The sequence below is a fragment of the Pseudomonas sp. efr-133-TYG-103a genome (genome assembly GCF_030209235.1).
GTDB lineage: Bacteria > Pseudomonadota > Gammaproteobacteria > Pseudomonadales > Pseudomonadaceae > Aquipseudomonas.
Window position 1 is genome coordinate 1 of record NZ_JARVSK010000013.1, and the last position, 57,671, is coordinate 57,671.

Consider the following 57,671-nt stretch of genomic DNA (forward strand, 5'->3'; position numbering starts at 1 on the left):
GCGCCGGAAGTGGGGCGAATTATAGAGACATTGAGAGGGGCGTCAAGCACTAATTCAAACTTTTCTCGCCGCATCCAATTTAGGGGCTCTTCGCCGCGATAAGCGACCTGCAATCACAGGAAGCCGCAAGAGAAGAAGAAGCGCGCCGATGCTCGCATAAATGGACCACTCTTTGAGATCAGCCCGGACAATCCAGAACATATGCAGCAGACCAAGGCCCAGCACTGCATAGATAAGCCTGTGCAACTTCTTCCACCGAGTGCCAAGTCGGCGCTGACTATAGCGGTTGGAAGTAACGGCCAGTGCCAGAAGACAGAGAAAAGCCAGCGTCCCGACGATAATGTAGGGCCGCTTGACCAACTCCACGCCAAGCTGAGCCCAATCGAAACCTAGAATGAAGAAACTATAAGCCAGCATGTGCAGCACGACATACGCGAAACACCACAGCCCAAGCTGACGACGCACCGCGATCCAGCCCGCCCAGCCGGTGATGCGCTGCAGCGGGGTCATGGCCAACGTTACCAGCAACACGATCAGCGTACCCAATCCAAACCGGTCGACCAGCGCCTTGCCCGGATCAGGCCCGAGATCGAGAATCCATGCCTGATGGAACCACAGCGCCGGCGCAACACATGCCGCGACGAAAACAGACAGACGCCAGAACCAGAACCGCATCAATAATTCTTCCGCAAATCCATACCCGTATAGAGAGAGGCGACCTGCTCCCCATACCCGTTGAACATTTCGGTTTGCCGTATGTTGGGGCTAAACAGGCTGCCCGGCAGACGCCGCTCGTGGGCCTGAGTCCATCGCGGGTGATCGACCGTTGGATTCACGTTGGCGTAGAAACCGTATTCGTTGGCCGCGATGCTCTGCCAGGTCGTCTTCGGCTGTTCGCTCACAAGACTGATGCGCACGATTGATTTCACGCTTTTGAAGCCGTACTTCCATGGAACGACCAGGCGCAACGGAGCCCCGTTCTGGTTCGGGAGCTCGCGTCCATACATGCCGACCGCGAGGATTGCCAACGGATTCATTGCCTCATCAAGGCGCAGCCCTTCTACGTAAGGCCAGTCAATCAAGGCAAAGCCGGAACGCTGCCCGGGCATGCTCTGTGGATCCTGCAGTGTTTCGAAACGGATGTACTTCGCGCTGGAAGTAGGCTCGACCTGCTTGAGAAGCTCGGATATCGGAAACCCGATCCACGGGATGACCATCGACCAGGCCTCGACACAACGAAGCCGATAGATTCGCTCCTCCAGCTGGTAAGGCTTGATGAAGTCTTCGAGCGCGTACCTGCCCGGCTTGCCGACCTCCCCGTCGATGACCACGCTCCACGGCTCGGTCTTCAGCGATCCGGCATTGAGCGCAGGATCGCCCTTGTCGGTGCCGAACTCATAGAAGTTGTTGTAATGCGTGGCGTCCTTGTACGGCGTGATGGCTTCGTCTTTAACCGTGACGGCCTGCCACCGGGTCGCGGTCAGCCTGGTTTTGAGCCAGGCAGGGGCTGCGCCCGGGTCGACGCCGGCATACTGCGAAACCTCGTCCGCCAAGGACCAGCGTGGCAGCGCACTGGCGGCGAATCCGGCAAAGGTTGCGCCGAGCACGGCACGGCGAGAAAGGTAAAGGGATTCAGGCGTAACGTCCGACTCTTTGCAATCGGACGCTGATGGCGACTTGATCAGCATACTGACTCCGCAGCGATAGAGAACTGATGTACCTATGACTGCGGAGTATGCGGGAAATTGATTACTTATGCCGACGCAGGCGCAGCAGATACTGGATCGGGCCCGAGGCAGCGTAGCCCAGGAAGATCAGCAACAGAATGCGCGGCGGATCACTGAACACCACGGCAAACACCAGCACGACGGCCAGGATGGCGACAAAAGGCACCCGGCCTTTGAGGTCCAGTTCCTTGAAGCTGTTGTACTTGATGTTGCTGACCATGAGCATGCCCGCTGCGGCAACCAGCAACGCGACCAGGAAGGACAGCTTGGAGCCTTGAATCCCGTAATCGCTGAACGCCCAGACCGTACCGGCCACGACGCCGGCAGCAGCCGGGCTGGCGAGTCCGATGAAGTAGCGCTTGTCGGCCTTGCCCACTTGGGTATTGAAGCGCGCCAGACGCAACGCAGCGCCTGCCACATAAATGAAGGCGACCATCCAGCCAACCTTGCCCATGTCGCCAAGTGCCCAGCCGAACGCCAGCAGCGCCGGCGCCACGCCGAAGGCGACCATGTCGGAGAGCGAATCGTATTCAGCGCCGAATGCACTCTGCGTATTGGTCATCCGCGCCACGCGACCATCCAGGCCATCGAGCACCATCGCCACGAAGATGGCGATCGCTGCGAACGCGAAATATTTACTCGCGCCGACCTGATCGCCCGCACTCATTGCGCTCTGAGCGCTCATGGCACTGATGATGGCGTAGAAACCGGCAAACAGGTTCGCGGTGGTAAACAGGTTGGGCAGCAGATAAATACCGCGATGACGGACCTTGCGCCCTTCGGCATCGTGCCCTTCTTCAATATGTTCATCGATCGGTAGCAGGCTTTCGGCGTCAGAGGCCTTGTTCGGCTCTTCGGGACGTTCGCTCATGGACAACACCTTGCAGCTGGGAAATTTCGACAAGTGCTCGCGGCGCCACTGCGCCGGCAAACGATGCAGCTTTATACCAGATGAGCCCCCATAACGAAAAAGCGCGACCCGAAGGCCGCGCTTTTCGTAAACCGGAACCAGATTGCGTGACGCTTAGTTCTTGGTCTGGTCGACGATTTTGTTCTTCGCGATCCAAGGCATCATCGAGCGCAGTTGCTCACCGATGATCTCGATGCCGTGAGCCTTGTTGTTACGACGCTTGGCGGTCATCGACGCATAGTTGCTGGCGCCTTCGGCGATGAACATCTTCGCGTACTCACCGTCCTGGATGCGCTTCAGAGCGTTGCGCATGGCCTGACGGGATTCGGCGTTGATGACTTCAGGACCGGTCACGTATTCGCCGTATTCGGCGTTGTTGGAGATCGAGTAGTTCATGTTGGCGATACCGCCTTCGTACATGAGGTCAACGATCAGTTTCAGTTCGTGCAGGCACTCGAAGTACGCCATTTCTGGCGCGTAACCCGCTTCGACCAGCGTTTCGAAACCGGCTTTCACCAGCTCGACGGTACCACCGCACAGAACAGCTTGTTCGCCGAACAGGTCAGTTTCGGTTTCATCTTTGAACGTGGTTTCGATGATGCCGGTACGGCCACCGCCCACGCCCGAAGCGTAAGACAGCGCGACGTTTTTGGCGTTGCCCGAGGCGTCCTGGTAAACAGCGATCAGGTCAGGGATGCCGCCGCCCTTGACGAATTCGGTACGTACGGTGTGACCTGGCGCTTTTGGCGCGATCATGATCACGTCCAGATCAGCGCGTGGCACGACCTGGTTGTAGTGAATCGCGAAACCGTGGGAGAAGGCCAGGGTGGCGCCTTTCTTGATGTTCGGCTCGATTTCGTTCTTGTACAGCTGGGACTGGAACTCGTCCGGGGTCAGGATCATGACCAGGTCAGCAGCGGCAACGGCGGTAGCGACGTCAGTCACTTTCAGGCCGTGGGCTTCAGCCTTGGCGACAGTGGCCGAACCTTTGCGCAGACCAACGGTGACATCAACGCCGGAGTCTTTCAGGTTGCACGCTTGGGCGTGGCCCTGCGAACCGTAACCGATGATGGCAACTTTTTTGCCCTGGATGATCGAAAGGTCGCAGTCTTTGTCGTAATAAACTTTCATGAAATTCCCCTGTTATCTCGGCCGTTCAGGCCATTCGCTAAATGTAGGTTAGATGCTCAGCACTTTGTCGCCGCGGGCAATGCCCGTGACGCCGCTGCGTACTGTTTCCAGGATGGCAGTGGTGCCGATGGCCTGGATGAAGCTGTCCAGTTTGTCGCTCGTCCCTGTCAGCTGCACGGTATAAACGCTGCTGGAAACATCGACGATCTGCCCACGGAAAATATCGGTGGTGCGCTTGATCTCGGCACGTTGAGCACCGGTGGCCTTCACCTTGATCAGCATCAGCTCACGCTCGATATGGGCGCTTTCCGACAGATCCACCAACTTGACCACTTCAACCAGCTTGTTGAGGTTCTTGGTGATCTGCTCGATCACCTCATCGTGCCCGACGGTCGTCAGCGTCAGACGCGACAGGGTCGGGTCTTCGGTGGGCGCCACGGTCAGGCTTTCGATGTTGTAGTTACGCTGCGAAAACAGCCCGACGACGCGAGACAAGGCACCCGGTTCGTTTTCCAGCAGTAGCGAAATGATGTGCCGCATGGTTATGTCCGCTCCGTCTTGCTCAGCCACATGTCACGCATCGAGCCGTCTCTGATTTGCATCGGATAAACGTGCTCGGCGACGTCGACCTGGATGTCGAGGAACACCAGGCGATCCTTCATGGCGAACGCTTCTTCCATTTTCGGCTTCAGGTCTTTCAGATCGGTGATCTTCATGCCGACGTGGCCATACGCCTCGACCAGCTTCACGAAGTCAGGCAGCGACTCCATGTAGGAATGCGAGTGGCGGCCGCTGTAGCTCATGTCCTGCCATTGACGAACCATGCCGAGCACGCCGTTGTTGAGCAGGATGATCTTCACCGGCAGGTTGTATTGCAGGCAGGTCGACAGTTCCTGGATGTTCATCTGGATGCTGCCCTCGCCTGTCACGCAGGCGACGTCTGCATCCGGAAAGCTCAGCGCAACGCCCATGGCCGCCGGCAGACCGAAGCCCATCGTGCCCAGGCCGCCAGAGTTGATCCAGCGGTTAGGCTTGTTGAAGCGGTAGTACTGAGCCGCAAACATCTGGTGCTGACCCACGTCGGACGAAACGTAAGCATCGCCCTTGGTGACTTCGCACAATGTTTCGATGACCGTCTGAGGCTTGATCAGGCTGCCGTCGCCACGGTTGTACGGGAACAGATCCCCACCGGCACGCCACTCATCGATTTGCTTCCACCAGGTAGCCACCGAATCCTTGCTTGGCGTCTCGCCGATTTCCTTGAGGGTCGTGACCATCTCGGTCAGAACGCTCTCGACCGGACCGACGATAGGCACGTCAGCCTTGATGGTCTTGGAGATCGACGCCGGGTCAATATCGATGTGGATGACTTTGGCGTTCGGACAGAACTTCGATGGCCCGTTGATGACGCGGTCGTCGAAGCGTGCGCCGACAGCCAGAATCACGTCAGCGTGGTGCATCGCAAGGTTGGCGGTGTAGCTGCCGTGCATGCCGAGCATGCCGACGAACTGGCGATCGGTACCCGGGTAGGCGCCGAGACCCATCAGCGTATTGGTCACCGGAGCATTAAGAAGCTGTGCCAGTTCGGTCAGTTGCGCCGAGCCATTGCCCATGACTACGCCGCCGCCGGCGTAGATGATCGGGCGCTTGGCCGCGACCAGCATTTCCACGGCTTTGCGGATCTGACCGGAGTGACCACGAACAGCCGGGCTGTAAGAACGCAGCTTGGCTTTCTTGGGGAATACGTATTCGAACTTCTCGGCCGGGTTGGTCATGTCTTTCGGAATGTCGACAACGACAGGACCAGGACGGCCGGACTGCGCCAGGTAGAAGGCCTTTTTGAGAACTTCCGGGATTTCCGACGGGTGTTTGATCATGAAGCTGTGCTTCACGATCGGCCGGGAGATACCGATCATGTCGGTTTCCTGGAATGCGTCGGTCCCCACCATGGTGCTCGGAACCTGACCCGACAGCACGACCATCGGGATCGAGTCCATGTAGGCCGTGGCGATACCGGTGATCGCATTGGTGGCGCCGGGACCAGAGGTCACCAGGACCACGCCCGCTTTGCCGGTGGCACGAGCATAACCGTCGGCCATGTGAGTGGCAGCCTGTTCGTGACGAACGAGGATGTGGCTCACAGCCGGTTCTTTGAACAGCGCGTCGTAAATATGCAGGAGGGCACCACCCGGGTACCCATAGATATGCTCAACGCCTTCGTCACGCAAAAAGCGGACGACCATTTCAGCGCCAGATAAAAGCTCCACGTTGTTCACCTCTAAAACGCCAGAATACCGTCCACACAAACGAGGAGACGGGTCTTAATAGGTTTACTGCAAAGCAGAGCATGAGCGACGGTGGTCGCCGACTACGTCAGCACTGACTGAGCAAGTATTGGGATCGCCCCTTAAGTGTTTCGGGGTCTTCCCACCCAGCGCGAGGTAACGCGTTGCGGGTGTTACAGGTCGGCGCGGGTGTGCGCCTCATGATCTACCGAGACGGTCTGCTTCTGGCAGTCCCTCTACAGCGAACTTTGGATTGTTCTGATTCGCTCCCTGCAAGTCAAGTCATCCATGCGCTTTCTTCACCCACCGGGCATGAAAAAGCACCGAATGAGGTCGTCGTGGCAGGCTTGTGATAGTTTTCCGCCAGACAGCCACAGACGTTAAGGAAGCAGCAATGCGCTGGATGATTTTTGCCGCCACGCTGGCATGTGCGGTCAGCCCGGTGGTCAGTCAGGCGGCCCAGATCTATAAATGGGTCGACGCCCAGGGCGTGACTCACTTCGACGCGCAGCCGCCGGCAGGACAGCCTGCGCAAGAGATCGAGACGCAAAAGCCCGTCGCACCGCCTCCGCCTTCACCTTCGCAGTCCAGCGGCGCCGAAGAACAGCAAGCCACGGACGCGAAGATCAGAAGGCAGGTCGCGGCCCAGGATGCCAAGCGCAAGGAGGCGTGCGAAAGACAGCGCACCAACCTTGCGCAGCTACAGAACAATCCGCGAGTGCGCGAAGAAGTGAATGGAGAATTCCGGCGTTTTACCGAGGAGGAACGTCAGGCGCGTATCGTCGAGGTCAAGCAGTACCTCGACGACAACTGCAACTGAGGTCAGGTCGATTCAGTGATCAGGCGGTCGAACTGAGCCAGCAGGGCTTGCAGCTCACGGGTTTCGCGAGCGCGGGTGGCGTACACCATCTGCGCCATTTCCAGGATGCCGGAGGCGCTGGGCAGCGCCAGGTCCTGCTCAAGAATGGTCTTCATGCGTGGCAGGAAAATCCACTGCAGCCATTGATCGAAATCCAGCGTATCGACACAAAACGGCTCGCGGCTGGCGAGCTCTTCGTCGCTGGGCGGCACCTCCCTCCACCAGCCCAGCACACGAAGCTCGCGTTCGATCAACAGCAGTTGGTCAGCGATCTCCGGGAAGCGTTTATCCATTGGCTTTCTGCCGCGCCAAGGCTGCACCGGCCGCATCGCCCTGCTTCTCGCGTGATTGCGCGATCAGTCCCCAAAGGCTCGCCTGAAGACTGGCGCGGCCATTGGCATAGGTCAGGCCGCGACGGGCCAGTTGCTCGGCCTGCGGGGCGTCGCCCTGAGCCAGGCGAACCTGTGCCAGACGATAGAGAACCTGAGGTTCACGCGGAGCGACCCGCTGAGCGCGCTCGAGGCTGGAGGCTGCGCCGTTGAGATCGCCGCTGCTCTGCTGCTGTTGAGCGGTGGTCAGCAAGGCCAGCACCGGGCCATCAAGCTGCTCGTCAGCTGACAGGCCACCGCTGGACGCCGACGGGATGCCGGTCGGCGCCGATGAAGATGGCATGTTGTAGGTGTTGCTGGTAGCCGCTGGCGGGGTATACGTGCTGCCCGCCGGCGCCTGATTGACCGGTGAAGTATCGATCGGGGCGGTGCTGATGGGGGCGTTATTGCTCGGCGGCACGAATGTCGAGATCGGCGCAGCACTGGCATTAGCGCCGCCTGGCACCATCACCACAACGCCTGAATCCTCGGGAATGGCCTGAGGCTGAGCCTGGTTCTGGACCGGCGCGCGATAGGTGTTGTTGCGGTTCGATGAAACGCGCTCGCTGTTGGACACGCGCGACCCGGAGTCCACCACCGGAATGGCGCTGCGCGTCTGACTTGCACAACCGTTAAGCAAAGCCAAGGCCGTTAAAGCCGGAATCCACCACTTGTTCACTTGACACCCTCTTTGCTTAGTTCAACCAGCCTTTGACCCAGTCCATCACCGAATCGGCAGGCGCTGACGGTCCACCGCATGTCGGGCCGGGTTGCGGCTCACTGCCGCGAATATACGGCATCTGCACAGCGTTCGGGCAGCTTGGATCGGTGCCCTGTCCGGTGCTCGCATTGACCCACGCCTGCACGACGTTGTCAGGCATCGCCATGTCCAGCGGCAGCGGATCGGCTTTTTTCATGAAGCTGGTCCAGATCTGCAACGCGCCAGTCGCACCGGTGAACGGCGTCTTGCCGTTATCGTCGCGCCCCATCCAGACAATCGCCAGCAGATCCTGACTGAAACCTGCAAACCAGCTGTCTCGGGAGTCGTTCGTGGTGCCGGACTTGCCCGCCAGATTCAGCGTGCTCGGCAAGACGTTGTACACCGACTTGCCTGTGCCTTCACGCATGACCCGCTGCATGGCGTTCTGCAGGAGATAGATCGAACCCGGATCGAAACGCTGCTGGATCTGGAACGGATAACGTTTGAGCGGCTCGCCCTCCGCCGTGAGCACGCTGCGGATCCCGCGCAATGGCGTATTGAAACCACCGCTGGCGATCGTCTGGTACATCGTCGCGACTTCTATCGGGCTCAAGGCGCCAGCGCCCAGCAGCATCGACGGGAACGTCGGCCAGTCACGGGTCACGCCCAGCTTGGTCAGCGTCTTGAAAACATTCGGCACGCCCAGATCAAGCCCCAGCTTGGCGCTCGACAAGTTGTAAGAATGCGCCAGCCCCTGGTACAGGAAGATATTCCCGTGGGCCTTGTGATCAAAGTTCTGCGGTTTCCAGATCTGGCCATCCGCACCTTTCACCTGAAACGGCTCGTCTGGCACCCAACTGGTGAGGGTGTACTGTTGAGGCCGCTCCAGCGCAGTCAGGTAGATAGCCGGCTTGACCAACGAGCCAATCGGCCTGACCGCATCCAGCGCCCGATTGAAGCCGGCAAAGCCCGCCTGCCGGCTGCCGATCAGCGCCTGAACCTCGCCAGTCTCGGGGTTGGTCACGACCATCGCCGTTTCCATTTCGTCCGCGCCCTTGCGCCCCGCAATCTTCGCGAAGCTCTCACGCACTGCAGCTTCGGACTTCATTTGCAGGATCGGATCGAAGCTGGTGAAGATCCGCAGCCCTTCCTCGGTCAAGTCTTCGTCCCGGTAGTCCTGACGCAACTGGCGTTTGACCAGATCGAGGAAGTCCGGGAACGAGCTGTCGGCCAAAGAACCTGTCTTGGTGACGCCCAGCGGCATTTTCTTCGCCGCCGCCACCGCTTCAGGCGTGGCGACGCCTTGCTGCTCCAGCAGGTCCAGCACCAGATTTCGCCGCTCCAACGCACGGTCCGGGTTGCGACGCGGGTTGTAATAAGAAGGCCCTTTGACCAGACCGACCAGCAACGCCACCTGATGCAGCTTCAGCTCGGACAGCGGCTGACTGAAGAAATACTGACTCGCAAGGCCAAAGCCGTGCACCGCACGCTGACCATCCTGACCGACGAACACTTCGTTCAGGTAAGCCTCGAGAATCTCCTGCTTGCTGTAATGGATCTCCAGCAGCACAGCCATCATCGCTTCGGTGAGCTTACGCGTAATGCTGCGCTCGTTGGTCAGGTAAAAGTTTTTCACCAACTGCTGAGTCAGCGTCGACCCGCCCTGGCGCATCTGGCCTGCCGATGCGTTGACCCAGAAGGCACGGGCGATGGACTTCGGCGATACGCCAAAGTGGTGGTAGAAATCGCGGTCTTCGACGGTGACCAGCGTGTCGAGCAGATAAGGCGGCGCCTGATCGAGCTTGATGAGGATCCGGTCTTCAAGGTTCTTCGGATACAGCCCGCCGATCATCAGCGGTTCAAGGCGCGCGACGGCGAGCTTGGAGCCGTTGGCCGCGGTCAGGTCGGCGACGTAGTCCCCGGAGAAGCGCACGTGAATCTGCTGTGCAGGATCGGCGCCCTCATAAAACTGAAAACCGCGGGTATTGAGATCGACGCTGTTGCCGTTCACCGACGCAGCGCCGGGCCCGTTGGCGACGCTTTCACGGCGATAGCCCAGCGCATCGAGTTCGATCAGGAAGTCGTCGCGCGACAGCTTCTGGCCGACGAACAATTCCAGCGGACGAGCGTAGACCTTGGCCGGGATCGTCCAGCGCTTGCCGGAGAATTTCTCCTGGACGATGGAGTCCAGGTAAACGGCGAAGCAGGCCAGGATCACCAGGCCGACAAGACTGAGTTTCAGGGCCCAGCCCAACAGGCTGCGAACGCGGCTGTTGGCGGGTTTCGGGGATTTTTTGGAAGTACGGGATCGGGTCATGGCGGCGGATTATACGCACTTTCCAAGTCATCGGCAGAGCCGCTCACAGCGGTTTGCAGCGATGCGCCAAGCGGCCATAATGGCCGCCTTCAGACACTTCTCCACCGATTTGTAATCTTTCAAGGATCGTCCGTGAGCCAGACATTGATAGCAGCCCTGCAAAACCCCGCTCTGTTTCCACATCCGGTGGAGCAGTTCCAGCTCATTGAAACGCATATTTCCTGGGTGCTGCTCACGGGCCCTTATGTTTACAAGATGAAAAAGCCGGTCAATTTCGGCTTCCTCGATTTCACCACGCTGGCCGACCGCAAGCATTTCTGCGAGCAGGAATTGATGCTCAACCAGCGCCTGACCGAAGATTTGTATCTGCAAGTGCTGCCAGTGACCGGCACTGCCGAAGCGCCGCAGCTGGGCGGTGAAGGCGAGGCCATCGAATACGTTCTGAAAATGCGCCAGTTCCCTCAGAATGGTTTGCTCAGCACGCTGCAAACCAACGGCGAACTGACCACGGCGCACATCGACGACATGGCCAGACAGGTCGCCGAGTTTCATCTGAAGGCGCCAGTGGTGGCGGTCGATAAGCCGTATGGTTCGCCAGACAGCGTGATGGCGCCTGTCGTACAGAACTTCGAGCAGATTTTGCCGTTCCTGAGCGAAAAGGCTGACTTGATCCAACTGCAGGCCCTGGAAGCCTGGGCGAAAACCAGCTTCGAGCGCCTCAAGCCTCTGATGGCGCAACGCAAGCTCGAAGGCTTCACCCGCGAGTGCCACGGCGACATCCATCTGGGCAACGCCACATTGATCGACGGCAAGGTCGTGATCTTCGACTGCATCGAATTCAACGAGCCGTTCCGCATGACCGACGTGTACGCCGATGTCGGGTTTCTTGCGATGGACCTGGAAGACCGCGGCCTGAAAAGCCTTTCGCGTCGCTTCGTCAGCCAGTATCTGGAGCTCACCGGCGACTATGCAGGCCTGGAACTGCTTAACTTCTACAAAGCGTATCGGGCGCTGGTCCGCGCCAAGGTCGCCCTGTTCAGCCTCTCAGCCGATGCCGATCACGTGCAGCGCGCCACCACGCTACGCCAATATCGCAACTACGCCAATCTGGCGGAAAGCTACAGCGCAATTCCATCGAATTTCCTGGCGATCACTCATGGCGTCTCCGCCGTTGGGAAAAGCCATGTGGCCATGCGCCTGGTCGAAGCGCTGGGCGCCGTTCGCCTGCGTTCCGATGTCGAGCGCAAGCGCCTGTTCAAAGACCGCAAGGACCTGTACTCCGCCGATGCGAGCGATGCAACTTACGCGCGCCTGAACGAGCTGGCGGCGGTCGTCCTGCATGCGGGGCTGCCGGTCGTGATCGACGCCACGTACCTGAAACTGGAGCAACGTCTCGCGACGGCGCACATTGCCGAATCGACCGGCGCGCCCTTCCTGATTCTCGACTGCGCGGCGCCTAAAGCCGTCATCCAGGGCTGGCTGGCCCAACGTCAGGCACACAATCAGGACCCTTCCGACGCGACGATAGAGGTCATCGAAGCTCAGCTTGCCAGCCGCGAGCCTCTGACTGCGGACGAAATCCTGCGCAGCCGGCATGTTGAAACCAATATCAGCGGCGATCTGGACAGGCTGGTCACTGACATTCGCCAGCGCCTGCCAGGGCTTTAAGGCAGGACTTCACCGGTGGTCGAGTCGTGGAGATATCGCTTCACGGCTCGAGAATAGTGGCATTATAATGGCGTCAGAATTCCAACAAGGGGACGCCAGATGAACCAGCCCAAGCAGCTCGACTCACCGCTGTTCGCTTTACTGCGCAAAGACGACATCACCGCTTTCAATCTCCAGCGCCCCAAAACAGGCCCCATCGATTTGTCCGGCGGCGACTTTCGCGGTCTTGACCTTCGCGAACTCAACGCTGCCGATATCGATTTCAGCGATGCGTATTTTCGCTCTGCGGATCTGCGCGGCGTTGACTTCCGCACCACGCTGCTCGAAGGCGCCAGCATTGCTCACGCTCAGATTTCCGGGGCGTACTTTCCACCCGAACTGAGCGCGGACGAGATCCTCATGTCAGTCAACTTCGGCACTCGCCTGCGTTACCGCACCCGCTAAGTCCTGATTCCCACAGCAAAAACACCGACGCCCTGCATGAGCCCTCATGCCGGGCCCGTGCCGTGCTGCCTGCCATTGAATGACCGTTCGGCGCCTTGAGCCGACTTTTGCAGGTCATCACCTTCCGCACCCGCCATCGCAACTACACTCATTCTTACGGCTTGTCCTGAAGTTTGCGTCAAGTCCTGGAGCTGTTTAACAAGGAGCTACAGTCACAAGGACGCATGTCATGATCATGGATGATGAACTGCAACGCATGAAAAATCTGGGGAAGACCTCGGCTCAATGGCTGCATGCTGCAGGCATACATAACGCGGCCGACCTTCGTCGTGTTGGCGCCATTCACGCTTATCGCGCCGTCAGAACCAAAGGCTTTCGCGCCTCGAAAGTACTTCTCTACGCGCTTGAAGGCGCGCTGCTCGACCTGCACTGGTGCGATTTATCCATCGAACGAAAAAACTCGCTCAATCAACAGCTTGAAAGACTGGGCAATCGGCAGGCTGCTGCTCATGTCATGCAGGCAGGAAAATAGTTTGGGATTGCCTGTTGACTTACAAATGAGAATCACTATGATTATCACATCCAGTCGCGAGACTGGCCGGTAACCTGAATGGCTCCTTGGTTCGGACGTTCAGATTATCTCCTCATCAGGCTAATCACGGTTTTTGACCCGGCTTTTTGCCGGGTCTTTTTTTGCCCGAAGAAAAGAGAACAGCGGCCGAGAAGCGCTACGAACCCACACCCAGATGCAGCAACAGATCATCCAGCAGACTCGTCGCACCCAAACGCAACCTCCCCTGCTCCAGCCAGAAATCGCCGAATCGGGCGCTGGCCTGCTCCATGTAAACCTGCGCCTCTGCCAGTGTGCGTACATTGCCCGAAGCCTTCAGCCCGACATGCGCGCCTGTCTCGGCGATGGCTTCAAGCAGGATGCGGCTGGCTTGCGGGGTGGCGCTGACGATCTGCTTGCCTGTGCTGGTTTTCAGAAAGCCAGCGCCTTCCTGAATGGCGACCCGACACACGCCGTAAATCATTTGCGGATCCCGCAGCACGCCGGTCTCCAGCGTGATGGTCAGATTGGCGCGTCGGGTGCATTTCGCCTTACAGGCCGCGATCATTTCGCCACCGATGTGCTTATTGCCACCCAACAGCGCATGGAACGGATAGACCAGATCGATTTCGTCAGCGCCCGCCAGAATGGCCGCCTGGGTTTCCGACTCCACGGATGCGATCATCGGGCTTCCGCCGGGGAAATTGACCGCCGCGACTACTTTGACGTCTCGCGCCCGCAGGTTATCGAGCGTGCGCCGCGCCAGTCCTGCGAATCGGGGCAGAACGCACACGGCGGCCACATCCCCGACAGGCGTGAGCGCGCGTTGGCATAACGCGATGATCCGTTCCTGAGTGTCATCGGCGTTCAACGATGTCAGCTCCATCAAGCCAATCGCCTGCTGTGCCAACGCTTCGCTGTTGTCGTTTACTGCGTTCATCCCGCCTCCTCGATGCTGTCGTTGAGCGGACGATAATCCAGCGAGGGTACGAAGAAAGGGTCTCGGGACGGCGAGAGAGTCAGCCTACGCGAGTATCGGAAATGTCCTTAGGACATTGCCTGCAAGCGCAGTGTTTAGAAAGGGCGCCGAGCGCGCAGCAGACCTGGCCGCTGGCTCAACGCGTAATCACCAGCGGATGGCCTCGCTCGGGATGAGGCTGCACCAGTACGTCCAGCCCGAACACCGACTTCAGCGGCTCGGGCGCCAGCACGACCTGCGGCGACCCTGACAGATAAGGTCGACCGTTTTCGAGCAGCAACAGGTGGTCACAGTAGCGCGCAGCCAGGTTCAGATCGTGCAGGATGACCAGCACGGCACCACCGCGATCGGCAAATTCACGTACGGCCTGCAAGGTGGTGTGTTGGTGCAAGGGGTCGAGCATGGACGTCGGCTCATCCAGCAACAGCGTCTGGGCGCCCTCGCCCCCTCCCAATTGTGCCAGCACTCGCGCCAGATGCACCCGCTGACGCTCCCCCCCTGACAAGGTCAGGTAATTGCGATCCTGCAGATGAAGCGAGTCGACTGCCTCAAGTGACGCACGAATGATCTCGGCATCGCGTTCCCGGCCCGTATCGTGTGGCAGTCGCCCCATGGCGATCACCTCATGGACGTTGAATGCAAAGCTCAACGTCGAGCTCTGCGGCAAAACCGCCAGGCGCCGCGCGCGCTCACGACCGCTCCATTCAGCCAGCGCGCGGTTGTCCAGGCTGACCCGCCCTTTCGCGGTTTTCAGTTCACCACTCATGGCGCCGAGCAGCGTGCTCTTTCCTGCGCCGTTCGGACCGAGCACACCAAGAATTTCGCCTGGGGCAAGCGTCAGGTCGACATTCATCAGGACGTCCTTGCCGTCCCGGTGAACGCAGAGGTTTTCGGCGATCATCAGGTCCGCCCTCTGACCAGCAGGAATAAAAAGAAGGGCGCGCCGAGGAATGCCGTCACGATACCGATCGGCAACTCCGCCGGAGCCAGCACCAGACGGGCAAAGACGTCGGCGAACAGCAGCAGGCTCGCACCAGCCAGCGCCGACGCAGGCAACACCACCCGATGATCGGGGCCTGCGATCAGCCGGACCAGATGCGGCACGATCAGACCGACAAACCCGATCAGTCCGGCCGCCGCCACGGCCGCGCCCACGCCGAGCGCGATGCACAGGATCAATTCGCCCTTGAGACGCTCCACCTCGATACCCAGGTGACGCGCTTCGGACTCACCCAGCAACAGCGCGTTCAACGCTTTCGCCCGACGCGGCAGCCAAACGATCACGAGCACGCAGACCAGCAACAGCGGCCACAAACGCGCGTAACTCGCGCCGTTGAGCGTGCCCAGGTTCCAGAATGTCAGCGTGCGCAACGTCGCGTCGTCCGCCAGATACGTGAAAAGCCCGATGATTGAGCCGGCCAGCGCCGTCATCGCCACGCCCGCCAGCAACATGATGCCGACGCTGGTCTGGCCATCGCGCCTGCCTAGCCGGTAAACGATACCGGTCACCATCAATCCGCCAGCGAAGGCACAGAGGGAAAGCAGATACGGTGCGAAGGCTTCCGGCAGCCCACCCAGTGAAGCGGCTGCCACAATGGCGACGGCCGCGCCGAGTGCTGCGCCGCTGGAAACGCCAACCAGACCGGGGTCGGCCAGTGGATTGCGAAACAGGCCTTGCATCGCGACGCCAGACAGCGCCAGCACCGCGCCCACCGCCAGACCGAGCAACGTGCGTGGCAGACGGATCTGGCCAAGGATCAATTCGGCTTGCTGCAAGTCGTGGCCGGCAATCGGAAAGCCGAGCAGGCGCAGGCCGGCGCGCAAGGTATCCATCAGCGGCAGACTGACCGGCCCTAGCGCAAGAGACAGCCACACGGCCAGTAGACACGCCACGCTCAGCACGATGAACAGCGTTCGCGGTTGCAGGATGACCCTCATTGAGCGGGCGACACCTTGGCGTTGATGGAGGTATCTGCAGGATAGAAGGCTTTGCTCAAGTGCTTGATCGCCTCAGGCAGACGTGGGCCCAAGCCACCCACCAGCAGCGTTGGGTCGATTTCCACGAATCTGTTGTCACGCGCAGCCCGAGAGGCCGCCAGTACCGGGTTCTGCTTGAGCAGGGCGTCACGCGCCGAAGCGCCATTCTGGGCGCGGTCGGTGAACACCATCACCTCGGGACTGAGCCCCGCCATGGCCTCGGCGGAGAAAATCTTATAACCGCTGTGGGTGGCCAGATTGCGGCCTCCAGCCTGCTTGATCAACCAGTCGCCCACGGTCCCTGCGCCTGCAACCATGGGCGCGGCGCCCGCATGACTGACCAGCAGCAACACGCCAGGGGCCGACTGATGCTGTTGCGCCTGATCGACCCACGTGTGCTGACTGTCCAGTTGCCGCGCGAAGCTCTCGCTGAGACGACGGGCCTCATCCTGTTTGCCGAGCAATGAGCCAAGCGTTTCCAGATTACCTTTCAGTGCAGACACATCAGCGCTGGCAGATAACACTTGCACCTTGATGCCGGCAGCACGCAATTGTTCGATGACAGCGGGAGGCCCCATTTCTTCGGTCCCGACAAGAATGTCCGGACGCAGACTGAGGATGCCTTCCGACGACATCTGACGCTGATAACCGATGCTGGGCAGCGTTTTCAGCGTCTGCGGGTGCTGGCTGGTGGTGTCGACGCCGACCAGATACGACTCGCCGCCCAATGCCACGACCCACTCGGTCAACGCGCCCCCGGCGCTGACCCAGCGTTGCGGCGATGGAGTGTCGGCCAAGGCCAGGTTCGCAATCACCAGGCCGGTCAGGATCGCGGTCAGTCGGGTCATGAAACGCATAACGGGGAGATCCCTTATAAGGAAGGCGAAACGGAGTGCGCTTGTCAGCGGTTCCTCTGGTACGTCGTGTCGACTCGCGATTCAGCAAGCTGGCACACTGTCGATGCTGCAGGTCGAAGCCGGGCAATTTGATAATTATTTGCATTTACGCGTCAAGCGCGAAGGAGCCTACGCTGAAATACCTGTGCAACAGCGACCGCGTCAAAGAGGGCAAAAGCGTTGGCTTTGAGGTCGAGGGCCTGGCGCTGATGGCAATCCGTCGCGCCGGGCAGATTTACGTCTACCGCAATCGCTGTCCTCATCGGGGCGTGGCACTGGAATGGCAGCCGGACCGGTTTCTGGACAGCAGCGCCAGCCTGATTCAGTGCGCCACTCACGGCGCCCTGTTTCTCATAGAAAGCGGCGAATGCGTCGCGGGCCCCTGCGAGGGTCAGGCCCTGGGCGCAATCGCCTGCGCCGAAGATGCGGACGGTGTGTGGATCAATCTGCCAGAACAGGCACGGGATGATTGAGATCATGCAGATGGATCTGTAGTCGCCGGTCGATGCGCGCTTCGTCGGGCGTCAACTGCACCCCATACGCCAGGACCTCCACACCGGCCGCAACGGCTTCGCGCAGGGCTGCCGCGTAGGCGGCGTCGATCTCTTCCGCCGGCCGTACACCCTCGACACCCGTCAGGTTCACGCAATACAGCAGCACTGCCCGCACGCCTTCCCGCGCCAGCGTCGCCAATTCACGCAAATGTTTGGCGCCGCGCTGGGTGACGGCGTCAGGAAATGCCGCGACATTGCTGTCGTCAAAACCCAGCGTCACGCTCTTCACTTCAAGAAACAGCGGGCCCAGGGGGTAATCCAGACGAAAATCGACGCGACTGTTTTCCTGCCCGTAAGCGACTTCGCGCTTGATTGCAGTAAACCCGTTCAGTTCTGTGATCACGCCTGCCAGCAGCGCCTCTTCCACCAGCTTGTTGGCACGGCCGGTGTTGACGCACGCGAAGCGACCTTGAGGTGTTTCGCTGATCTCCCACGTGCCGGGCAGCTTGCGTTTGGGACCATTGGAGCGGCTGAACCAGACCCGGCCGCCCGGCATCATGCAATTGAACATGGAACCGGTGTTGGGGCAGTGAATGGTCAGCGTTTCGCCGCTTGGGGTTTCGATATCGGCCAGGAACCGCTTGTAGCGCTGGATCAGCCGAGCTTCTTCGAGAGGAGGAGAAAAACGCATCAGCCTTGCCAGCTCCGCAGGCCACGTCCGATCCGCTCCACGGCTTCCTGCAGGCGCGGCAGGCTTTGCGTGTAAGCGAAACGCACGTGATGGCCGGCCTGATAGCGGCCAAAATCAAGCCCGGGAGTAAACGCGACGTGCTCGGTTTCCAGAAAATGCCGGCAGAATGCGAACGCATCACCGCCGAAGGTGCTGATGTCCGCATATAGATAGAACGCGCCTTCCGGCTCGACGGCGATATTGAAGCCCAACTCACGCAATGCAGGCAGCAGGAAGTCCCGACGCTTACCGAATTCGGCACGACGCTCTTCGAGGATAGCCAGCGTTTGCGGCTCGAAACAGGCCAGGGCAGCACTCTGCGCCATGCTCGGCGCGCTGATGTACAAGTTTTGAGCGAGTTTTTCCAGATCACCGACCGCGACTTCCGGAGCGACCAGCCAACCAAGACGCCATCCCGTCATGCCGAAATACTTTGAAAAGCTATTGAGCACAAAAGCGTCGTTATCCACTTCCAGGACACTGGCCGCGTCGGTGCCGTAGGTCAGGCCGTGATAAATCTCGTCAACCACCAGATGCCCATCGCGCGCCTTGAGCGAGGATGAAAGCGCGGCAAGTTCATCACGATGCAGCAACGTACCTGTCGGGTTGGCCGGGGACGCGACCAGGGCGCCGACACTGTCCTCGTTCCAGTGGCTGGCGATCAGTTCAGGCGTGAGCTGGTAGCGGACGTCCGGGCCGACCGGCACCAATTGCGCAGCGCCCTCGACCAGACGCAGGAAGTGCCGGTTGCAGGGATATCCCGGGTCGGCCAACAACCAGTGCTTACCGGGATCGACCAGCAGACTGGTCGCCAGCAACAACGCGCCCGAACCGCCTGGAGTAATCAGGATCCGTCGCGGATCGATGTCCAGGCCATAACGGCTGGCGTAGTAGCCGGCAATCGCGTCGCGCAGTTCAGGCAGGCCACGGGCTGCGGTGTATCGGGTTTTTCCGGCTGCCAGAGCGGCCTGACCGGCTTTGACGATAGGTTCGGCCGTCGTGAAGTCGGGCTCGCCGATTTCGAGGTGAATGACATCGTGCCCCGCCGCCTGCAGTTCATTGGCCCGCGCCAGCAGTGCCATGACATGAAAGGGTTCGATGGCGCGACTGCGCGCACTGTAGGGCTGTGGCATTGGCCTTCCTTTAATGACGATTGTGCGAAACAAGCTGAGGATTCTACCCAAGCGACCAGCGCGCTACAGGATTTATCGACCGCCGCTTTGAAGTCCTGCAACCGACAATCCAGAAAACCGGGCGTTATCGCTGGAGGGGCTAGACTGATGGCACCGCAAAATAATATAAAACCCGACGCTCTGGCTGCGGTCATAGTTCACGGGCGCGTTGGAGAGCCAAGCTCGACAACCGGGAGTAGCGCGCCCCGATTCGATCTGGTAAGTTCGCCCGCTTGCAGCCGCAGGGCCGGCGGGTGTCGGCGATGGATCTTTACCCTGCGCAATGGCTTAGAAGAGTGAGAGGCGGTCCGTTCATGCCCACCGAAGAAAAGCAAAAAAGCAATTCAACAACGATCAGCGGTTTTACGCCGTACGTTGAGACGAAGGGCGAGGAATACATGGGCAAGCCCATGCGAGCCCACTTCACCAAGATCCTGAATAAGTGGAAACAGGACTTGATGCAGGAAGTCGACCGCACGGTTGATCACATGAAGGACGAAGCGGCCAACTTTCCTGACCCTGCTGACCGTGCGAGTCAGGAAGAAGAGTTCGCACTGGAACTGCGCGCACGCGATCGTGAACGCAAGCTGATCAAAAAGATCGACAAGACGCTGCAGTTGATCGAAGACGAAGAGTACGGCTGGTGTGAGTCCTGCGGCATCGAGATCGGCCTGCGCCGTCTGGAAGCCCGCCCGACTGCCGATATGTGCATCGACTGCAAGACGCTGGCTGAAATCAAGGAAAAACAGGTCGGTAAATGACCTCGGATTTTCTGTAATAAAGGACGCTTCGGCGTCCTTTGTTTTTTCCGGAAGTGCAGCTGGCAGGCCGGCCTGCCCGGGACGTGTATGAATCAGGACCGACACCCGCCATGCTCCTACAGGCATTGAGGTAACGTCCGGTTTTTCGCACATCTCATTTCCAGTACCATCAGCGCCCATGAACTCCCCTACCTATATAGGGCGCTTTGCGCCAACCCCCAGCGGCTATCTGCACTTCGGTTCCCTGGTCGCGGCGCTCGCGTCTTATCTCGATGCGCGCTCGGTCGGCGGCCAGTGGCTGATGCGCATCGAGGATCTGGACCCTCCCCGTGAGGAACCCGGCGCTCAGGCGGCCATTCTCAAAACCCTCGAAACCTATGGCTTCGAGTGGGATGGCGAGGTGGTCAGACAAAGCGACCGGCATGCGGCCTATCAGGAAATCATCGATCGCTGGTTCAGCTACGGGCTGGCGTACGCGTGCACCTGCTCGCGTAAACAGCTCGAGCCCTTCCATGGGATCTACCCCGGATTCTGCCGCAACGCCGGGCACTCGCCCGACAACGCCGCCATCCGCATTCGCGTGCCGGAGCTGGAATATCGTTTCGAGGACCGGGTACAAGGCGAATTTCGTCAGCACCTGGGCCGTGACGCGGGCGACTTCGTGATCCGCAGGCGCGACGGCCTGTACGCCTACCAACTGGCCGTCGTGCTGGATGACGGCTGGCAGGGCATCACCGATATTGTCCGGGGCGCCGACCTGCTCGACTCGACCCCGCGCCAGCTTTACTTGCAAGAACTGCTCGGCCTGCCGCAGCCTCGCTACCTGCACGTCCCGCTGATCACCCAGCCAGACGGGCACAAACTGGGTAAATCCTATCGATCCCCGCCGTTGCCGCCAGACCAGGCCACGCCCCTGCTGCTTCGGGCCTTGCGCGCCCTTGGTCAACCCGCGCCGGGCGAGCTGGCGTTCGCAACGCCCAGAGAAGTACTCGACTGGGGAATTGCACACTGGAACGCCGATCTGATTCCTCGCGTCGGCACGATCGAAGAAGCTCGAATAGACTGAGCCAGAGCGGTTGCTTCAAATCGCAGCACAAAAGGTGGCCGAAACGTCGCTTGCAGCCTGATAGCCATCCGTTACCATGCCGCTCCTTCGGGCTGTCGTGTCGGCGTCACTCACTCTAGGAGGCCAAATGTACATTTATCGATTGGTCCTGCTCCTGGTGGTAGGCATCTACCTGTTCTCCCCCGCCATCATGGATTGGTGGATCGACGCGACAGGCGCCTGGTACCGGCCTTATATGTTGTGGCTGATCCTCATCGTGGTGACCTTCATCCTGCAGAGCCAACGAGATGCCGATGAGCTTTAGCCTGACGCAGATGATCCTGATCAGCGCCGCGTACCTGCTGGTGCTGTTCAGCGTTGCCTGGGTCAGTGAGCGCGGTCTGATCCCACGCTGGATCATTCGCCACCCGCTGACCTACACGCTGTCGCTGGGCGTGTACGCCAGTGCCTGGGCGTTTTACGGTACGGTCGGCTTGGCTTATGAATACGGCTACGGGTTTCTGTCCAGCTATCTGGGAGTTTCCGGGGCGTTTCTGCTGGCGCCGGTGCTGCTTTACCCGATCCTGAAGATCACTCGCACTTACCAACTGTCGTCGCTGGCGGACCTTTTTGCGTTCCGCTTTCGCAGCACCTGGGCCGGAGCGCTGACGACGGTCTTCATGCTGCTGGGCGTTTTACCGCTGCTGGCGCTGCAGATCCAGGCCGTCGCCGACTCCATCGCGATCCTCACCCGCGAGCCGGTGCGCAATTACGTGGCGCTGGCGTTCTGCGTCCTGATCACGCTGTTCACGATTTTCTTCGGCTCACGCCATATCGCGACGCGGGAGAAGCACGAAGGGCTGGTGTTCGCCATTGCCTTCGAATCGGTGATCAAGCTGGTCGCCATCGGCGGCATCGGCATTTATGCGCTCTATGGCGTATTCGATGGCCCGCAGAGCCTCGAGCAATGGCTGCTGCAAAACCAGAGCGCTCTGGCCGCCCTTCACACGCCGCTGCAAGAAGGCCCCTGGCGGACACTGCTGCTGGTGTTCTTCGCATCGGCCATCGTCATGCCGCACATGTATCACATGACGTTTACCGAGAACCTCAATCCGCGCTCGCTGGTCAGCGCCAGCTGGGGCCTGCCGCTGTTCCTGCTGTTGATGAGCCTGGCCGTGCCGCTGGTGCTGTGGGCCGGGCTCAAGCTGGGCGCCACCACCAGCCCGGAATATTTCACCCTCGGCATCGGCATCGCCGCACACAACAAAAGCCTGGCGTTACTGGCTTATGTCGGCGGGCTGTCCGCCGCCAGCGGTTTGATCATCGTCACCACCCTGGCATTGTCGGGCATGGCGCTCAATCATCTAGTGCTGCCGCTCTATCAGCCGCCGGCCGAGGGCAACATCTATCGCTGGCTCAAATGGACCCGTCGCGGCCTGATCGTCGCGATCATCATGGCGGGCTACGGCTTCTATCTGATGCTGGGTGCCAAGCAGAATCTGGCCAACCTGGGCATCGTGGCATTTGTCGCCACCCTGCAATTCTTGCCGGGCGTGCTGTCAGTGCTCTACTGGCCGGCCGCCAATCGTCGTGGGTTCATGGCCGGCCTGATCGCCGGGATCGTGGTCTGGATGGTCAGCATGCTGTTCCCGCTGATCGGCAATTTCCAGGGGTTCTACATCCCGCTGCTCAACATGATCTACGTGCTCGACGACACCAGTTGGCACATGGCGGCCATCGCATCACTGGCGGCGAACGTGCTGGTGTTCACGCTGATTTCCCTGTTCAGCAATCCCAGTCCTGAAGAAGCGAGCGCCGCCGAGGCCTGCGCGGTGGATAACGTCCGGCGTCCGCAGCGTCGGGAGCTGCACGCGGTTTCGCCTCAGGAGTTCGCCACGCAGCTCGCCAAACCGCTGGGCGCGAAGGCTGCGCAGAAGGAAGTCGAGCAGGCGCTGCGCGATCTCTATTTGCCGTTCGACGAACGCCGTCCCTATGCATTGCGTCGCTTGCGCGACCGGATCGAGGCCAATCTCTCCGGTTTGATGGGACCAAGCGTGGCGCAAGACATGGTTGAAACCTTCCTGCCGTATAAATCGGGCAGCGAAAATTATGTGACCGAAGACATCCATTTCATTGAAAGCCGGCTTGAGGACTACCACTCGCGCCTCACCGGTCTTGCCGCCGAACTCGATGCCTTGCGCCGCTATCACCGGCAGACCTTGCAGGAGTTGCCAATGGGGGTCTGCTCTCTGGCCAAAGATCAGGAAATCCTGATGTGGAACAAGGCCATGGAAGAACTGACCGGTATCGGCGCCCAGCGCGTGGTCGGATCGCGCCTCGAAACCATTGTCGATCCCTGGAAACAGCTGCTGCTGGGCTTCATCAACGTCCCGGATGAACACTTGCACAAGCAGCGTCTGGCGCTGGATGGACAGACTCGCTGGCTCAATCTGCACAAAGCGGCAATCGACGAGCCCCTCGCGCCTGGTAACAGTGGTCTGGTGATTCTGGTCGAAGACCTGACCGACACGCAGATGCTCGAAGACAAGCTGGTGCATTCCGAACGTCTGGCCAGCATTGGCCGGCTCGCTGCGGGCGTGGCGCACGAAATCGGCAACCCGATCACCGGCATTGCCTGTCTTGCGCAAAACCTGCGTGAAGAACGCGAGGAAGACGGCGAGCTGACCGAAATCAGCAGCCAGATCCTCGAGCAAACCAAGCGGGTGTCACGCATCGTTCAGTCATTGATGAGTTTCGCCCATGCGGGCGGGCACCAACATGCAGACGAGGCCGTCTGTCTGGCCGAGGTCGCGCAGGACGCCATTGGTCTGCTCGCCCTGAATCGACGGAATTTCGAAGTGCAGTTCTATAACCTGTGCAACCCCGGCCACTGGGTCGACGGCGATCCGCAGCGGCTGGCGCAGGTTTTGATCAACCTTCTGTCCAACGCCCGTGACGCCTCACCTGCCGGCAGCGCGGTGCGTGTCAGAAGCGAAGCCTCCGAACATACGGTCGATTTGATCGTCGAAGACGAAGGCACCGGAATTCCCAAAGCAATCATGGATCGCTTGTTCGAACCGTTCTTCACCACCAAGGATCCGGGGGAAGGAACAGGACTGGGGCTCGCACTGGTCTATTCCATCGTTGAAGAGCATTATGGACAAATCACCATCGACAGCCCGGCTGACCCCGAGCATCAACGCGGAACCCGAATTCGGGTGACATTACCGCGACATGTCGAAGCGACGTCCGCTGTGAACTGAGACCGTCGAGAGAATCGAATCAATGCCTCACATTTTGATCGTCGAAGACGAAACCATTATCCGATCTGCCTTGCGTCGTTTGCTGGAACGCAATCAGTACCAGGTCAGTGAAGCCGGATCCGTGCAGGAAGCTCAGGAACGTTTCAGCATCCCGTCGTTTGATCTGATCGTCAGCGACCTGCGCCTGCCGGGCGCCCCGGGCACTGAGCTGATCAAGCTGGGTCAGGGCAAGCCGGTGTTGATCATGACCAGCTACGCCAGCCTGCGCTCGGCCGTGGATTCGATGAAAATGGGCGCGGTGGATTACATCGCCAAGCCGTTCGACCACGACGAAATGCTCCAGGCGGTCTCGCGTATCCTGCGCGACCGCCAGACCGTGCAGAGCATTCAGGCCGAGCGGGCCACTGCCGCCAAGGCATCGGCCAGCGACAAAGCGGGTCCTGACAACAGCAATGGCGAGATCGGCATCATCGGCTCGTGCCCGCCGATGCAGGATCTGTACAGCAAGATCCGCAAGGTCGCGCCCACCGATTCGAACGTGTTGATTCAAGGTGAATCGGGGACCGGCAAGGAGCTGGTTGCACGTGCCCTGCACAATCTTTCTCGCCGGGCCAAGGCGCCGATGATCTCGGTCAACTGTGCGGCCATTCCTGAAACGCTCATCGAGTCCGAACTGTTTGGTCATGAGAAAGGTGCGTTCACTGGCGCCAGCGCGGGTCGCGCGGGTCTGGTGGAAGCGGCGGATGGCGGAACGCTGTTCCTCGACGAAATCGGCGAGTTGCCTCTCGAAGCTCAGGCTCGACTGCTGCGCGTGCTTCAGGAAGGTGAGATCCGCCGGGTCGGTTCTGTGCAGTCGCAGAAGGTCGATGTCCGCCTGATCGCCGCCACCCACCGTGATCTGAAAAGCCTGGCCAAGGTCGGGCAATTCCGAGAAGACCTTTATTACCGTCTGCATGTCATCGCGCTGAAGCTGCCAGCGTTGCGAGAGCGCGGGGCCGACGTGAATGAAATCGCCAACGCGTTCCTTGCACGGCAAAGTGCCAAAGCCGGGCGGACTGATCTGCGATTCGGCCCGGACGCCGAACAGGCCATTCGTCACTACGCCTGGCCGGGGAACGTGCGGGAACTCGAGAACGCCGTGGAGCGCGCGGTGATTCTGTGCGAAAGCCCGGAAATCTCCGCAGACCTGCTGGGCATCGACATTGAGTTGAGCGACCTGGACGTCGAAGAATTCATCGGTCTGGCGCCGCAGGCGGCCAACTCGGCGAGTTCAACGGCGCATGAGCCGACCGAGGATCTGTCTCTGGAAGATTACTTTCAGCACTTCGTTCTCGAGCATCAGGACCACATGACCGAGACCGAGCTGGCACGTAAGCTCGGTGTGAGCCGCAAGTGTCTGTGGGAACGTCGTCAGCGTCTGGGCATCCCGCGCCGCAAGACCGGAGTGGCCAGCGAAACCTGACCGTAACACCCATCGCAAGGCTCTGGCACGCGGCACACCGGGCTTGTGAAAAAACTGTTACCTCACATGCAGGACGTAACAAAAGCCGGGGCGTACGGTAACGAATCCCCGGCTTTTTTTCGGCCTCGAAAAATAGCGTCAATTTGCCACACCCCCGAAAACAAAGGCCTGTAGCTAATTTCGCAAAAGTTGGCACAGGTCCTGCTATATCTATTCGTACAAGAACAACAAAAATCAGTCACCCGTAAAACAACACAATAAAAACAAGACGAATCGACTCACGCATAACAAGAACAACACGGCGGAGGCGCAGCTAACTGATTCTTTTGGAGAGGCGTTGCATTTGGGACTTGTCCCGCAACCAGGCCGAGAACAACAAAAAACTACCCTAAGGTAGAGCCTGAACTGGTTGGATCGATTGATCACTGCAGCACAGCGACCAAAGCAATCCGTTTGCTCTTGACTCCCGATTGGGAGGTTTCACAGGCGAAAGCCGTGAATTGGGCGCTCAACAAAAACAAAAAGCCCAACAGACAATAAGAATAAGAGCACGCACTTTGGGGGAGCTTCGGCTCCCCCAGTAGCTTACAAGACATCCTCCTCGCATCCGGCGCCACGCCAGCTTCACTTTCCCCTCCCGTTTCATCCCATACACACCGCTTCAGACGGCCTTCGCGCAGCGTCCTACACCATCCCTCGACTAAATGCTAGAATCCCCGCCCATCGTGCGGTCATTCTTCGAAATTGGCCGAATATTCCTTCAAACAGTGCATCCCATGCTGAAGAAGCTGTTCCAGTCATTCCGTTCCCCTCTGCGCAAGCCGCAGCAACACACGCGCACAACGCCCGAAGTGCTCAGCAGCAGCCAGCATTCGTTGCAGCGCACACAGTTCAGCCGTTATGCCGTGAGCATTGTCGAGCGTCTGCAGAACGCCGGCTATCAGGCCTACCTGGTCGGTGGTTGCGTACGCGACTTGATGCTGGGCATCACGCCGAAAGATTTCGACGTCGCCACCAGCGCCACGCCTGAGCAAGTCCGTGCCGAGTTCCGTAATGCGCGCATCATCGGCCGTCGCTTCAAGCTTGTTCACATCCATTTCGGTCGCGAAATCATCGAAGTGGCCACCTTCCGCGCCAATCATCCGCAGGATGACGAAGAAGAGGACAGCAATCAGTCCTCGCGCAATGAGAGCGGCCGGATTCTGCGCGACAACGTGTATGGCACGCTTGAAGAAGACGCGCAGCGCCGCGACTTCACCATCAACGCCCTTTATTATGATCCGATAACCGAGCGCGTACTGGATTACGCCAACGGCGTGCACGATATCCGCAATCGTCTGATCCGCCTGATTGGCGACCCGCAGCAGCGATACAAAGAAGACCCGGTGCGTATGCTCCGAGCAGTCCGTTTCGCGGCCAAGCTGGATTTCGGAATCGAGAAACACAGCGCTACACCGATCCGGCCGCTGGCGCCGATGCTGCGGGATATTCCCTCGGCGCGTCTGTTTGAAGAAGTGCTGAAGCTGTTCCTGTCGGGTTACGCCGAATCCACGTTCGAGATGCTGGTCGATCTGGAGCTGTTCGATCCCTTGTTCCCTGCCAGCTCCAAGGCGCTGGAGTACAACCCGACCTATACGCATACGCTCATCAGCGAAGCCTTGGCCAACACCGACCTGCGGGTTCAGCAGAACAAGCCGGTAACGCCTGCTTTCCTGTTCGCTGCGTTGCTGTGGCCTGCCCTGCCGGCTCGCGTGTTGCGTCTGCAGGAACGCGGAATGCCGCCGATCCCGGCCATGCAGGAAGCTGCGCACGAGTTGATCGCTGAGCAGTGCCAGCGCATTGCGATTCCCAAACGTTTCACGATGCCGATTCGTGAAATCTGGGACATGCAGGAGCGCCTGCCACGTCGCTCCGGCAAGCGTGCCGATCTGCTGCTGGACAATCCACGCTTCCGCGCCGGCTACGACTTCTTGCTGCTGCGCGAAACTGCGGGCGAGGAAACCGACGGGTTGGGCGACTGGTGGACTGAGTATCAGGACGCCAACGATGCCGGACGTCGGGACATGATTCGCGATCTGGGCAGTAAGTCTGAAGCGACCGGACAGGGGCCGCGCAAGCGTCGCCGCAGCGGGGGCGGCAAGCGCAAACGCGCTGGCGCCGACGCATCGGAATAACACCATGACGGAACGCGTGTATATCGGTCTGGGCAGCAACCTGGCCGATCCCGCCGAGCAGTTGCGCGACGCGATCAAGGCATTGGCGCAATTGCCAGAGACGAGCCTGTCGGGCGTTTCCTCTTTTTACGTCAGCGACTCGCTCTTGCCGGGTCAGCCGCGCTATACCAATGCGGTGGCTGGGCTCGACACCTTGCTGGATCCGTTGACGTTACTCGATGGTTTGCAGGCGATCGAGAACGATCAGGGCCGCGAACGCCTTGAGCGCTGGGGCCCGCGTACGCTTGACCTGGACATCCTGCTGTTTGGTGACCGCCTCATCGACGAGCCCCGCCTGAAGGTGCCGCACTATCACATGCACGCCCGTGCGTTCGTGCTCTATCCGCTGGCCGAACTGGCGCCGGGGATCACCCTCGCCGACGGCCGCGCGCTGGATGACTTGCTCACCGCCTGCCCGTTCGAAGGCCTGGAGCGGCTGTCGGTCTAGCAGCCCATCGCCCTTAGGAGCGCGGCTGCCTGATATTTCGAGTGACGGGCCTTGCGACTGCTTCGCGCCAGGTCGTCGGCCGGGCCACGCGCCTGCATGATCGCGGGCACATCGCATTTCTGCCTCTGGCGTTGCGATCGTGGCGGTCGCGGGCATACAGCAGGCTTCGGTAACATCCTGACCCAACCGGTAACACCCGGAATTGACTTCCCGCCCCCTCCTCACGAAGATAAGCGTCCCGAAGCCGGACTCCCGGCCACAAGGCGCGGAACAGGTCTTTGCAAACATCGCGCAACGACGATGTGCCTGAGTTCCAGGAATGAATCACGCGTTGCTCGCCGTAGTGTTCACAGCGCCTGAATGAGGACTTTTTCATGCCAGATATCACCGTTACGTCCCTGCTGGGCCTGAAGCAAAAGGGGGAAAAAATCACCATGCTGACCTGCTACGACGCAACCTTCGCCCATGTCGCCAGTCAGGCGGGTGTCGAGGTGCTGCTGGTCGGCGACTCGCTGGGCATGGTTCTTCAGGGGCACGACAGCACCTTGCCGGTCACCACGGCCGAAATGGCTTACCACGTCGCCAGCGTCAAACGCGGCAATCAGGGTGCGCTGATCCTGGCCGACCTGCCGTTCATGTCCTATGCCACCGCCGAGCAGACCTTCGCCAACAGCGCGATGCTGATGCAGGCCGGCGCGCACATGCTCAAGATCGAGGGCGCGGCGTGGCTGGCCGATTCGATTCGTCTGCTGGCCGAGCGCGGCATTCCGGTGTGCGCGCACATGGGCCTGACGCCGCAAGCGGTGAACGTGCTGGGCGGTTACAAGGTTCAGGGCCGTCAGGAAGCGCAGGCGCGGCAGATGCGAGCCGATGCCATCACGCTGGAGCAGGCGGGTGCAGCGATGATTCTGCTGGAATGCGTGCCCAGCGAACTGGCGCAGGAAATCACCCACGCCGTGAAAATCCCGGTCATCGGCATCGGCGCCGGCAGCGCCACCGATGGCCAGGTGCTGGTGTTGCACGACATGCTCGGCCTGTCGATCAGCGGCCGCGTGCCTAAATTCGTGAAGAACTTCATGACCGGTCAGGCTGATGTTCAATCGGCTATCAGCGCCTACGTCAGTGCAGTCAAAGACGTCAGCTTCCCCGCCCCAGAACACGGATTCTCGGCATGAACACAGTCAAGACAGTGCGCGAGCTGCGCGCAGCCGTCGCTCGCGCCCGCGGCGAAGGCAAGCGGATCGCGCTCGTTCCAACCATGGGCAATCTGCACAGCGGCCACATTGCGCTGGTCAAGAAAGCCGCTCAGCGTGCCGACTTCGTGGTGGCGAGCATTTTCGTCAACCCGCTGCAGTTCGGTCCCACCGAGGACCTGGCCACCTATCCGCGCACGTTGGCCGCTGATCAGGAACAACTGCTGCAAGCCGGTTGCCACCTGCTGTTCACCCCGACAGTTGAAGAGATGTACCCGCACGGGATGGCCGATCAGACCATCGTTCGCGTTCCGGTTGTCTCGGAAGGCCTGTGCGGCGGCAGTCGCCCGGGGCACTTCGACGGGGTTTCGACGGTGGTCAGCAAGCTGTTCAACATGGTCCAGCCGGACCTTGCGATCTTCGGCCAGAAAGACTTCCAGCAACTGGCGGTGATCAGCGCGATGGTTCGCGACCTGAACATGCCGATCCAGATCATCGGCGAGCCGACCGTGCGGGCCACCGACGGCCTGGCGTTGTCTTCGCGAAATGGCTATCTGACTGAAACCGAGCGCGCCGCGGCACCCACGCTGTATCGGGTCATCAGGCAGATCGGCGACAGCCTGCAAAAGGGCGAAAAGAATCACGCGCTGCTGCTGGACGAGGGCAAAAAGGCACTGGAAAGCGTGGGCATGCGCCTCGATTACCTTGAAATACGTCAGGCAACGAGCCTGCGCCCTGCGATGCCTGCGGATCAGGATCTGGTGATACTGGCCGCAGCGTTTCTGGGCAAGACCCGGCTGATCGACAATCTTCACCTGATCAAGGAATAACGCGCAGTACACTGGTATTCGCAACTATGCTCACCAACCCCGGGGGTGAGCGTGTGAATGGGTGCCGCGCATGCTCTATATGGCGCCAGGCAATGAACTTAGCCCCACCAGCAATGCCATACCGGTACAGTTCGTCCGAGAAAGGCGACTTTACCTTGTGAGAAAAAGTACCGAGCAAAGGTAAAGCGAGGCGCAGACATCGGCGTTGCCGGGGATTAGTCTCTGACGTATTAACGAATTCGTGTCCACCTGGCTTTTCAGTGTCCAAAAAGGCAGTTCAAGTACAAGGAAACCCGCAGCGATGGCGTACTACCGCACTCCCCATGACGTCACTACCCTGCCCGCCTGGCAGGCGCTCACCGATCACCGCAAAGCCATGCAGAACTTCAGCATGCGCGACGCATTCAACGAAGACCCGCAGCGTTTCAACGACTTCACCCTCAGCAGCGCCGGGCTGTTCCTCGACTACTCGAAAAACCTGATCAACGCCGAGACCCGTCAACTGCTGGTCAATCTGGCCAATGAAGTCGGTCTGAAGGACGCGATCAAGGCGCAGTACGACGGCGAACCGGTCAACTCCTCGGAAAACCGTCCGGCGCTGCACACCGCACTGCGTCGTCCAGTAGGCGACAAATTGCTGGTCAACGGCACCAACGTGATGCCCGAAGTGCATAAAGTGCTGAACCAGATCACCGATCTGGTCGGCCGCATTCACGACGGCCTGTGGCGCGGTTACACCGAGAAGCCGATCACTGACGTGGTCAACATCGGCATCGGTGGCTCCTTCCTCGGCCCTGAACTGGTGTCCGAAGCGTTGCTGTCCTACGGCCAGAAAGGCGTCCGCTGTCACTATCTGGCGAACATTGATGGCACCGAGCTGCACGAACTGACCGCCAAGCTGCGCGCCGAGACCACGTTGTTCATTGTCTCGTCCAAAACGTTCAGCACGCTGGAAACCTTGAAGAACGCCACCGCCGCTCGCGCCTGGTACCTGGCGCAGGGCGGTTCGGAAGCCGAGCTGTACCGTCACTTCATTGCCGTGTCGAGCAACAATGCCGCCGCCGTGGCATTCGGTATTCGCGAAGAGAACATCTTCCCGATGTGGGACTGGGTTGGCGGCCGTTATTCGTTGTGGTCGGCCATCGGTCTGCCCATTGCCCTGGCCATCGGCATGTCCAACTTCAAGGAGCTGCTGTCCGGTGCCTACACCATGGACCAGCATTTCCTGAACGCCGACTTCGAGAAGAACATGCCCGTTCTGCTGGGTCTGCTTGGCGTCTGGTATGGCAATTTCTGGGGTGCTCAAAGCCACGCGATCCTGCCCTACGACCATTACCTGCGTAACATCACCAAGCACTTGCAGCAGCTGGATATGGAATCCAACGGCAAGAGCGTTCGCCAGGACGGTGTACCGGTCAAGACCGATACCGGCCCGGTGATCTGGGGTGGCGTGGGTTGCAACGGTCAGCACGCGTACCACCAGTTGCTGCACCAGGGCACGCAGTTGATTCCGGCCGACTTCATCGTGCCGATCGTGAGCTTCAACCCGGTCTCGGATCACCATCAGTGGCTGTACGCCAACTGTCTCTCGCAGAGTCAGGCGCTGATGCTGGGCAAGACCCGCGAAGAGGCTGAAGCCGAACTGCGCGCCAAGGGCATGCCGGAAGACGAAGTGCAGCGCGTCGCGCCGCACAAGGTCATTCCGGGCAACCGTCCAAGCAACACGATCGTGTGCGAGCGCATCAGCCCTCGCCGCCTCGGTGCGCTGGTCGCCATGTACGAACACAAGGTCTTCGTACAGAGCGTGATCTGGGGCACCAACGCCTTCGATCAGTGGGGCGTGGAATTGGGCAAGGAGCTGGGCAAAGGTGTTTACAGTCGCCTTGTCGGCACCGAAGAAACTCCGGCCGAAGACGCGTCGACTCAAGGCCTGATCAATTACTTCCGCGGTCGTCACCGCGGCTGATCGGCCCGCTGCTGCACCTCGAAACCCGCCCCCTCGCAAGAGGCGGCGGGTTTTGTGTTGATGGGGGGTGACGCGCCCGGATCCTGAACCCTGAGGAGTCCGACTACTCTGATGACATGACGAGCCCACAAGAAAAAAGGAGACGCCATGTTCAATCTCAGCGATTTCCCACACGCCGACGCGACACGCAAAGCCGCTCAGTTGAGCGCCGACGATTACCAGCGGATGTACCGCCAATCCGTAGAAGAGCCTGATGCCTTCTGGGCCGAACAAGCGAAGAAATTCCTCGACTGGTCAGCCCCATGGGAGCAGGTCCAGCAATATGACCTCACGACCGGCGCGGCTTCCTGGTTCAAGGGCGGTCAGTTGAACGTCAGCTACAACTGCATCGACAGGCATCTTCCTACGCGCGGCGATCAGGTGGCGATTGTCTGGGAGGGCGACAATCCTGCCGAGTCTGCCGAAATCACTTACAAGAAACTCCACCATAACGTTGCCCGCCTGGCGAATGTGCTCAAAGAGCGCGGGGTCAAGAAAGGTGATCGGGTCTGTATCTACATGCCGATGGTCCCCGAAGCGGCTTACGCGATGCTCGCCTGCACACGCATTGGCGCCGTGCATTCGGTGGTGTTCGGCGGATTCTCACCTGACGCACTTCGCGACCGCATTCTGGACGCCGACTGCCAGACCGTCATCACCGCCGATGAAGGCGTGCGCGGCGGTAAATACATTCCGCTCAAGCAGAACGTCGACAAGGCGCTGCAGAGCTGTCCGAACGTCAGTACGGTGCTGGTGGTGCAGCGCACCGAGGGCGAGGTGGACTGGGTCGAGGGCCGGGACGTCTGGTATCACGAGGCGCTGCACGGCATCAGCGACGACTGCCCGCCAGAACCCATGGACGCAGAAGATCCGCTGTTCATCCTGTATACCTCCGGCAGTACCGGCAAACCCAAGGGCGTGCTGCACACCACGGCCGGCTATCTGTTGCAAGCGGCGCTGACTCACAAATACGTGTTCGATTACCGGGAAGGCGAGATCTACTGGTGCACCGCCGACGTCGGCTGGGTCACTGGCCACAGCTACATCGTCTACGGCCCACTGGCGAATGGCGCCACCACGCTGATCTTCGAGGGCGTACCGAATTACCCTGACACCTCGCGTTTCTGGCAGGTCATCGACAAGCATCACGTGAATATCTTTTACACCGCGCCGACTGCCCTGCGCGCCCTGATGCGCGAAGGTCCGGAACCGCTGAAGGCCAGCCGCCGGGACAGCCTGCGCGTACTCGGCACGGTGGGTGAGCCGATTAACCCGGAAGCGTGGGAATGGTATTTCCACGAGGTAGGAAAAGAGCGCTGCCCCATCGTCGACACATGGTGGCAGACCGAGACCGGCGGCATCATGCTCACCCCATTGGTCAGCACCACACCGCTCAAACCGGGCTGCGCTACTCAGCCGATGTTTGGCGTACAACCTGTTCTGCTTGACGAAAAGGGCAAGGAAATCGAAGGCGCCACCAGCGGCCTGCTGGCCATCAAGGCCAGTTGGCCGGGGCAGATTCGCGGCGTGTATGGCGATCAGAAACGCATGATTGAGACCTACTTCAAGCCGTACCCCGGTTATTACTTCACCGGCGACGGCGCGCGCCGCGACAGCGACGGGCATTACTGGATCACCGGACGCGTGGACGACGTGATCAACGTTTCCGGGCATCGCATCGGCACCGCCGAGGTTGAAAGCGCGCTGGTCCTGCACGATGCCGTCGCTGAAGCAGCCGTGGTCGGTTATCCCCATGACGTCAAAGGCATGGGCATTTATGCGTTCGTGACGACCATGGCCGGCATCGAGCCGAGCGATGCACTGCAAAGAGAACTGCGGGAACTGGTCAGCAAGGAAATCGGCAGCTTTGCCAAACCCGAACTGATCCAGTGGGCCCCGGCCTTGCCGAAAACCCGCTCCGGGAAGATCATGCGCCGCATCTTGCGCAAGATCGCCTGCAACGAACTGGACAGTCTGGGGGATATCTCCACCCTGGCGGACTCCAGTGTCGTGGAGGGTCTGATCGACACGCGTCTCAACCAATAGCGAACGCGCGCCTGCAGGCTCGGCGTTCCCTCCACGATCACCGGGTCTGCATGGAATTTATCCGCACACGCATCGAAACCCAGGTCATGAGCATGACAGGCCTGGCCCTGGGTCAGCTGGACATGGAAAACCCCAAAGGCGATCCCGGCCTGTTCGGGCCACAGGCGGTGTGCTGGCAGGTGCATGGCGACTTTCCCAGCATGCTGATCGGTGGCATCTGCGCCCTGATGCTGCAAATGCTGCATCCCCGCGTACTGGCGGGCGTTTGGGATCACTCCAATTTCCGAGAGGACATGATGGGACGGCTGCGGCGCACCGGACAGTTCATTTCCGGCACGACGTTTGGCTCGACCCAGGATGCCAACTGGCTGATCGACAAAGTGCGCGGCATTCATGCGCAGATCCGCGGCACCGCGCCAGACGGCAGCCCGTATGCCGCCGATGATCCGCAGCTGCTGACGTGGGTGCATGTGGCCGAGGTCAGCAGCTTCATGGCCGCGCATCTGCGCTATCTCAATCCGGACCTTTCATTGCAAGATCAGGATCGGTACTACGCCGAAACCGCTGTCGTGGCCGAACGTCTGGGCGCGCGAGACGTGCCGCGCTCCTCGCAGGAAATTGCCGCTTACCTGCAGCGAATGCGTCCGCAGCTGCTGTGCGATGAACGCACCCGCGAGGTGCTGAGCATTCTGCGCAACGCCCCGGCGCCCAGCCGTATGGCCAGGCCAATGGGCAATCTGATGATGCAGGCCGGTATCGAGTTACTCCCGGCCTGGGCCAGCGGCATGTTCGATATCCAGATGAGCGACTTCAAGCGCAGACTGATCCGCGCCGGTGTGAGCCGTACCGCGCCCGTGCTGCGCTGGGCCGTGCGCAACGCTTCGGTTCATCGGGCCAGACGCCGGATGGGAGTCGCTTGATTCGCCCGACGACCACACCTCGATTGCGGGAGCACGCTCACTCGACAGGCGCCGCTGAAGCCTTGGGGAATGTCGTGGAACGTGAGGCTGTCCCGCGTGAAGCAAAACGACAGAGGGCTTAAATTACCCCCGTCATTCATGCCACCATGTGCGCCCTTGATTCCGCCGTGCCGGACATCCCGCTCAACGCGAACGAACCCGGCGCCAGACCCACAACAATGAGGATTCGTACCATGCAAGACGTCGTAATCGTTGCCGCGACCCGGACCGCGGTCGGCAGTTTCCAGGGCTCGCTGGCGACCATCCCGGCCGTTGACCTCGGTGCGGCGGTCATCCGTCAGTTACTGGCACAGACCGGGCTGGACGGTGCGCAGGTCGACGAAGTCATCATGGGACAGGTCCTTACCGCGGGCGCCGGGCAGAACCCTGCGCGCCAGGCCGCGATCAAAGCCGGCCTGCCGTTTGCTGTTCCCGCGATGACCCTGAACAAGGTCTGCGGCTCCGGCCTGAAAGCGCTGCACCTGGCCACTCAGGCCATTCGCTGTGGCGACGCCGACGTGATCATCGCAGGGGGTCAGGAGAGCATGAGTCTGGCCAATTATGTCCTGCCGGGCGCGCGAACCGGTCTGCGCATGGGCCACGCCACCATGGTCGACACGATGATCAGCGACGGTCTGTGGGACGCCTTCAACGATTACCACATGGGCATCACCGCCGAAAACCTGTCGGAAAAGTACGACATCAGCCGTGAGGCGCAGGACGCTTTCGCGGCGGCGTCGCAACAGAAGGCTGCCGCCGCCATCGAAACCGGGCGATTTGCCGACGAAATCACTCCGATCCTGATCCCTCAGCGCAAGGGTGACCCGATCGCCTTCGCCACCGACGAACAGCCGCGCGCAGGCACCACCGCCGAATCGCTGGCCAGGCTCAAACCGGCTTTCAAGAAAGACGGCACGGTCACGGCCGGCAATGCCTCCTCGTTGAACGACGGCGCCGCTGCAGTGATCCTGATGAGCGCGAAAAAAGCCGAAGCGCTGGGCCTGCCGGTGCTGGCGCGAATCGCGGCATACGCCAATGCCGGTGTGGATCCGGCGATCATGGGCATCGGCCCGGTGAGCGCCACGCGCCGCTGCCTGGACAAGGCAGGCTGGTCGCTGGATGAACTGGACCTGATCGAAGCGAACGAGGCCTTCGCCGCACAATCCTTGTCGGTGGGCAAAGAGTTGGGCTGGGACATGGAGAAGGTCAACGTTAACGGCGGCGCCATCGCCATTGGCCACCCGATCGGTGCATCGGGCTGCCGTGTGCTGGTGACGCTGTTGCACGAAATGATCAAGCGCGACGCCAAGAAAGGCCTCGCGACCTTGTGCATCGGTGGCGGCCAAGGCGTCGCCCTGGCGCTGGCTCGGTAATTATCCGCGCCGGCGACACCCGAACGATTGCGCGTGCCGGTTGGTTCGCGGCACGCCCCCTGCAGCCGATGCACGGTCATCGGCTGCAATCCCGCCTCGGAACGGGTTCGCGCTCTTACGACTCTCTAAGCCGATTGATGCTGCCTGCGCCGTTGCTTGCCAATAACACCGGCAGGACCAAACTGCTAAACTGGCGCGCCTTATTCCTGCCCCAAGGCGCCGCGCATGTCTTCGTTGAATCAGGCGCTCAGCGTCGCCCTCGATAACCGTCAATCCCTGCTCGCCGAACTGCACGCTCAAGGCACTGACTGCTATCGCCTGTTCCACGGCAGCCAGGAAGGCGCCGGCGGCCTGACAATCGATCGCTACGGCCCGCAGTTGTTGGTGCAGAGCTTCCACAACAGCCTGGATCGCGAGTCATTGCTGGCGCTGCACGAGGCGGTCAATGCACGTCTGGACCTGGAGCTGATGCTGGTTTACAACGACCGCTCGCAAGGCAATTCGCGGATCGATCGCAACGACGCGGTGTACAAGGCGGACGAGGCCGCGCTCGAGGATCTGATCGGCCATGAATGGGGCTTGAATTACCGGGTTCGCGGTCGTCACGCCGGGCAGGATCCGCTGCTGTTTCTCGACCTGCGCAACGCCCGGGGCTGGGTCAAGGAACACGCCAAAGGGAAGCGTGTCCTCAACCTGTTCGCCTATACCTGCGGCGTTGGCTTGAGCGCAGCGGCTGGCGGGGCGCGCGAGGTGTGTAATCTGGACTTCGCCGAAGGCAATCTGGCGGTGGGGCGCGAGAACGGGTTACTCAATCCGCAGCTGCCGACGATGCAATTCATTCAGTCCGACTACTTCCCGGCGATTCGCCAACTGGCGGGCTTGCCCATCGCATCCCGCCGCGGCCAGAAACTGCCTGCGTACACCCGCCTCGAACCGCGTCAGTTCGACCTTGTATTGCTTGACCCGCCAGCCTGGGCGAAGAGCGCATTTGGTACCGTGGATCTGCTGCGTGACTACCAGAGTCTGCTCAAACCTGCGTTGCTGACCACCGCTGACGATGGCGTGCTGATCTGCTGCAACAACCTGGCGAAGGTGAGCATGGATGACTGGCGCGATCAGGTCCTGCGTTGCGCGAGCAAGATCGGCCGTCCGGTGCGCGACTGCCAGGTGCTGGCGCCCGGCGCCGACTTTCCGTCACAGGACCAGCAGCCGCCGCTTAAGACATTGATCCTGCAACTCTGATTACCCACCGAACGGATAGAAATTTCCCACAAGCATTGAGGCGATCGACTTCGGAACCAGATTGGCGTGCCATACTCCAAGCACCTCCCATCGAGAGAGTCGGCGACCTACATGCCCAACGGATTGAAACGCGCCATCGGCGCCTTGCTGGCCGTCTTCGCAATCTACAGCTTGCTGGGGTTTCTGATCCTGCCGGGCATTGCGTTGCGGGTGATCAATCAACAACTGGCCAATTACGCCACGGTTCCGGCGCGAGTCGAACGTCTGGAGCTCAATCCCTACAGCCTGAAAGTGACGCTGTGGGGCCTCAATATCGGTGCGCCCGGCAAGGAGGAGATTGGTTTCGAACGCCTGTACGCCGACCTGCAGATCGACAGCCTGTGGACCAAGGCCCTGCACCTCAAGGCCGTGGAACTGGACAAGCCCAAGACCGAACTGCTGTTCTCTAAAGACGGCACGCTGAACCTGGCGGGCCTGTTCAAGTTGCCGCCCAGCGAACCCGCCAAGCCGGACGAGCCGCCCTCGAAGCCGTTCCCACTGCGAATCGATGAAATCAAACTGGCTGACGGTTATGTGCACTTTCAGGATCTGCGCCCCACCGAGCCGATCGAGTTTCTCTACGACACGTTGAATTTCGAGCTGAAGAACCTCAGCACGCTGCCCGAGGACAATGCCGACATGACGCTGGTCGCCGCCGGCCCCGAAGGCGGGCAGATCGACTGGGTCGGGCGAATCAGTCTGGTGCCGATCACCTCCGAAGGCACGCTCAAGGTTACCGACGGCAAGATGAAAGTCTGGTGGCCGTACGTGCGCGACGCGCTGCCGTTGGTGCTGAAAGACGGCGTACTGAACTTCAATACCCATTACAAATTGAGTCTGGCCAAAGAAACCGAGCTGTTGCTGGACAACACGTCTTTGAGCGTCGCGCCTTTCGCCATCGATGCGCCTGATGGTCGGCCACTGGCCCGCCTGAAGAACCTTGAGGTGAGCGACACGTCCATCGATCTGGCCAGGCAATTGGTCAGCGTCGGCAAGATTCGCAGTCAGGGCCTGGAAACCTGGGCCGCGCGGGAGCCTGACGGGCAGCTCGACTGGCAGAAGCTTTTCGCCAGTCAGCCGTCCAAGGCTCAGGCCAAAAAAGACGAGGCGGCGAAGCAGGAACCGGCCACCGCTACGGGCACCGAGACCACTGCCAGACAGGAATCCGCAGCACCGGGCAAGCCGTGGCAGGTGCTGTTGCGCGACACCCAACTGCGCGACTACCGCATCCATCTGGCGGACAAAGTGCCGAAGGAACCCGTTGCGCTGGACCTTGGGCCGTTGAATCTGGACATGACGGGCTTCGACAGCCTCAATCAATCGCCTTTCAAGCTGAAGCTCGATACCGGGCTGGGCAAACAGGGCAAGCTCACCGCCGAGGGCGAAGTCAATCTGGCGCCCGTTCGCGCGAAGCTCAATGTCACCACCCGCGACATCGACCTGCGGATCGCACAGTCTTACGTGACGCCGTTCATCCGCCTGGAAGTGCGCAGCGGCATGCTCAACACCGATCTGGCAGTCGACCTCAAGAGCACCGAACCACTGGCGCTCGGCATCACCGGCAAAGCCCAGGTCGACCAACTGCACACGCTCGACACGCTGAAATCGAGGGATTTCGTGAAGTGGCAGCGCGTCAACGTCGAGGGCGTTAACTTTGAGCTCGGTGACAGCCTCAACATCGCCGCGATCAACCTGGAGCAACCTTACGCCCGCTTCGTGATTGCCGATGACCGCACCACTAACATCGACGACCTGCTGATTCCGCAGCCTGCCGACAAAGCCCCTGCAGCGCCCAAGGCGAAAGCTGCGTCTGCCGACAAACCGATGGCCATTCACATCGGCGAGGTCAACATCAACAACGGCTCGGCAAACTTCGCCGACTTCAGCCTCACACCGAATTTCGCGACCGCCGTCCAACAACTCAACGGCAAGATCGGCACCCTGGACAATCGTCAGGACAAGCCTGCGCCAGTGGACATCAAGGGCAAGGTGGATCGTTACGCGCCGGTGACCATCAAAGGGGCGCTCAATCCCTTCAACCCGCTGGCGAGTCTGGACATCGCCACCAGCTTCAAACGTGTCGAACTGACGACGCTTACGCCCTACTCCGGCAAGTTCGCAGGCTATCGAATTCGCAAGGGCCGCCTGAACCTGGACCTGCATTACCTGATCACCAAGGGCCAACTCAAGGCGGAAAACAAGGTTGTGGTGGAGCAGTTGCAGCTCGGTGAGAAGGTCGACAGTCCGGATGCGGTGAATCTGCCGCTCAAGCTCGCCATTGCCCTGCTCAAGGACGTGGATGGCAAGATTTCGATCGAGCTGCCGGTGACCGGCGATCTCAACAACCCACAGTTCAGCGTCATGCCGATCGTCTGGCAGACCCTGCGCAATCTGGTGGTGAAGGCGGCTGCCGCGCCGTTCAAGTTCATCGGTGGACTGATCAGCGGCGGTGGCTCTGAAGACTTGGGCACTGTGGCGTTCGCACCCGGTTCGGACGATCTGAGCAGCGACGCGCAGGCATCACTGGACAAACTGGCCAGCGCACTCAAGGAGCGTCCGGCGCTGCGCCTCGAGATCGAAGGCACCAGCGCCGAGGCCAGCGACGGTCCGCTGATTGCTCAGCAACGTCTGGAGCGTGAGTACCAGAGCACCTATTACAAAATCCTTCAGCGCCGTGGTGACAAGGTGCCGGCGCAGGCAAGCGACCTGCAAGTGCCGGACGACGAGAAACCACCGATGCTGGAAGGCATTTACCGCACGCGCCTCAAGCAGCAGCCACCGGCGCAGTGGGTTGATCTGGGCAAGGAAGAACGTCAGAACAAGATGCGTGATGCTGTGCTCAAGTCGTGGAGTTCCAGCGCGCTGCTGCTGCGTCAGCTTGGACAGGCGCGCGCCGGCAGCATCAAGGACTATCTGGTGGACAAGGGACAATTGGCCGATGATCGGGTCTATTTCGTTGACGCAAGCCTTGGCCAGCCGGAAAAAGACGGCCGCGTTGTGAGCCCTTTGCACCTGGATAGCGAGTAATTACTTTTGAAGAATGTGCGTACGAGGATAGCGATCGTTCTCGGTTTGATGGCGTCGACCGGTTTGGCTCACGCCGACACGCTGCGCTGCGGCAGCCAGTTGATCAGCGAAGGCGACCGTATGTTCGAAGTCCAGCAGAAATGCGGCCAGCCGGTCAGTCAGGACATCATCGGCTACAAGGAAACCGTCAACCATTTCCGGCAGGTGGATCAGGTGCAGGTTCAGGAATGGATCTACGGCCCGAACAACGGGATGTATCAGTACCTGCGGTTTGAAGGTGGCAAGCTGGTGGAAATCAACAGCAAGCGGGGCAAATAGCACCGTTCGAAAACCTAGGCGCTTGCTCGCGAAGACAGGTTTCCAGACGCCACATTTTCACAGCATGAACCGGCCTTTTCCCGGCTGAAGCCGGTCCTGCAGCGGCTGCAAGTTTTTCGTAGGACCGGCTTTAGCCGGGAAGGCGTCGAGCGTTTCAAGAATCGCGGCGTCTCCCGCCCCCGCAAATCGCGCTATTTTCAGATCCTGAATTGTTTCACCAGTCCACCCAGACGATCGCCCAGGGCGGTCAGGCTGCGTGCGGTTTGTGCGCCGCCTTGCGCGTCGTCGGCGACTTCGTCCACGGCCTGGGCGATCTGCGTCATGCTGCGGCTGATCTCTTCCGCCACAGCGGTCTGTTCCTCGGAGGCGCTGGCAATCTGTGCGTTCATGTCGTTGATGGTTTCGATCAACTGGCCAATTGCATCCAGCGACGTGCCGGCTTCGTTGGCGAGTTCACCGGTTGTCTTGCCGGTGTCGCTGGAGCGACTCATGGCGACCACGGCGTCCTGCGCGCCACGTTGCAGCGAGCTGATCATGTCGTGGATCTCCTGAGTGCTTTGCTGGGTGCGGCTGGCCAGCGCGCGAACTTCGTCGGCGACGACAGCAAAACCACGCCCGGCATCACCCGCCCGCGCCGCTTCGATGGCCGCGTTGAGCGCCAGCAGGTTGGTCTGTTCGGCAACCGAGCGAATCACATCCACCACCGTTGCGATGGATTGCACATCCTGACGCAGGTGATCGAGCGACGAACTGCTCGCGCCTATTTCACCAATGAGCGCATGAATGCTGTCGATGCTTTTGTTGACGACCGTCTTGGCATCCAGCCCGACATCGCTGGTTTTGCGCGCGGCCTGGGAGGCGCCCTGCGCGCTGATCGACACTTGATGCGCCGCCGAGGACATCTCGTGAATCGCGGTGGCGACCTGATCGGTTTCCTGCCGCTGGCGGCCCATCGCCTCCTCCGACCGTTGCGCCTGAGACGACATGTCGCCCACCAGGCTGTTCAACTGCCCGGTCATCTCGGCAATCTGGCGAACCAGCCCGTGGATCTTCTCCACGAACTGGTTGAACGACCTGGAAAGCGCGCCCAATTCATCATTGCCGCTCTCAGGAAGACGACGCGTCAGGTCGCCGTCGCCGGCGGCGATGTCGTCCAGATTTTGTTTGATCACCAGCACCGGCTTGACCAGGCCGTTGCCGAGCACCAGCCCGACGAGCGCGACGATCAAGAGAAACACCGCGATGATCGCGACGATCAGCGCGGCAGAAGAGCCGATGCGGCTTTGCGTGGACTGCGCGATGGCAGCGACCTGATTATCGATGTCGTCCAGGTTGGCCTGCGTGCCAAACGCCAGGTCCCACTTCTGCAGGTATGAGGTGTAGCCCAGTTTGGGAATCGGTTTGTCGCTGCCCGGCGTCGGCCAGTCGTAGCGGAAGAAATGAGTGCCGTCTTTGGCCTTGTCGACCAGGCCACGGATGACATAAACGCCATTGGCATCCTTGGCGTCGGAAAAGTTCTTGCCGATGTCGAGGTCCTTGTCGGACCAGAACACGCGCACGTAAGACGAGTTGTAACCGAAGAAGTAACTGGCCTTGTCGTACTGCAGGCTCTTCAGGACTTTGAGCGCGCGATCACGAGCGTCCATGTCGCCAGGCGCGGAAGCGTCGTAGATCGGCTTGATCGCCGCCTCGCCGATCTGCTGATAATTCTTCAGCGACAGTTTGCGTTCCTCAAGCAGCAGCGCGCGAGTTTGCTCCACTTCCTGAGTGGCGAGCTTTTGCAGCACGACCCAGGTGATGCAGCTGATGACCGCAGCCAGCAGCAGGCTCGGGATGATGGCAAGGAGAATGACCTTGCGGCGTAGATTCAACGTCACGACTATTTCCTTGTATGCAGGAAGTATCATTTTTGATGATAAAAAATGACCAATAGCTCTTCTAGTTAATGGTCGCGGGACGACAGCTTCACCTCACCGTATCGCAGGTTCAGGCCAGATCTTTAGGATCCTATTTATATAAATTACAGGCGAAATGTGTCACAAGGCTAGTATTCGATTTCAGGATCGATAACCGTGATGGAAAGCCTTCGACTATTGCTTTGGATGATGTTTTTAAGCGCGGGATTCGGCGGCTTTTACCCTGCGCGATGACCGCCGTTTCAGGGAGAAATATGATGGTCTGGCGTCTTGAAACGGCCAATCACTGCCAGGGCGCCGGATCACCAAAGAGCTGACCTTGCAGACCCTTGATGCCCATTTCTGCCAGCACCTGATGCTCCCCGGCGGTCTCGACGCGCTCGGCAATCAATGGCAGATCGATGCTGTGCGCGGCCCGCTGCACAGCCTCGATGAACAGGCGCTTGTGGTTCTCCTGATCGATGGCCCGGATGTAGCTGCCATCGATCTTCAGATACGCCAGCCCCAGATGCGCCAGATTACCGATGATGCTGAAACGCCCGCCAAAGTGCTGCAGCGCCAATGAGAAGCCCGCCTCTTGCAACCGCCGGGTCAGTTTTTCCAGCAGCGCCTGCTCCGGCAATTGCTCTTCGCCGATTTCCAGCGTCAGGCGCGGCCCCAGCCCAGGCTGTGCACGCAATGCTTCAACGATGCGGGTCAACGCTCTGGAGTCATTCAGCGTCGCTGCGGAAAGATTCAACGCCAGACGCTGGTCGTGCGTCTGCAGATGCTGAAGCACCTGCTCGAGCATCAACAGATCATGCCGGGACGACCAGCCAAAGCGCTCGAGCCACGGCAGAAAGCGCCCGGCGGGAATCGTCTGGCCATGCGCATCGACCACGCGGGAAAGCACTTTGTAATGCAGCACCTGGCTGGGCTCTCTGGCATCGACCACCGGCTGAAAAAACAGCTCAAAGCGACCGTGGGTCAAGGCCCCGTCCAGCAATCGATGCCAGGCATGATGGTCATCGCCCAGATCGCCAATCGCGCCACGTTCGATGCAGCACCACGTAGGATCGCCGCCCGCTTCGGCCTGCGAAAGCGCCTGATCGGCCAGCCCCAGCAGGGTCAGCGACGAGTCACCGGGGCTGTACGGCGCAAGTCCCATGTACGCCACAGGCGCAACATCGCAGGCACCGGTCGTTTCGAGGCTGTGCAGCGATGTTTCAAGGTTGTGGGCGAGTTGCAGGGCATCCTCGCGCACCATGCCGGGCGCAAGTACCGCGAACTCACCGCCCCGAATGCGGCTGACAAGGTTGCGCGTCTGTGCAAAGGGCTCGCACTGGCGCACCAACAGCTCGGCGACCGCGACGATGAGAGCGTCGGCGTGCTGGCCACCCTGGCGCTCGTTCAGCCCGGCCAGATCCTTGACCCGCAGCAGCAGCAAATAACCTGCGCGGCTGTCCTCCAGCTGACTGACACGTGCGGTCAGCTGCATATCGAAATAGCGCCGGTTGGACAGGCCGGTGAGGCTGTCCTGATAAGACTCGACACGCAGCTGCTCGCTGCGCTCGGTGCTCTCCTCGAACAGCGCCTTGAGCTTCTCGACCATCTGGTTCATCGCCTGAACCACACGGCGCAGCTCTGGTGTGCGCGGCAGCTCGGGCGAGGTGAGAAACTCACGACGGCCGATCGCCTGAGACTGCGCCACCATGTAGTCCAGAGGTTTGAGCTGGCGACGCAAGAGCAGCCCACCCGCCAACGCGCTGACGACGCCGCAGGCGACCAGCCAGCCGAGGCTGCCGAGCGCGCTTTGCCACAGCTTGGCCAGCGCGAACATGGGATGGCTGACCACTTCCACTCTCGCCGTCTGCTGCCAGCCCCGGCTCACGATGGCTTCGCCGGCGCCTGGCTCGAGCCCTATCGCATCGACGAACCATTTCGGTACATCCTGAATGCCGGTCGCCGCGCGGCGTTCGACGATTGCAGCGCCGCTCGCCAGATCAACCACACGAATGCTGGCGTAATAGCCGCTGTCGAAGATCGACGTCACCATCAGCTCGATCATTGCCGGGTCGTCGACGTTGGCGCTGAGCGACAACGCCAGCGAGGTGGCGGCGTCCTGCGCGTGGGAACGCAACTGGTTGACGTACTGCGCCCTGGAGCTTTCCAGGCTGACGACGAAGCCGCCGGCGAAGGCGACCACCAGAAACAGACAGATAGCAATGAACAGCTGCTTGAACAGTGACATCAGTGCTCCTCATTCCCAGGCTCGGTCGGGAAGCCTTCGGCGCCCATTTTTTTCAGTACGTCCTGCCAGCGCGACAGACGTTTGCTGTCACCTGTTTTTTTATTGCCCTGCGCGCCAGGCAGCCACACGCCTTGCGCGTTGAAGGCGTAGACCGGCAACAGATCCGGGCGCTCGTTGGCAGGTTTGATGTCGTCGATCAGGCTGTCGAGCACCAACGGCACTGCGTCCGGGCTCGAATAGTAGGTCAGCACCATGTGGGCGCGGTTCAGGCGCAACGCCTTGACGTAGGTAATCAGCAGCTTCTCGCCCGGAATACCCAGTCGGCGGAGGCTGAAATATTTGGCGATGGCGTAGTCTTCACAGTCACCGGCGCCCTTGATCAAGGATTCGACAGGCGTGGCCCAGTAATCGACCTCATGCCACAGGTCGCTGTCTTCTTCGTAGCGCAGCTGCTTGTTGAAGAACTGATTCACCACAGCCAGCTTGTCCATTTCACTGACCTGCTTCTCGGTTGCCAGCAGATCCTGCCAGGCATCGATGCGTTGCCGTCCGGCCCCCGACGGCCCGTACAAGGTTTCGGCGCGGCGACTGATTTCGGAAAAATCCCAGTCGGCGGCGAGGTAACCCACATACGCCATGCACATCGTCGCCAGCGCGAATAGCAGCCGACTCCGGAAGCGCTTATGAGCTGGACGTACTGCCAATTTTTTTATCCATCTGGCAGGCGGGTAACTCAGGCGATGGTGAGCGGTCGGCGGGCAAAAGACAATGGCGTCTTGAGATCACCGACCGAGCGCATCATGGCTTGCGCTTGCGCGGCCCGGTGTTGAACGCAGGCACCTTGCGCACCGGCTTGACGTCAGGCGCCTGGGCCACGGATTCACCGCTGTCGACCCACTTGCCGAGATTGCGCTTACCGCCACCGCCGCTGGCTTTGGGTTTCTTCGGCTTCTTCGGTTTTTTCAGGATCGCCCCGGTGGCATCTGTGGCGGGAACGCGATGCTCGGGTTCGAAATCCGGTTCTTCCTTGCGTTGCAGCGTCTGACGCGTCAGCACCTCGATCGCGCTGAGCAACTCGACCTCGTCCGCACACACCAGCGAAATCGCCTCGCCGGTCTGGCCTGCGCGCCCGGTTCTGCCGATGCGGTGAACGTAATCCTCGGCCACGATCGGCAGATCCAGGTTGACGACGGTTGGCAGGTCGTCGATGTCCAGGCCACGTGCCGCGACATCAGTGGCCACCAGAATCTGCACTTCACCTGCCTTGAAACGGTCCAGCGCACGCTGGCGAGTGGCCTGCGGCTTGTCGCCGTGAATGCCGTCGGCGTTGATGCTCAGGCCTTGCAGGCGGTCCACCAGCTGATCGACGCCAACGCGGGTTTTGGCGAACACCAGCACCTGGCTCCAGCGCAGTTTCTTGAGCAGATGGATGAACAGCTCGCTCTTGCGCTTCTTGTCCACCGGCACGACCCACTGCTTCACCGAAGACGCCGCGACGTTACGCGGGCTGACCTCGATGCTCAGCGGATTGTCGAGCATCTGGCCGGCCAGGAGGCGGATCGGGTCCGAGAAAGTTGCTGAAAACAACAGCGTCTGGCGGCGTTTGGGCAATGCGGCGTAGATGTCGCGCAGCTCTTCTGAAAACCCGAGATCGAGCATACGGTCGGCTTCGTCGAGGATCAGCGTCTGAACCTGAGAAAACTTCACAGCGTTCTGACGATGCAAGTCCAGCAAGCGACCGGGCGTGGCCACCAGCACGTCGACACCACGGCGCAGTTTCATCATCTGCGGGTTGATGCTGACGCCGCCGTACACCGCGTAGGTGGCCAGAGGCAAATGCTCGGCGTATTGGCGAATGGCTTCGTGGACCTGTTCGGCGAGTTCACGCGTGGGCACCAGCACCAGCGCGCGGACCGAGTTGGCAGCGACTTTCGGCCCTTCCATGGTCAGGCGTTGCAACAGAGGCAGCGCGAAGCCCGCTGTCTTGCCGGTGCCGGTCTGGGCGGCGGCCATCAGGTCGCGGCCTTCGAGCACGGGAGGAATTGCCTTGGCCTGAACGGGGGTTGGCGTCTGGTAGCCGAGTGTTTCGAGAGCACGCAGCAGGGGTTCGATCAGGCCAAGAGAGGCGAATGTCATTTGATTACCGTTGAAAAAAGGTCAGCGCACAGGTCTGGTGAAAGACAATGGCGCGCAGTTTACCCTTTCTGCAGCGGTTTCTGCTTGCGCCACTGCGGCAGGCCGATCAGCACCACGGCGCTGATGATCACGGCCATGGCCGCCGCTTCCGCCGCCCCGATGTGTTCGTCGGCAAACAGCACGCCCAGCAGGACTGCCACCGCCGGGTTGACGTAGCAATAACTGGTCGCGGCGGCCGGGCGGACGTTTTTCAGCAGATACATATACGAGCTGAAGGCAACGATCGAGCCGAATACCACCAGATAGGCCATGACCAGCCAGCCCGACAGACCGGGCGACTGGGTCACGCGCTCCCCGCTGGCGAAGCTGCCCACCAGAAGGACTGCGCCGGCGACGAGCATTTCACAGGCGCTGGCCATCGGTCCGCCCGGCAACGGCAGGTAACGGCTCCAGACAGAACCGAACGCCCAGGTAGCGGCCGCGAAAATCACCAGTGCCGCGCCCATCGGACTGGCTTGAAGGTTGGAGCCCAGATTCAACAGCGCGATGCCCACCAGCCCGAGCAGGATGCCGGCCCACTCCAGACCGGTATTGCGATGGCCCCACATCAGACCGAACAACAAGGTGAACAGGGGCACGACGGCGACTGCCAGCGCGGCAACCCCCGACGCAACGCCTGCGTGCTCAGCCAGGGTCACGCCGCCGTTGCCGCAGGCAAGTAACAGAAAGCCGATCATGCCGGCGGCTTTCCATTGCTTGAAGGTCGGCATCGGTGCGCCGCGAAACCGCATGAACGCAAACAGGATCGAGCCTGCGATGGTGAAGCGGACACCGGCCATCATCAGGGGCGGCCATGTTTCGATGCCGATGCGAATGGCCAGGTAGGTTGAGCCCCAGATCACGTAAAGCGCGAAGAAGGCACCGATGAGCAACAGCGGAAAACGGCGGGAGGCAGGCATGAAAGGCTCGAATACAGTCGTTTATTGTTGGAATGATTCTAAAAATGTCCAAGCCGCTGGCGTCAGCTACAACTGAGGTTTATTCGACCCGTACAATTTTCATCACGCGCCCACTCTGGCCTCTTCCCGGCTGAAGCCGGTCCTACAAACAACGCGCAACGTCGGTCCCACCGATTCCCGGTTAAAGCCGGTCCTGTTGACCCGCCGCGAGGCCTCGATGCTTGCTGATGGCGTCGGCAATCTTCTTCGCGGGGACTTTTTGCAGCGTGCACAGCAACTGGTGAGAGACGCCGGCGAGCCCGTGGGCATCGCGCAGTTGGTGGCCCAGGTGCAGCGTCAGGTTGGCAGCCATTTCCGCGTCGGCCATGGCCCGGTGAGCCTTGCCGGTGTGGGGCAAGCCGGCCCAGCTGGTGAGTGTGCCGAGCTTGTGGTTCGGCGCGTGGGGCAGAAGGCGCCGCGCCAGCAACATCGAGCAGGCGAAGCTTTGCACGCGGTTGCGCTTGATGCGGGAGAGCTCGAAATCCCAGAATTTCTGGTCAAACGATGCGTTATGCGCCACCAACGGCGTCGAGCCGACGAACTCGACCACCTCGTTCATCACCCGCTCGGCGGGCGGTGCGGTGCGCAACATGCTGTTGCTGATGCCGGTCAGCGACTCGATGAAGGAAGGGATGCGCACGCCGGCATTCATCAGGCTCTGATACCGCTCCACGATCACGCCCTGCTCTACGATCACCACGGCAATTTCCGTGGCCCGGCAACTGCTGCTGGGCGATATCCCGGTGGTCTCGAAGTCGATGACGGCAATGCGTTCTTGCATGTGTGAACCTTTCTTGAATGACCAAATTGCCTGTAGGAGCGCGCTTGCCCGCAGACCGGGAGCAAACGATAGAAGCGTGTCGGCGGTCAGCTTTTGAGCAGCAACGCGCCTTCGATCGGCACATATCGGCTGGCAGCACGGATCAGCGAATTGGCCGTCAAGCCAGGCACGCCGTAAGCCACTGCCTCGACGCCATGCTTGCTGATGATGCGATCGAGCAGCAGATCGAAATCGCCATCGCCCGAGGCCAGCACGACCTCATCGACATGGGGCGCGACGTCCATGATGTCGATCGTGATGCCCACATCCCAGTCGCCCTTGGCCGAGCCGTCCGAGCGCTGAATGTAGGGTTTGAGCTTGACAGTAAAACCCAGATTTCGAAGGATTTGCTGGAATTGCTGCTGCTTGCTGTCGCCTCGATCGATGGCGTATGCATAAGCTTCGACGATCTGCCCGCGCCGACTGATGTCGGCCCACAGGGCGGCATAGTTGAAATGGCAACCATGGGCCTGACGCACGGTGTAATACAGATTTTGTACGTCGGCGAACACCGCGATCTTTCTCACCGGAACTCCTCGATGCGCTGACAAGCGACAAGGGCCCGAAAACCGGACCGGCGCTCAGTATGCCAGTTTGAGAAGTGGATTGAAGGGCTGTGTGTCAGCCTGGCAGGCAATGGCGCGCTGAAGCGTAAGCGCGAACAGCGCGCTGCGGGAGTAATGAAAAAGCGCGCCTCCCGGCGTTTGCGATGGGCCAGTCAGCTTTTGTGTGCTGGTCCACTGCTATCGCGGGCAAGCGCGCTTCTTCAGTTTTGAATGACAGGATCAGCGGTCAGACGTAGGAATCGTCGTCATCGCCGCCGAAAAAGCCACCGGTGTCATTGCCGTAGTCGGTATCGGTAAAACCACCGGCGTCATTTCCCCAGGTGTCGTTACTGGTGACACGCTGCTGGTCATCGCCCCAACCGCCGTCGCCATTGCCGACATTGGTGTCGCTGGCGTGCTGGGCCGGTTCTTCCTGGATGATCTCTACGATCTCCTGCGGCTGGCTGTTGTGGTGGAACAGGCTGCTGATGCCTTCTGCGAGCATCACGCCACCCGCCACGCCGGCTGCCGTTTTCAGCGCGCCACCAAGAAAACCACTGCCGATGGGCGCAGCTGGCGCCGCTTGCGGCTGGGCGTAGCCACCTTGTGGGGGCGCGTTATACGGAGGCGGGCTGGCAGGTCCACTGTCGCGCCAGCCGCCGGCCGAAGGCTGCGGGCTGGAAGGACGCGAGAATGACGACGCTGGCTGCTGCGCCTGCGGTTCGCGCGAACCACCGCCAAAAATGCTCGACAAGAACCCTCCGCTGCTCTGCGCTGGGGCCTGGGTCTGCGCCCTCGCGCGCTGAAGCTCGGCCTGCAGTTGTTGAATCTGCTCGTCGCGCTGGCGGCTCTGGGTTTCCAGCTGCTTGATCGCGACTTCCTGCACCAGAATCGCCTGCGCCATGTAATAAGGCGCGGCGGGCTGGCGAGTCAGGTGTTCCTTGATCAGCGCTTCGGCCTGCGCATCTCGTGGGGCCGAATCGGTTTCTGCCTGCTTGAGTTTGGTAAACAAGCCGTCGATCAGGGTTTGTTCTTCGCTGTTCATGGCGACCTCGTTAGATTGCCGTAGGAATTCTGTTGGCTGGGCGTATGCTCAGACACATTCAGTAATGGGGCTGTTCAAGTGCGTTTCAATAGAATGTAGAAAAAGTTAAGAACGCCGCCAGCGCCCATCCGGTTGGCCCGTTCTGCAGCTCTACGTTACAGTGTCGGCCTGCTTCTGCCTGTGATCTTTCAATGAATCCGCTGACCATTCTTCAAGACTCGATGTACTTTTTCCGGCGCAACTTCGCCAGCATCCTCAAGCTGTGCCTGCCGCTGGTGATTCTGGAAGCTGTCACCAAACAATGGCTGGCAGTCGGGCAAAACTCGGCGACGTGGCAGTTGCTGATCGGCCTGCTGTTCTATCCGCTGTACACCGGCGCGCTGATTCTTTTTCTGGATGCGAAGACCCGCGGCGAAGTGCCGACGACGCGTGATCTCTTCGCCACGACGCTGATCATGTGGCCCAAGTTTGCCGTCCTGACCATTCTGAGCACCTTGTTGATCATGGCAGGCATGTCGCTGTTCATCCTGCCCGGCGTGTGGGTCATGATCAAACTGGTGTTCTCCGAGTACCTGCTGGTCTTGCGTGGCATGGGCCCGCTGCAAGCCATGCGCGAGAGTTTCAAGATGACCCAAGGCCACGTGGTGCGCATTCTGCTTTGCGTGTTGTGCGTCTACATTCCACTGTCGATGCTGGAAGCGGTGAGTTACTACGTGCTGCCCGAGCAACAAAGCCCGCTGCTGTCGCTGGCGGTAGACAGCACCTCAAGTTTTCTGCAGTTGTTCATCAGCGTCGTGATGTTCCGCCTGTTCATGCTGATCGACGAACCGGCGCGGTCGGCCTGAGGAACGCCCATGCCCCGTCCGACGCGTTATGCCTTGTATCTCGCGATCGCGCTGGTGCTCCTCGGCGCGCTGATCTATGACGTGACCTGGCACCCGGCGCGTCATGAGCAGATTCCTGTCAGTTGCAACGTCAAGGACGCCGCGCCGCCCACGCTGTTACCCGGCCAGGCGCTCAAGGTCATGACCTGGAACATCCAGCATCTGGCGGGCAAGCGCTACGTCTTCTGGTACGACATGGCTGACGGCAGCGGCCCGGATGAGCGCCCTACTCCCGAAGACATTGCCTACAACCTCGATGAAGTCGCGCGCGTGATTCGCGACGAGCAGCCGGACGTCGTGCTGCTGCAGGAGGTCGACGACGGCGCCAAGAACACCGGATACAGCAATCAGCTCGCGCTGCTGCAGGAGCGTGTCACTGACCTTTATCCCTGCAGCACCGAGGCGTTCTATTGGAAGTCGGACTTCATCGCTGACCGGCACATCTTCGGCAGTGTCGGCATGAAGCTGGCGACCCTGAGTCGCTATCAGCTTGAAAAGGGGGAGCGCGTGCAATTGCCCTCGGCACATGGCGACCTGATCGGCCGCCTGTTCGCGCCGCGCCCGGCGCTGTTGGTGAGCTACCTGCCCATACGCGGCGGCGGGGATCTGGCGGTGGTCAATACGCAGTTGAGTGAGCCGCAGCCGGATGACGACACGGCGCAACGGCAGGTGCAATCCATCACCGGATTGCTGAATGCGTTCGAGCAAAGCGGCAGCCTGTGGATCAGCGGCGGCGACTTCAATTTGCTTCCGCAAGGGCAATACCCGCGCTTGCCGCCCGAGCAGCGTCAGCGCTACTCGCCCGACAGCGAGCTGCAGCCGATGTGGGATAACTTCCCGATGATCCCCAGCAACGCGGAAGCCAATGGCGACGAGCGGCGCAAGTGGTACACCCGCTTCCCCAACGACCCACGCGTCAGCGGGCCGGATCGTACGCAGGATTACCTTTTCCACAGCCCGAAACTCAAACGCGTCGATGCTCAGGTCCGTCAGGCGGACACATTGCTGATCTCCGACCATCTGCCGGTGATCGCCCGGTTTTTGCTGCCCGCCGGAAAGTAACGGCTTATCTGGCTGACGCCTCCGTGCCGCAGAGCGGAATCACTTCCTCGGCTTGACCCGTGCCGTTGGCTCAGCCACCAGCGGATCGTCCGGCCAGTAATTGCTAGTATCGCCTACCTACGCAGACATTGACTCCTCACACAGTCCGTGAATGCTAGCGTCCTCAGATAAATTGCCATTGGGTCATTGACAGTCAACCGAGATCTCGAAGATTGACAGATTTGCGCTGAGTCAAGACTGACATTGACAGCTCCGAGGGCGAAAAAGGCGCGGAGGGCGATATGACATTGACAGTTGCAGCCAACCGGTCTGAGTGGCAGTGCGAGAATCCTGCTAAGAATGCGGCGGGAAGGATCGCATAAAATAAATATGAGCCATCGGGCAATTTGCCCGTTATGCGAAACACGCAAACCGACACTGATAACACTAATCCTCCAACAGTAGAAATTATCAATGAATGTTGGATGGGTGTGACAAGCAAATACCAAAATACCAGTTTACTTTTGGCTTTTGGGCAATCCTTGCTCAATTTGCACAGTTGTGCCGAAGCCTAGCCTGCTGTGCGCAGGGCATTCATGCAATGTTTATTACGATCTAGCATCACAACACATCACATCACAACCACACACTATCTTATTATATTAAAGGCCCGAACTAGTGATAACTTTAATAGAGCCTGCTTCCTAATGGCGCTATTCCAACGCTGAAAAATTCAGACTCACCAACATGTTCTGAAGCCTTAGCCGACCTCCTTTTGCTCCCTTTCTAATCTCTAGGAGTATATTCGGCTCAGACTCACACCTATTAACAATAATCAACGTTCTTATTGAGTCGTCCGGGTTTCCTAGACACTCTCCAACCTCAAGAAATAACGTTTCTCATACTCTACTGGAGACAGCTGCATAGCACACAGCCATCAACATCGCATCGATAGCTAGGTCGCTGCACATCCTTGGCTTCATTGACCAACCAATTACCTAGCGTGAGAACAGATCCAGACATGTTAGGCTAAACGTACGAATTTGACGCCACTGATCGCTGAATATTGCAGGATTGAGCTCTCTAAGATCTATGAAGCTGACAAATCGAAGTCTCATCTGTAAAGATACAGAGATGATAGATTTTCGAGAGACTTGGGATTGTAGTTCTTTGGCTAAGAAGGAATCTTGTATGCTAAAGATCCTTGATGTTACAGACGAGCTCAAGGTCTACGCCAACAAGCACGGAAGTCCCGACCTCTTTTTTCAGGGAAGACACGGACTACGACTGATCATCTGCGATCCGAGCGACGACACTCTCCAAAAACTTTGCCGGACTGGTCATAGACTATCTGCCAGTCACACTGCGATGGAGCGATTCTGGCAGATCGACAGGACAGTGGGTCTTTTCCATCTTCTCATCCGTGAGCTGGGCCTTAACGTAGCTGTCCGCGAAATCGAAGCGCTGGGCAATACAATCCGCGTCAGAGAGAACGGCCACACAGCCCCTGCAAACCCCGAACTCCCGCCATTCTCGTACGACCAGATCACTGCCTCAGGCGACCACCTGCTATACGATCACAACGGCTCACGCTTCCATTTCGGGCTAACCCTCGAAGGCGATGAGGTGGCATTCTTTCACAAGTCACCATCTGGAAGCCCATTCCGTCATCACAAGGACATCGAGCCGGGCATCCGTGATTTTGCAGTCAAAAGGCTTTTTGATATTTACAGTGCCGATCCGAGCAAAGCGCGACTGGAGTGGGTGGCAGATCTCGTGTTTGCGAGGGATTTGGGGCTCTAGGCTTGCCGATCCATCCAGAATTTCGTGGCTTCGATAACTTCAACGACACGCAGCTTCAAACCCCCGGTCATTTTGACGATCTCAAAGTCGTAGGCCTTTTTAGCTGCAATCGATTCGGGATCGAGTCGCTCTTGAATACTGGGCAGCCCCCCGGGGCTTGCTACAACGGGGCTGATCGGCCATGTATCGAGTTGTTCAGCTAAAAGCCGGATTTTGTCCGTCAACACAAGCCAGTCCAGTGCATGTTCTGGCGAAATCGAAGCCGCCATGCCCAGTGAGTGCTGGAAATCAGGAAGCCTTGAGTGGGCTGTTTCCATTGCTGACTTGAGGCTCAGGAGATTCTTTTGCTCAAGCATCCCGCTCTTGAGCGACTTCAAGTTTTCGATGTCCAATACCGCAACGTTGATCGAGGTGATTGGGGTCTCATGACCGAAAATACTGGAGTTATCGTAAGCATGGATCACTGAAGCGGCGATGAGATTGAGCGGGTGCAGTGTCAGGTTTTCTCTTCGATTCTTCGGAACAAGCTCAACGATCACGTAGAAGATGTAGGCAGAGAAAAGCCCCACAAGCAGGTCGCTGGACACGCTTGCTGTCGCATCAGCACGCAAAATGGCAGCGACCCGACCACCCTCCAGGAGGGGCCACAGATCCAATTTTAGGTTGATCAGGACGATGAGCGACAAAACCAGCAGCGCTGCGCCGAGCAGCCACTTCTCCTGCGTTTCTCGCCAAATCCACATGCTCACACCTCCCTAAAAGCCTGCTAGCTTAGCGGTAGGGAGGCGCTTTGACATCAAATTTGGGATGCGGACTGTGATTCTTCAAAAACTGACTATACGCAGCGTGTTAGCCACTGCATCACTCGTTAGGCGCGGCTCCGGCGGTCTTTTTCTCCAAGCTGCACAACATGACGATAGCTGAGGCAGTCATGTGCAGAACGTATGCAGCGATCTCTGGCTCGACTTCGGAGACCTCCGAGCCTTGACCGTGCCCACCCTCCTTATTCCTGATGGTCGGAACACTGCTCTCCAGCAAGGTTGAGAGAGCATTCAGGTGGTTCTGGTGATACGACGGCAGAAAATCGTTAGCGAGCAGTACCCCCAAAAGCTTCTTCGCTGGTGAAGTTTTGTCGTACTCCCAACTTCGTAGCTCCAACACCACCTTGATAGTACTCTCAAAAGCTTTAAGAGCATCGTTTAGGGCTTCTTTTAAGTTACCGTGCCGATAGTGCTCGTATGCGCCAAAGAACTCATCCCTAGGCCCAGCATACTCTACTTGGTTCAAGAAGCTTATCGCCGGTTTGACAGCCTCCTGGTGTAAAAACTCTGAATCAATTCTCAGCACCCGGCCATCATTGACTTCGTAACCTTTACCATGTTCTTTGAACCGAATGTTGATCTCCGACATGCAGTCGTCAATGTATTTGCCACTGTCCTCATTCGGATATCCATACGAATACGACTTATCTCTGTATGATTCGGCGATTACGAAGCAAAGTTCAATAGCATCAAGAACTCGATCAATATCCCGTTCAAGAGAAATGAACTGCCTCAGTTCATCCATCACTGAGGCCCGAGCATGAAGACCTGTTACAAGCTTATAGACCCCATACTCCCGCCGCAGCACTTCGCAAATATCTCCGTAATTACGCTCCTGCTCATTTCGATCTTGAATGCCAAGTGCGTCGTCGATTACGTAGCACATCTGAGCGCGTAGGTTCGCATTAAAGTCGTCGTACGTGTAGACATCAGGCTCCATACCGAGCTCACGCTTCCTACGTTTTGAATACAAATCGATGACTGTCATAGAGCCTCCCGCCGCTGTGAATGAGCATCATAGCGACAGGCGGGCCTTTTAACATCAATCCGTCAAGCGGCGACGTACTCAGTTGCCAGCCTGTCCGCGTTGTCTTCCTGGTTGAAGTCATTCCTGAGCACGCCCCGGCGCTTCAGCTTTGCCAGGTATTCGAACTGGCTTAGGTCTCCATTCGCACGAGCGGTTGCCAGGGCCTGCAGCTCTTCAGTACTCGCGTCGATCCCGTATTCCGTGTTGATGTCGACAGTGAACGATGCGTTGCTCACCCTGGAGAAGCGCGACACCATCTCAAAAACCTTTGCGATCGCTGACGCTGTTGCGGTTGCCATTGACGCGATCTGGTTGTTGTTTTCACCGGCATTAAGCGCACGCCCAGTTGCTGTCTCTACAACCCCGTTGTTCTGCAGCATCTCAATCCCGTAGCTGGCCATCAGGCCTTCTAGATCTTGCGGGCTCTGCCGGCCCGCAATGATCGCATTTCCCGAGTGCTCAACGAATTTCAGGTCACTCCCGGCGTTGGCCACAATTGCACTGTCTACACCGATCTTCATCTCAACACCTTCCTCAACGCCCGATGCGAACAGAATGGGAACGCGGGCAACGTGCACGATGTTCCGCTGGTCGCTGTGCTCTTGCCAATGCGCGACGTTCATATGCGCCAGATCGATCATAGGTGGCGAACAGAACAATGTGCCCCTTGTCTCTGCAGGGTTTGAGTGGATCGCCGTTCGTAGTTCTCGGACTCTTTAACAATTACGGCATCGCTGGTGTGATTGGCGGCATCTCTGGCATGTACATCGTCGTAACTTTGTTGATGGTTTTTGCTGGGGGTTGACCAAGCCTATTCCAGTCGCGGATGTAACAGAAGTTGAGGCTGATGCTCAGACAGAGCCCAATCCAGCAGCCGCGGTGAAATAGCAATGTCGATATGGCGATCTCCGTAGTTGAGTCGTCCTACAAGATTAAAAAACAGGCCCTGATGGCCTGTTTTGTGTTTAGGATGG

50 protein-coding genes are annotated in these 57,671 nt (G+C 59.7%); 24 read left to right on the top strand and 26 right to left on the bottom strand.

Features of this window, described 5'->3' with window-relative positions; translation table 11 throughout:
* Positions 1–54: 54 nt before the first annotated feature.
* The 6 genes from msrQ to QRN36_RS11420 all read right to left on the bottom strand — a co-directional run bounded on the left by msrQ (position 55) and on the right by QRN36_RS11420 (position 6,035).
* Entirely contained in the window at positions 55–675 is a 621-nt protein-coding gene (gene msrQ, locus QRN36_RS11395; RefSeq protein WP_285424174.1) for a protein-methionine-sulfoxide reductase heme-binding subunit MsrQ, read from the bottom strand.
* Positions 675–1,688, bottom strand: coding sequence for a protein-methionine-sulfoxide reductase catalytic subunit MsrP (gene msrP, locus QRN36_RS11400; protein WP_285424175.1), 1,014 nt, complete (start codon positions 1,686–1,688; stop codon positions 675–677). Before msrP ends, msrQ begins: the two co-directional genes overlap by 1 nt.
* A gap of 61 nt (positions 1,689–1,749) precedes the next feature.
* The gene (gene pssA / locus QRN36_RS11405; protein WP_074759257.1) at positions 1,750–2,598 is read right to left on the bottom strand and encodes a CDP-diacylglycerol--serine O-phosphatidyltransferase; all 849 of its coding nucleotides are present in this window, start codon (positions 2,596–2,598) and stop codon (positions 1,750–1,752) included.
* A gap of 153 nt (positions 2,599–2,751) precedes the next feature.
* The gene (gene ilvC / locus QRN36_RS11410; RefSeq protein ID WP_093469287.1) at positions 2,752–3,768 is read right to left on the bottom strand and encodes a ketol-acid reductoisomerase; all 1,017 of its coding nucleotides are present in this window, start codon (positions 3,766–3,768) and stop codon (positions 2,752–2,754) included.
* 48 nt (positions 3,769–3,816) lie between these two features.
* On the bottom strand, positions 3,817–4,308 hold the full coding sequence (ilvN, locus tag QRN36_RS11415; RefSeq protein ID WP_093469284.1) for an acetolactate synthase small subunit: 492 nt from the start codon (positions 4,306–4,308) through the stop codon (positions 3,817–3,819).
* Between the two features lie 2 nt (positions 4,309–4,310).
* Complete coding sequence (locus QRN36_RS11420) at positions 4,311–6,035, bottom strand: acetolactate synthase 3 large subunit (RefSeq protein WP_285424178.1); 1,725 nt, start codon at positions 6,033–6,035, stop codon at positions 4,311–4,313.
* Positions 6,036–6,447: 412 nt separating this feature from the next.
* On the opposite strand from QRN36_RS11420, the gene QRN36_RS11425 reads away from it, so the two are divergent.
* The gene (locus tag QRN36_RS11425; RefSeq protein WP_285424179.1) at positions 6,448–6,873 is read left to right on the top strand and encodes a DUF4124 domain-containing protein; all 426 of its coding nucleotides are present in this window, start codon (positions 6,448–6,450) and stop codon (positions 6,871–6,873) included.
* Positions 6,874–6,875: 2 nt separating this feature from the next.
* Here the strand turns inward: QRN36_RS11425 and QRN36_RS11430 are convergent, their stop codons facing one another.
* The 3 genes from QRN36_RS11430 to mrcB are packed head-to-tail and all read right to left on the bottom strand — an operon-like array spanning position 6,876 to position 10,297.
* Positions 6,876–7,205, bottom strand: coding sequence for a YqcC family protein (locus QRN36_RS11430; RefSeq protein ID WP_285424180.1), 330 nt, complete (start codon positions 7,203–7,205; stop codon positions 6,876–6,878).
* Positions 7,198–7,959 (bottom strand): M48 family metallopeptidase, encoded by a 762-nt coding sequence (locus QRN36_RS11435; protein WP_093469276.1) that lies wholly within the window; start codon positions 7,957–7,959, stop codon positions 7,198–7,200. The genes QRN36_RS11430 and QRN36_RS11435 overlap by 8 nt, the downstream gene beginning before the upstream one ends.
* 16 nt (positions 7,960–7,975) lie before the next feature.
* Positions 7,976–10,297 carry a penicillin-binding protein 1B gene (gene mrcB / locus QRN36_RS11440; protein ID WP_285424182.1) on the bottom strand — a complete coding sequence of 774 codons (2,322 nt, stop codon included), beginning with the start codon at positions 10,295–10,297 and terminating at the stop codon, positions 7,976–7,978.
* A gap of 132 nt (positions 10,298–10,429) precedes the next feature.
* Between mrcB and QRN36_RS11445 the strand changes: the two genes are divergently transcribed.
* The 3 genes from QRN36_RS11445 (at position 10,430) to QRN36_RS11455 (ending at position 12,941) form a co-directional block, all read left to right on the top strand.
* Positions 10,430–11,965 (top strand): bifunctional aminoglycoside phosphotransferase/ATP-binding protein, encoded by a 1,536-nt coding sequence (locus QRN36_RS11445; protein ID WP_285424183.1) that lies wholly within the window; start codon positions 10,430–10,432, stop codon positions 11,963–11,965.
* A 99-nt stretch (positions 11,966–12,064) separates the two neighbouring features.
* Positions 12,065–12,409, top strand: coding sequence for a pentapeptide repeat-containing protein (locus QRN36_RS11450; RefSeq protein ID WP_285424184.1), 345 nt, complete (start codon positions 12,065–12,067; stop codon positions 12,407–12,409).
* A gap of 235 nt (positions 12,410–12,644) precedes the next feature.
* The gene (locus QRN36_RS11455; RefSeq protein ID WP_285424351.1) at positions 12,645–12,941 is read left to right on the top strand and encodes a TfoX/Sxy family protein; all 297 of its coding nucleotides are present in this window, start codon (positions 12,645–12,647) and stop codon (positions 12,939–12,941) included.
* A gap of 196 nt (positions 12,942–13,137) precedes the next feature.
* Here the strand turns inward: QRN36_RS11455 and deoC are convergent, their stop codons facing one another.
* The 4 genes from deoC to QRN36_RS11475 form a co-directional block, all read right to left on the bottom strand.
* Positions 13,138–13,899 (bottom strand): deoxyribose-phosphate aldolase, encoded by a 762-nt coding sequence (gene deoC, locus QRN36_RS11460; protein WP_285424185.1) that lies wholly within the window; start codon positions 13,897–13,899, stop codon positions 13,138–13,140.
* Positions 13,900–14,074: 175 nt separating this feature from the next.
* Entirely contained in the window at positions 14,075–14,839 is a 765-nt protein-coding gene (locus tag QRN36_RS11465) for a heme ABC transporter ATP-binding protein (RefSeq protein WP_373568735.1), read from the bottom strand.
* Positions 14,839–15,876, bottom strand: a complete 1,038-nt coding sequence (locus QRN36_RS11470) for an iron ABC transporter permease (protein ID WP_285424186.1) — start codon at positions 15,874–15,876, stop codon at positions 14,839–14,841. The genes QRN36_RS11465 and QRN36_RS11470 overlap by 1 nt, the downstream gene beginning before the upstream one ends.
* Complete coding sequence (locus QRN36_RS11475) at positions 15,873–16,772, bottom strand: hemin ABC transporter substrate-binding protein (protein WP_285424187.1); 900 nt, start codon at positions 16,770–16,772, stop codon at positions 15,873–15,875. Before QRN36_RS11475 ends, QRN36_RS11470 begins: the two co-directional genes overlap by 4 nt.
* A 173-nt stretch (positions 16,773–16,945) precedes the next feature.
* On the opposite strand from QRN36_RS11475, the gene QRN36_RS11480 reads away from it, so the two are divergent.
* The gene (locus QRN36_RS11480; protein WP_285424353.1) at positions 16,946–17,284 is read left to right on the top strand and encodes a Rieske 2Fe-2S domain-containing protein; all 339 of its coding nucleotides are present in this window, start codon (positions 16,946–16,948) and stop codon (positions 17,282–17,284) included.
* Here QRN36_RS11480 and sfsA read toward each other — a convergent pair.
* Both sfsA and QRN36_RS11490 read right to left on the bottom strand, forming a co-directional pair.
* A complete protein-coding gene (gene sfsA / locus QRN36_RS11485; protein WP_285424188.1) occupies positions 17,253–17,996 on the bottom strand; it encodes a DNA/RNA nuclease SfsA in 744 nt (247 codons plus the stop codon). The genes QRN36_RS11480 and sfsA overlap by 32 nt on opposite strands.
* Positions 17,996–19,168 (bottom strand): pyridoxal phosphate-dependent aminotransferase, encoded by a 1,173-nt coding sequence (locus QRN36_RS11490; RefSeq protein WP_285424189.1) that lies wholly within the window; start codon positions 19,166–19,168, stop codon positions 17,996–17,998. The genes sfsA and QRN36_RS11490 overlap by 1 nt, the downstream gene beginning before the upstream one ends.
* A 353-nt stretch (positions 19,169–19,521) precedes the next feature.
* Between QRN36_RS11490 and dksA the strand changes: the two genes are divergently transcribed.
* The 16 genes from dksA (at position 19,522) to QRN36_RS11570 (ending at position 41,431) form a co-directional block, all read left to right on the top strand.
* On the top strand, positions 19,522–19,968 hold the full coding sequence (gene dksA, locus QRN36_RS11495) for an RNA polymerase-binding protein DksA (protein ID WP_093469246.1): 447 nt from the start codon (positions 19,522–19,524) through the stop codon (positions 19,966–19,968).
* A gap of 178 nt (positions 19,969–20,146) precedes the next feature.
* A complete protein-coding gene (gene gluQRS, locus QRN36_RS11500) occupies positions 20,147–21,034 on the top strand; it encodes a tRNA glutamyl-Q(34) synthetase GluQRS (RefSeq protein ID WP_285424190.1) in 888 nt (295 codons plus the stop codon).
* 127 nt (positions 21,035–21,161) lie between these two features.
* Entirely contained in the window at positions 21,162–21,338 is a 177-nt protein-coding gene (locus QRN36_RS11505) for a hypothetical protein (RefSeq protein ID WP_002552060.1), read from the top strand.
* Positions 21,322–24,276: a sensor histidine kinase gene (locus QRN36_RS11510; protein WP_285424191.1), complete on the top strand. Its 2,955-nt coding sequence runs from the start codon at positions 21,322–21,324 to the stop codon at positions 24,274–24,276. Before QRN36_RS11505 ends, QRN36_RS11510 begins: the two co-directional genes overlap by 17 nt.
* Before the next feature lie 22 nt (positions 24,277–24,298).
* Entirely contained in the window at positions 24,299–25,738 is a 1,440-nt protein-coding gene (locus QRN36_RS11515) for a sigma-54 dependent transcriptional regulator (RefSeq protein WP_285424192.1), read from the top strand.
* Between the two features lie 776 nt (positions 25,739–26,514).
* Positions 26,515–27,912: a polynucleotide adenylyltransferase PcnB gene (locus QRN36_RS11520; RefSeq protein ID WP_285424193.1), complete on the top strand. Its 1,398-nt coding sequence runs from the start codon at positions 26,515–26,517 to the stop codon at positions 27,910–27,912.
* A gap of 4 nt (positions 27,913–27,916) precedes the next feature.
* Positions 27,917–28,399, top strand: coding sequence for a 2-amino-4-hydroxy-6-hydroxymethyldihydropteridine diphosphokinase (gene folK, locus QRN36_RS11525; protein WP_285424194.1), 483 nt, complete (start codon positions 27,917–27,919; stop codon positions 28,397–28,399).
* 374 nt (positions 28,400–28,773) lie between these two features.
* Positions 28,774–29,574: a 3-methyl-2-oxobutanoate hydroxymethyltransferase gene (gene panB, locus QRN36_RS11530; RefSeq protein WP_285424195.1), complete on the top strand. Its 801-nt coding sequence runs from the start codon at positions 28,774–28,776 to the stop codon at positions 29,572–29,574.
* Entirely contained in the window at positions 29,571–30,422 is an 852-nt protein-coding gene (gene panC / locus QRN36_RS11535) for a pantoate--beta-alanine ligase (protein ID WP_285424196.1), read from the top strand. The genes panB and panC overlap by 4 nt, the downstream gene beginning before the upstream one ends.
* Positions 30,423–30,723: 301 nt before the next feature.
* Entirely contained in the window at positions 30,724–32,388 is a 1,665-nt protein-coding gene (gene pgi, locus QRN36_RS11540) for a glucose-6-phosphate isomerase (protein ID WP_093469219.1), read from the top strand.
* A gap of 147 nt (positions 32,389–32,535) precedes the next feature.
* On the top strand, positions 32,536–34,473 hold the full coding sequence (acs, locus tag QRN36_RS11545; RefSeq protein ID WP_285424197.1) for an acetate--CoA ligase: 1,938 nt from the start codon (positions 32,536–32,538) through the stop codon (positions 34,471–34,473).
* Between the two features lie 50 nt (positions 34,474–34,523).
* Positions 34,524–35,393, top strand: coding sequence for an oxygenase MpaB family protein (locus tag QRN36_RS11550; protein WP_285424198.1), 870 nt, complete (start codon positions 34,524–34,526; stop codon positions 35,391–35,393).
* A gap of 233 nt (positions 35,394–35,626) precedes the next feature.
* Positions 35,627–36,805, top strand: coding sequence for an acetyl-CoA C-acetyltransferase (locus tag QRN36_RS11555; protein ID WP_093469210.1), 1,179 nt, complete (start codon positions 35,627–35,629; stop codon positions 36,803–36,805).
* A 225-nt stretch (positions 36,806–37,030) separates the two neighbouring features.
* Positions 37,031–38,047: a class I SAM-dependent rRNA methyltransferase gene (locus QRN36_RS11560; RefSeq protein WP_285424199.1), complete on the top strand. Its 1,017-nt coding sequence runs from the start codon at positions 37,031–37,033 to the stop codon at positions 38,045–38,047.
* Between the two features lie 111 nt (positions 38,048–38,158).
* The gene (locus QRN36_RS11565) at positions 38,159–41,113 is read left to right on the top strand and encodes a DUF748 domain-containing protein (protein ID WP_306470345.1); all 2,955 of its coding nucleotides are present in this window, start codon (positions 38,159–38,161) and stop codon (positions 41,111–41,113) included.
* Positions 41,114–41,161: 48 nt separating this feature from the next.
* On the top strand, positions 41,162–41,431 hold the full coding sequence (locus QRN36_RS11570) for a DUF2845 domain-containing protein (protein WP_093469202.1): 270 nt from the start codon (positions 41,162–41,164) through the stop codon (positions 41,429–41,431).
* A gap of 197 nt (positions 41,432–41,628) precedes the next feature.
* Here the strand turns inward: QRN36_RS11570 and QRN36_RS11575 are convergent, their stop codons facing one another.
* The 8 genes from QRN36_RS11575 to QRN36_RS11610 all read right to left on the bottom strand — a co-directional run bounded on the left by QRN36_RS11575 (position 41,629) and on the right by QRN36_RS11610 (position 51,121).
* The gene (locus QRN36_RS11575; RefSeq protein WP_093469199.1) at positions 41,629–43,308 is read right to left on the bottom strand and encodes a methyl-accepting chemotaxis protein; all 1,680 of its coding nucleotides are present in this window, start codon (positions 43,306–43,308) and stop codon (positions 41,629–41,631) included.
* Between the two features lie 322 nt (positions 43,309–43,630).
* Positions 43,631–45,577 carry a cyclic di-GMP receptor LapD gene (gene lapD, locus QRN36_RS11580; protein WP_285424201.1) on the bottom strand — a complete coding sequence of 649 codons (1,947 nt, stop codon included), beginning with the start codon at positions 45,575–45,577 and terminating at the stop codon, positions 43,631–43,633.
* Positions 45,577–46,281 carry a cysteine protease LapG gene (lapG, locus tag QRN36_RS11585; RefSeq protein ID WP_373568736.1) on the bottom strand — a complete coding sequence of 235 codons (705 nt, stop codon included), beginning with the start codon at positions 46,279–46,281 and terminating at the stop codon, positions 45,577–45,579. The genes lapD and lapG overlap by 1 nt, the downstream gene beginning before the upstream one ends.
* Before the next feature lie 94 nt (positions 46,282–46,375).
* Positions 46,376–47,713: a DEAD/DEAH box helicase gene (locus QRN36_RS11590; RefSeq protein ID WP_285424202.1), complete on the bottom strand. Its 1,338-nt coding sequence runs from the start codon at positions 47,711–47,713 to the stop codon at positions 46,376–46,378.
* A 59-nt stretch (positions 47,714–47,772) separates the two neighbouring features.
* A complete protein-coding gene (gene yedA, locus QRN36_RS11595) occupies positions 47,773–48,672 on the bottom strand; it encodes a drug/metabolite exporter YedA (protein ID WP_093469187.1) in 900 nt (299 codons plus the stop codon).
* A 181-nt stretch (positions 48,673–48,853) separates the two neighbouring features.
* Positions 48,854–49,492: a PolC-type DNA polymerase III gene (locus QRN36_RS11600; RefSeq protein WP_285424203.1), complete on the bottom strand. Its 639-nt coding sequence runs from the start codon at positions 49,490–49,492 to the stop codon at positions 48,854–48,856.
* A gap of 86 nt (positions 49,493–49,578) precedes the next feature.
* Positions 49,579–50,058 (bottom strand): NYN domain-containing protein, encoded by a 480-nt coding sequence (locus QRN36_RS11605; RefSeq protein ID WP_093469181.1) that lies wholly within the window; start codon positions 50,056–50,058, stop codon positions 49,579–49,581.
* Positions 50,059–50,323: 265 nt separating this feature from the next.
* Positions 50,324–51,121 carry a DUF2076 domain-containing protein gene (locus QRN36_RS11610; RefSeq protein ID WP_285424204.1) on the bottom strand — a complete coding sequence of 266 codons (798 nt, stop codon included), beginning with the start codon at positions 51,119–51,121 and terminating at the stop codon, positions 50,324–50,326.
* 191 nt (positions 51,122–51,312) lie between these two features.
* Here QRN36_RS11610 and QRN36_RS11615 point away from each other — a divergent pair, with 191 nt between their 5' ends.
* From QRN36_RS11615 to QRN36_RS11625, 3 genes are all read left to right on the top strand, one after another.
* Complete coding sequence (locus QRN36_RS11615) at positions 51,313–51,966, top strand: YciC family protein (RefSeq protein WP_285424205.1); 654 nt, start codon at positions 51,313–51,315, stop codon at positions 51,964–51,966.
* A gap of 9 nt (positions 51,967–51,975) precedes the next feature.
* Positions 51,976–53,067, top strand: a complete 1,092-nt coding sequence (locus QRN36_RS11620; protein ID WP_285424206.1) for an endonuclease/exonuclease/phosphatase family protein — start codon at positions 51,976–51,978, stop codon at positions 53,065–53,067.
* Between the two features lie 1,170 nt (positions 53,068–54,237).
* Complete coding sequence (locus QRN36_RS11625) at positions 54,238–54,849, top strand: hypothetical protein (protein ID WP_285424207.1); 612 nt, start codon at positions 54,238–54,240, stop codon at positions 54,847–54,849.
* Here the strand turns inward: QRN36_RS11625 and QRN36_RS11630 are convergent.
* The 3 genes from QRN36_RS11630 to QRN36_RS11640 form a co-directional block, all read right to left on the bottom strand.
* Positions 54,846–55,592 (bottom strand): hypothetical protein, encoded by a 747-nt coding sequence (locus tag QRN36_RS11630; RefSeq protein WP_285424208.1) that lies wholly within the window; start codon positions 55,590–55,592, stop codon positions 54,846–54,848. The genes QRN36_RS11625 and QRN36_RS11630 overlap by 4 nt on opposite strands.
* 118 nt (positions 55,593–55,710) lie before the next feature.
* A complete protein-coding gene (locus tag QRN36_RS11635; protein ID WP_285424209.1) occupies positions 55,711–56,658 on the bottom strand; it encodes an STM4504/CBY_0614 family protein in 948 nt (315 codons plus the stop codon).
* 62 nt (positions 56,659–56,720) lie between these two features.
* Positions 56,721–57,338: a DUF4055 domain-containing protein gene (locus QRN36_RS11640; protein WP_285424210.1), complete on the bottom strand. Its 618-nt coding sequence runs from the start codon at positions 57,336–57,338 to the stop codon at positions 56,721–56,723.
* Positions 57,339–57,671: the final 333 nt, after the last annotated feature.

What these genes read in the sequence shown, in the direction of transcription:
- panC (WP_285424196.1), top strand. Translation starts at nt 29,571, where the DNA reads ATGAACACAGTCAAGACAGTGCGCGAGCTGCGCGCAGCCGTCGCTCGC.
- QRN36_RS11455 (WP_285424351.1), top strand. Translation starts at nt 12,645, where the DNA reads ATGGATGATGAACTGCAACGCATGAAAAATCTGGGGAAGACCTCGGCT.
- lapD (WP_285424201.1), bottom strand. Translation starts at nt 45,577, where the DNA reads ATGTCACTGTTCAAGCAGCTGTTCATTGCTATCTGTCTGTTTCTGGTG.
- QRN36_RS11505 (WP_002552060.1), top strand. Translation starts at nt 21,162, where the DNA reads ATGTACATTTATCGATTGGTCCTGCTCCTGGTGGTAGGCATCTACCTG.
- dksA (WP_093469246.1), top strand. Translation starts at nt 19,522, where the DNA reads ATGCCCACCGAAGAAAAGCAAAAAAGCAATTCAACAACGATCAGCGGT.
- acs (WP_285424197.1), top strand. Translation starts at nt 32,536, where the DNA reads ATGTTCAATCTCAGCGATTTCCCACACGCCGACGCGACACGCAAAGCC.
- QRN36_RS11615 (WP_285424205.1), top strand. Translation starts at nt 51,313, where the DNA reads ATGAATCCGCTGACCATTCTTCAAGACTCGATGTACTTTTTCCGGCGC.
- pssA (WP_074759257.1), bottom strand. Translation starts at nt 2,598, where the DNA reads ATGAGCGAACGTCCCGAAGAGCCGAACAAGGCCTCTGACGCCGAAAGC.
- msrP (WP_285424175.1), bottom strand. Translation starts at nt 1,688, where the DNA reads ATGCTGATCAAGTCGCCATCAGCGTCCGATTGCAAAGAGTCGGACGTT.
- ilvC (WP_093469287.1), bottom strand. Translation starts at nt 3,768, where the DNA reads ATGAAAGTTTATTACGACAAAGACTGCGACCTTTCGATCATCCAGGGC.
- QRN36_RS11515 (WP_285424192.1), top strand. Translation starts at nt 24,299, where the DNA reads ATGCCTCACATTTTGATCGTCGAAGACGAAACCATTATCCGATCTGCC.
- gluQRS (WP_285424190.1), top strand. Translation starts at nt 20,147, where the DNA reads ATGAACTCCCCTACCTATATAGGGCGCTTTGCGCCAACCCCCAGCGGC.
- QRN36_RS11550 (WP_285424198.1), top strand. Translation starts at nt 34,524, where the DNA reads ATGGAATTTATCCGCACACGCATCGAAACCCAGGTCATGAGCATGACA.
- QRN36_RS11570 (WP_093469202.1), top strand. Translation starts at nt 41,162, where the DNA reads ATGGCGTCGACCGGTTTGGCTCACGCCGACACGCTGCGCTGCGGCAGC.
- ilvN (WP_093469284.1), bottom strand. Translation starts at nt 4,308, where the DNA reads ATGCGGCACATCATTTCGCTACTGCTGGAAAACGAACCGGGTGCCTTG.
- QRN36_RS11510 (WP_285424191.1), top strand. Translation starts at nt 21,322, where the DNA reads ATGCCGATGAGCTTTAGCCTGACGCAGATGATCCTGATCAGCGCCGCG.
- folK (WP_285424194.1), top strand. Translation starts at nt 27,917, where the DNA reads ATGACGGAACGCGTGTATATCGGTCTGGGCAGCAACCTGGCCGATCCC.
- QRN36_RS11470 (WP_285424186.1), bottom strand. Translation starts at nt 15,876, where the DNA reads ATGAGGGTCATCCTGCAACCGCGAACGCTGTTCATCGTGCTGAGCGTG.
- pgi (WP_093469219.1), top strand. Translation starts at nt 30,724, where the DNA reads ATGGCGTACTACCGCACTCCCCATGACGTCACTACCCTGCCCGCCTGG.
- panB (WP_285424195.1), top strand. Translation starts at nt 28,774, where the DNA reads ATGCCAGATATCACCGTTACGTCCCTGCTGGGCCTGAAGCAAAAGGGG.
- QRN36_RS11475 (WP_285424187.1), bottom strand. Translation starts at nt 16,772, where the DNA reads ATGCGTTTCATGACCCGACTGACCGCGATCCTGACCGGCCTGGTGATT.
- QRN36_RS11450 (WP_285424184.1), top strand. Translation starts at nt 12,065, where the DNA reads ATGAACCAGCCCAAGCAGCTCGACTCACCGCTGTTCGCTTTACTGCGC.
- QRN36_RS11465 (WP_373568735.1), bottom strand. Translation starts at nt 14,839, where the DNA reads ATGATCGCCGAAAACCTCTGCGTTCACCGGGACGGCAAGGACGTCCTG.
- QRN36_RS11640 (WP_285424210.1), bottom strand. Translation starts at nt 57,338, where the DNA reads ATGATCGATCTGGCGCATATGAACGTCGCGCATTGGCAAGAGCACAGC.
- QRN36_RS11590 (WP_285424202.1), bottom strand. Translation starts at nt 47,713, where the DNA reads ATGACATTCGCCTCTCTTGGCCTGATCGAACCCCTGCTGCGTGCTCTC.
- QRN36_RS11635 (WP_285424209.1), bottom strand. Translation starts at nt 56,658, where the DNA reads ATGACAGTCATCGATTTGTATTCAAAACGTAGGAAGCGTGAGCTCGGT.
- QRN36_RS11620 (WP_285424206.1), top strand. Translation starts at nt 51,976, where the DNA reads ATGCCCCGTCCGACGCGTTATGCCTTGTATCTCGCGATCGCGCTGGTG.
- QRN36_RS11625 (WP_285424207.1), top strand. Translation starts at nt 54,238, where the DNA reads ATGCTAAAGATCCTTGATGTTACAGACGAGCTCAAGGTCTACGCCAAC.
- sfsA (WP_285424188.1), bottom strand. Translation starts at nt 17,996, where the DNA reads ATGCGTTTTTCTCCTCCTCTCGAAGAAGCTCGGCTGATCCAGCGCTAC.
- QRN36_RS11555 (WP_093469210.1), top strand. Translation starts at nt 35,627, where the DNA reads ATGCAAGACGTCGTAATCGTTGCCGCGACCCGGACCGCGGTCGGCAGT.
- deoC (WP_285424185.1), bottom strand. Translation starts at nt 13,899, where the DNA reads ATGAACGCAGTAAACGACAACAGCGAAGCGTTGGCACAGCAGGCGATT.
- yedA (WP_093469187.1), bottom strand. Translation starts at nt 48,672, where the DNA reads ATGCCTGCCTCCCGCCGTTTTCCGCTGTTGCTCATCGGTGCCTTCTTC.
- QRN36_RS11425 (WP_285424179.1), top strand. Translation starts at nt 6,448, where the DNA reads ATGCGCTGGATGATTTTTGCCGCCACGCTGGCATGTGCGGTCAGCCCG.
- QRN36_RS11600 (WP_285424203.1), bottom strand. Translation starts at nt 49,492, where the DNA reads ATGCAAGAACGCATTGCCGTCATCGACTTCGAGACCACCGGGATATCG.
- QRN36_RS11520 (WP_285424193.1), top strand. Translation starts at nt 26,515, where the DNA reads ATGCTGAAGAAGCTGTTCCAGTCATTCCGTTCCCCTCTGCGCAAGCCG.
- mrcB (WP_285424182.1), bottom strand. Translation starts at nt 10,297, where the DNA reads ATGACCCGATCCCGTACTTCCAAAAAATCCCCGAAACCCGCCAACAGC.
- QRN36_RS11490 (WP_285424189.1), bottom strand. Translation starts at nt 19,168, where the DNA reads ATGCCACAGCCCTACAGTGCGCGCAGTCGCGCCATCGAACCCTTTCAT.
- QRN36_RS11630 (WP_285424208.1), bottom strand. Translation starts at nt 55,592, where the DNA reads ATGTGGATTTGGCGAGAAACGCAGGAGAAGTGGCTGCTCGGCGCAGCG.
- QRN36_RS11560 (WP_285424199.1), top strand. Translation starts at nt 37,031, where the DNA reads ATGTCTTCGTTGAATCAGGCGCTCAGCGTCGCCCTCGATAACCGTCAA.
- QRN36_RS11565 (WP_306470345.1), top strand. Translation starts at nt 38,159, where the DNA reads ATGCCCAACGGATTGAAACGCGCCATCGGCGCCTTGCTGGCCGTCTTC.
- QRN36_RS11610 (WP_285424204.1), bottom strand. Translation starts at nt 51,121, where the DNA reads ATGAACAGCGAAGAACAAACCCTGATCGACGGCTTGTTTACCAAACTC.
- QRN36_RS11430 (WP_285424180.1), bottom strand. Translation starts at nt 7,205, where the DNA reads ATGGATAAACGCTTCCCGGAGATCGCTGACCAACTGCTGTTGATCGAA.
- msrQ (WP_285424174.1), bottom strand. Translation starts at nt 675, where the DNA reads ATGCGGTTCTGGTTCTGGCGTCTGTCTGTTTTCGTCGCGGCATGTGTT.